Source organism: Streptomyces albipurpureus (genome assembly GCF_023701525.1).
Lineage (GTDB): Bacteria > Actinomycetota > Actinomycetes > Streptomycetales > Streptomycetaceae > Streptomyces > Streptomyces albipurpureus.
Map to the genome: position 1 here is coordinate 1 of NZ_JAMQAW010000007.1, position 46,122 is coordinate 46,122.

Here is a 46,122-nt window from a genome sequence, read left to right on the forward strand (position 1 = left end):
GAGCGGGTATCCATGCGCTGCGCGCATGGCAGTGATGGAATTCGCTTCGCGAATTCTTAAAGGCGCTGTCGCGCCTTCCATAAACCGCTGCACGGTTTATGGAAATTCCCGCTTTGCGGGAATTGGATTTCCGCTGCGCTCCAATCCTGTAGGGAAGTCAATTCCGCTTCGCGGAGTTGACGGGGCGTCCGCTGCGCTCCCGTCCTGGCGGCTTCGCCGGGCTGGCTACGGGTAGAGAGTTGAGGTGCATCACTCTGCCACCGGGTGGGATCCCGAATCGGTGGGCACTGCCTCCCGGGACTGGCCCTGCTCTCCCCCTGCCTGTCTGGGCGTCGAGCCGGAGGGGTGGAGAGTCTTGTCCTGACGGAAAGTCACACCCAGGACCAGCCCGTCCCGCGATGTGATGGTGATGCGCAATGCTTCTGCACCGTAGCACACTGACCGGCCATGCTTGGGTGGGATCAGGACAACCATCAGCCGATGTGATGTATCGGACTGCATCTGCATCGAGCATCAAGTGATGCACGGGTAGCATCCCGAGTGAACTACTACCCCTCCCTCGGGATCTGGAGACCATTCGTCATGACCGGTGAGATCACGCTTTTCCCGCATCAGTCGGAAGCGGTGGACGCCATTGTCGCCGGGCTGGAAATCCAGCCTGGGCAGCAGATTCCGAGGAATGGTCTGCGCGGTCAGGTGCACGCGGCGTGCGGCACGGGAAAGACGTTCATTGCTGCTGGGGCGGCGCAGCGTATTTCTCCGCATGGGCGGGTGCTGGTTCTTCTTCCGACGCTGGAGTTGCTTGCGCAGACGGTGCGGGAATGGCGGGCTTTCGGGCGTTCGGGGCCGATGGTGGCGGTGTGCTCGATGGATGACGATCCGCGTCTGTATGACCTGCGGGTGCCCTCGACGACGAACGCCCCGCAGCTGGCGCTGCACTACGGCAGCGGGCCGGTGACGGTGTTCGCAACGTACGCGTCGCTGCCGGTGCTGACCGAGGCTCATGAGGGCGCGTACGGGCTTCCCATGGACGTGTGGGACCTGATCTGTGTGGACGAGGCCCACAGAACCAGTGGGTCGCTGGGGAAGGCGTGGGCGGTCGTCCACGACCAGGAGCAGCTGCCGGCGATGCGCCGGCTGTATCTGACGGCGACGCCGCGGATCTGGATGGAGCGGCCCCGGCCCCGCTGGCGGACGGAGTTCCCGAAGGGGAGCGGGGAAGCGGGTCGCCGGGCGCCGGTGGACCGGCTGCCGAAGGAGATGGCCTGCTCCATGTCGGACGAGCGGATCTACGGGCCGGTTCTGTGGGCTTTGGATCTGTCGGATGCGATCGCGCGGGGGCTGCTGGCGCGGTATCAGATCGTGGTGGTGGAGCTGCGGGACGAGCGGCTGACTCTGGAGAAGTTGTACGGCGAGGAGCGGTTCGAGGAGCAAGTGCGGGGTGAGCGGCTGGCGGTGCTTCAGGCGGCGTTGTTGGAGACGATGGCGGAGCACGGGTTGGAGCGGTGCATCACCTTCCATCACCGGACGGTCGAGGCGCAGGCGTTCTCGGTGGGGTTGGGGCGGGTGGCGGGGCGGTTGCACGCAGCTGATCCGGGGCGGTATCCGGAGGAGGTGTGGTCGGGGTGGTTGTCGGGTGAGCATGAGCCGGAGATGCGGGCGCAGGAGTTGTATCAGTTCGGGGGGCGGGCAGGGCGGGCGGTGATGTCGAATTGTCGGGTTCTCGGTGAGGGGGTCGACTGTCCGAGTGTGGATTCTGTCGCTTTGATTGATCCCAAGGGGTCGGCGGTGGATATCGTCCAGGCTATTGGACGGGCGCTGCGGCAGAAGCCTGGTCAGGATAAATTGGCGACGCTGATTGTTCCTGTTTTTCTCGGCCCGGATGAAACTCCGGAAGAAATGCCGTATTCGGCTTCTTATCGTCCGCTTTTGAAGGTTCTTTCAGGGTTGCGGGCGCATGATGAGCGTGCGGTCGAAATGCTGGCTATTCCGTCGGAGGACCTGCATCGGACGAAGCCGGTGTCGTCGTGGCTCGGACCGGCGCCCGAGGGTGACGACGGCGAGGAGGAGCGGCTGCTGCTCCGGTTTGGGGTCCATCGCGACCCGGTTTTGGTGGCGCGGATGGTGGAGTACAACCTGATCGAGCCGGAGCACGCGAACTGGCGTGCGGGGCACCGGGCGGCGGTCGCGTACCGGGAACGGGAGGGTGCTCTCGCGGTGCCGTACAACTGGGTCGAGGGCGGGGACGAGCGGGGTGAGGGCGGGTTTCCGCTGGGGCGGTGGTTGTCAGATCAGCGCCGTGCGATGCGGGCCGGGACGATGCTGCCAGAGCGGGCCGAGGACCTGGAGGCGCTGGGTGTCGTGTGGGACCCGACGGACGCTGTGTGGGGGGAGAACCTCGGTGCGGCGAAGGCCTACTTCGAGGCGTACGGGACGCTCGCCGCGCCGGTCACGGCCATGATGATGGACCGGCCCATCGGGCAGTGGCTGGCCAACGCGCGGAAGAAGAACGGGCTCGGGAAGGATCAGGCGCGGGCGTCGCGTCGTGCGGCGGCGCTGGCCGCGATCGATCCGGACTGGAACCCGGACTGGCCGATCGACTGGCAGAGGCACTACGCCACTCTGAAGGGTGTTGTGGCTCCGGGGGGTGCGCTCGGGTGCGTGGAGCCGGGGGCGATGGTGAACGGGCTCCACGTCGGCGCGTGGCTGGTCGCCCAGCAGGACGGGTGGGAGCAGCTGTCCGGGGGGCAGCGTGGGCGTCTGGTTGAGCTCGGTGTCCGACCGCCGGAGAAGGTGCCGGTCACTGTCGCGGCTAAGGCGCGACCGCGGCGGGCGGGCGGGGCGCGGGCCGGGGCATTCGAGCGGGGGATCACCGCGCTCGCCCAGCACACCGCGCGGGAGGGGACGGTAGTGGTAGCGCGGTCCTGGTCCGAGGAGTTGCCCGACGGAACGTCGGTCCGGCTCGGGGTGTGGCTGTCGAACGTGAAGAACCGACGGGCCACGCTCACCGATGAGCAGCTGGAGCGGCTGGCCAACCTCGGACTGGAATGGGCGAAGACCGCATGAACGGCGACGGCATCGAGGCGGGGCAGATCCGTACGGCGGTCGCCGGGCATGAGCGCCGGCGGGCGTGGGCGGAGGCCGAGGCGGTACTCGGCGCCGTGCTGGGAGCCCCGGAGGTGCAGCGGATCGGGCCCTGAAGGAGGACCGCCGTGCCGGGGCAGAGCTTGAGGGTGAGTTGAAGATGTTGCAGCAGCGGTGCGCGTACGCGGTTCGTACGGGCGATGTGGCTCTGCTCGCCGGGATCTGTCCGGAAGACACGGACGGTGAGGGCGGATCTGCGTGCTGGACGCGGGGCACGAGGACCGGGCTCCGCCCTGAGGCACCATGCCGGAGGTGCCTATCGCCTGGATCGGCAGCGCACCGGACGATGACTGAACCGGCCTGATACCAGGGGCGGAGCCGCCAGCATCAGGCCGTGCGGCCCGGCCGTACTCCGGGAACCGAGCCTGCTCTCGCGCACGGGCATAGAGGGAGCGTAGGGCCTCGTGTGGCCAACTACCCGGGGCCTTCCGTTTTGCCGTCGTCTGCCCGGGCACCGCATGCTGTCGGCACGTTTGCGTAGTCGACGCCGGGAAATAGCCGGATGTGGCTCTCATCGACGCGGACTCTGGCTGGTCGGGGAGCGTCGTCCGAGAGGCGGCACAGCACATCCGCTTCACGGTGGCCGTCCCTGGTGGTGTGCCAGGATCGCAACTGGCCGAAGCGACGTTTCCCGTCGACGGTCTCCACAAGGACGAGCGGGTCCGGTGCACGTCCCGGCCCCTCGGTGACCTGGGCGAAGAAGCTTTCCTGGCGCAACCGGGTGCACAAGTCCACCAGTGACGATGCCTGGGTGCTTCCCAGTTCCATGCCGATCTCGAAGTGCTCTTGAAGACCGAGGGAGGACAGGTTCGCGCTGCCGAAGTAGCCGGTGGTGCGATCGGCAACCACGAACTTGGCGTGCATCATGCCGGGGTTGGCGCCGGTCCACCAGTACAGGGACGTTCTTCCGTAGTCAGCGCAGTCTTTGACGAGATCGCTGAGAGGTTGGGCTCGGCTGCTTGGGTCGTGGGCGTAGAAGTGGACGGCGACCTGGCGCTCGGCGATGGCGGGCAGCAGAACCTCGCGCAGTAGGTCGCAGCCGTGGCGGTTCCAGAAGGGGCCGCCGATGTGGAGTTCGCTGTTGGCTCCGGCGATGACGTCCTGGACTAGCAGGTCCAGGCGTCGGACGGGGGGTGCTACCAGGTGGGCGGCGGCTCGCGGGGTGGTGAACACCAGGGGGCGCTCGGATGGTGGTGCTGCGGGCGGTGGGTCAAGGCCGTCCAATACATCCAGGAGTACTTGGAGTTGGGAGAGGCGGGCAGGGACGAGCTCTGCGTGCCGGTCTGAGCCCAGTAGGCCGCACTCGGCGGCGAGCTGGCGTACGGCGGTGGCGTGATCGTCTGCGACCCCGTGCTCGCGGAGGGCGTCGAGGGTGTCTGCTCTGGCGATCTCCCGTGTCCATCGGGCGGCTGCTGCGTAGCTGCCCGCGAGGCGCTCCAGTAGCTGGGCAAGCGGGACCAGCGGTCTCAGTTCGTCGGTCATGTGTGGCTCGAGGTGGCGGTGTGGCGGAGGAACTCTGCGGCGAGGCCCCGGTCGAGGTCGTCGTTGAACAGCTGGCAGCCGAAGGTGAGGTAGACGCAGCGTTCGCAGCAGCGTGGTGAGGACTGATGGCACAGCGGGTCGTTCTCGCAGCTGAGCACCGAGTCTGCGGTACTTTCCAGCCAGCTGAGAACGCGGTTGCTGAGAAGGGTCCACAGTGATCCGAGCGTGAATTCACGTACGTTGTCGGCGTAGATGGCGACGGTGAGCGCCTTCGTGACGACCCATTCAGCGAGCGTGTTCTCGGCCAGTCCTACTTGGCCGTCGTCCAGGGATCGAAGCAGGAGGTGGCCGAGGGTGTGGATGACCGTGTGTACGGTTGCTGCCGCACGGACGGCTTCCGGGTCGTCCTGGTCCGTGAACAGTTCCAGTAGCCGCTGGCGGGCCGCCGATTCGTCGTCGGCCGCCCCGACAGAAAGTCCTTTGGCGTTCAGGAACGACAGGACGGAACGTGCGGAGAAGGTGACCAGGAGGGCTTCGGTGTCCGATGCTGCGACGTAGACCGGGTACTTTCCGTCGTGGTGGTACTTGTTGTGGAAGCCGGTCAGGACGCCCCGCTCGGGCTCGTGATCTTCTCTGGTGTAGCCGAAGGCGACTCGAGCCACAGGGAACTCCCAGGTGACCGCGATCTCTGCGATACCTAGGGTGCGTGCCTGCTCGCGGGCGCGTTCCGTGGTCTGCTGGGCCAGCCGGTCCTGGAGCTCGGCGAAGCGTGCGCACTGGTCGTCGAGGGTGATGCGCTGGATCTGGGCGGGGTCGAAGACGGCTGCGCGTTCCACGAAAGGGCGGTCAGCGCTGAGCAGTTCCCACCGCGCGTTGTCGGCGTCCGCACTGGGCAGAGCAGCCAGGCCGCTCTCCTCTGGACCCATCAGTCTGCGGAACTGCTTAATCTCCTCCTCCCCCATGCAGATCTGGCGCAGTTGCTGTTCTCTCTGCTGCCATTCCTGCGGGGAAAGGCGCGGCACCGTGACGCTCTGGGAGGCGTCGCCGAGACCCTGGGCCATGGAGTCGATCAGGTTCAGGTAGTGGGCGGCCGCGATCCGGCCGCGCTGGGGGTGGCGCTGGTACTGCCGGAACTCGGAGTTGTCGATGTTGACGAGCTGGAGGGCGTGGACCTGGTAGGCGCGGGTGTCGTTGAACGTCCTTGCCCGCATCATGGCGCGGCCGGCTGCGTCCTTCCATTCGCAGCCGCAGGGGGACTGCGAGGTGCCCTGGAGCTTCGCGCCGCCGCAGCCTGGGCCGACGCAGCGCCAGAGGGCGGTGATGAAGCTTCCTGTGTTCTCGAACATGATGTGGTCGTAGCCGTGCGCGGGGACGCGGCACTTGGGCACGTACATGGGTCGGACACGTCCGCAGTTGTGCGCGTTGAAGTACGGAAGTTGCCGCAGCTGTGCGCCGCAGGTGCGGCACCGGGGGTCGGCCGCCAGTTGCTGGGGCTTCACGTAGGTGCGCACGCGGCGGCAGGAGCGGCGGACGCATTCGAGGACGAGGGGGAATACCTCGAAGCGAACGAGGTCGGGGCTGACCAGGACGAAGTTCTGCCGGAGTCGGCCCTGCGGTAGGGGCAGGGCGGCTCTGGCGTCTTCGCTCCAGCGCTCTAGGTAGCGGGAGATCTCGTCGTAGATGACGTCTTCGTTGAGCTTCTTGACCACGTCTCCGTCGACTGCCTGGACCCTGCCGCGTAGTCGCTGTTCGTGGCGGAAGACGGCGCCGGGCAGGAAGGCGGTCATGGCCTGGCTACGGCTGCGGTTCATCCTTGCCTCCCTTATTGCTGTCGGCGGTGTTGGTGGCGAGTGCTTTGAAGGCGTCCTGGCTGCTGGTCAGCGACTGGAACGATGTGCTTTTGTCGATGTCGCGGAAGCTGGTGAGCGGTTGTTGGAGGAAGAGGTATGCGGTGCGCTTTTCCTCTGCCCCCTTGTTGAGGTTGGGCCGTTCCTCCTGTCGCCAGGTTTCGATAATGCGCTCAACGAGGTCGTTCTCCAGTCCGCGCCCGTTGACGCCCGCCACGCGCTCGCGGTAACAGGCTGGGATGCGTCGTTCCAGCCAGGGGTCGAGGAGTGGTCGTTGGGCGCTCCACCAGCGCTTGAAATCTTTGGAGTAGTCGGCTCCTTCCGGTGGTGGCTTCAGCGCGGGGTCACGGGCGGCGTCGTGGAGCAGCGCCAGCACGATGCCGGGCAGGGTGCGTCGGGCTGCGAAGTAGGCGTACTTGTTGACGGGCACGGGGGTGACCATGCGGTCGAGCAGGCGGTGGTAGCTCAGGAAGTTGGAGAACATGGAACGTTCGCGGCGCGACACGGGGTCGTAGACGGTGACGACGAGGCCTGCGTGGGTTCGCCCGGCCCGGGCAGTGACCTGGATGTAGTCGGCGGCGGTCGGCGGCATGCCGGCCAGGACTAGGAGGTTGAGGCGCTCGAGGTCCACCCCGTGGCTGAGCACGCTGGTGCCGACCAAGGCGCGCAGTCGCTCTCCTCGCGGGATGTCCAGGTGCTCGCGTTGGACCCGTGCGATGGCCGCGGCGAGCTCGGGAACAGGGACTTCGCCGGTGAGCACCGCGTGCTCGACGCGGTCGAGTCCGGCGTGCTGCAGGTCGTCGGAAAGTTGGCCGAGCTCCTCGTCGAGCTGGGTGCCGTGCTGCTTGCTGTTCACATAGGCTAGGGAGACCTCGTAGGGGAAAAGAAGCCGTGGGAGGTCCGAGTCGGGCAGGCCGCGCAGGGCTAGGCGCTCGCGCAGGGCCTTGGGCTCCTCCTGGAGCCGGGCGATCTCGGTGAGGAGCTCGCCCTGCACGATCGCGGCGACGTCAGCTTTTCGGCGCTTGTGCGGAAGCACTCCGATGTGAACGCGCCGGAAGTCGGGCCGGGTCGTGGTGTAGAAGCTCTCGCCGAGTGTCCATCCCGGCGCGGGGAAGGCACGGGGACGGCGGCCGTAGAGCTGGCGGAGCTGGTCCTGATACTGCTCGATGGTGGCGGAGGCGCCCAGTACCTTGCTGGGCAGGCCGCTGCCGGCTCCTGACTGGAGTTCGGCGATCATGCCTTCGTAGTGCGCGTTGAACGCGCCGAGCTCCTCCTTGAGGAGGTGCATCTCGTCCTGCACCGTCAGTGCCGGTACCGGGTCCTTGATCGGGCGGGCCTCCGGGTAGCCGCCTTTCGGCGCAGTGCAATGGTCCCGCCCGGCCGAGCAGACTCCGAAACGCGGGAAGGAGAAGTAGCCATGCTCGGCGCAGCGGTGCCTGGGCCCGTGTTGGAAAGCGGTGAACTCGGGGAACCAGCTGTGCCCCGTGAGCTTGTCGACGGTGGAGATGACGATCGCGGGCAGTGTGCGGTAGACCTCGACGTCGCTCACGTGCAGGGGCAGGATCCGCTGGCAGGCGGCGCACTCGTGATGCAGGCGGACCGCGCCGGTGTCCAGACGCAGCCGTACGCTGTCGCGCTCGCAGTAGGGGCAGGTGATCACGAGCCGGTCGCGCAGATGGTCTTCGGCGAAGGTCCCCGCCCGGGTGGCCGCGGCCTCGGTCTCCCAGCCGCGCCACCAGCCCCGCTCCCAGTGGAGGTCGTTGGGGCTGCCCGTCCCGCCGGCCAAGTAGCCGAGCGCGAACGGGTCGTCGTGGGGGGATCCGATCTGGCGTTCGGCGCGGAGCGTCTCGGCCGCGATCAGCATGCGCAGGGTGCGGTCGAGTTGCTGCACGCTGAGCATGCGCAGCGGGAAGCGCAGCCAGGCGGTGACCCCTGCGTGTTTGCCTCGCAGCCGGTCGTAGAACAGGGCGGTGAGGATCAGCCCCAAGTATGCCTCGGTCTTTCCTCCGCCGGCGGGGAACCACAGCACGTCGGTGTGGTCGAGTTCCTCGCGCAGGTCTGCCCGCTGCGGGTGCTCACGCACGGCGAGGGCCGGCAGGTGGGAGACGATGTAGACCAGCTGGAAGAGCCGCCAACTGTCGTATTTTCGGTGTTTGTTGACGCGGGCGAAGACCTCGTTGGCGAGCTGGAAGGCGAGTTTGAGGTCCGGGTCTAGGTCCAGGCACTCGCGGCCGAGGCCGAACCTCCTGGCCTCGTCGTCGAACTGGGCGCGGTCGGCTTCGATGGCCTTGTGGTGCGGCAGCTGCTGGGCGGCACGGCAGGCGGCGGCGAACTCACGGGAGTAGCGGGCCATCGCGACCTCGACGGAGTCCAGGATCGGGGCCGGCTCGTCGGCGAGCTCACTCCACCGCGGGTGCCGCACTCCGGCTTGGCGGGGCACGACGGTGCGTTGGACATGGACGGGCAGGGTCTCGGTCCGCAGACCGCTGCCGTGGGGTACTGCTGCGCAGCCGGTACCGCGACCGATCACCTCCGCCAGCGCCTCCAGCCGGTAGTCGCGGGGGGCGAGGTGGAAGCGCTGGGGCACGATGCTGATGCCGTCTCCAGGAAGGACCGCGAAGCGGCAGTCGTACACGGAGAGGTCCTGCCAGTCGCTCTGTGCCGTGTCGCTTTCGTTGTGCAGGGACACGCGTACGAGGTGATCGCCGCCGTCCAAGGCTTGGGCGTGCGCGGACAGCACCAGCTGGGGTGCGCAAGGGGCTGCGTCGCGGTCCATCAGTGCCGCGACATGGCTGTGGAATGCCTCCTCGTCGGCCATGGCCTCCGCAGGAAGTACGTTGCGCCTGCGCCGTCCCTGGGGGCCCTGCGGACCAGCGGTGAGCGGGCGACGGGCCTCGGGGCGGGTGAAGTGCGCATCCACCGCGCGGCGGACCGCCCGGTCCAGCACCTGCTGAGCCTCGCCGAGCACGTGCGGATCGCGTTCGCCTTCCCCGAGCGGCACTTCGATCACCAGGTCGGGCACGTGAACGTCCTGGCGGCGCCAGACGCCCAGCAGCTCTCCTGGCCGGGCCTGTGCACCGGAGGGGCCTTCGTGGCCGCGCAGGTACTCCATGTGTTCGGCGTAGCTGGCGATGTCCTCCAGGTACAGGGCGAATCGGCAGTGGACGGCGAGTTGCGCGGTCCTGCGGCCGGGGGCGGTGCTCACCCGGAAGTCGAGTGCCAGGACCGGGGGCGCCTGTGTGCCGCGTAGGGACTCAACGGGCCGACGGCTCGGGTCGGCCGTCGCCTCGTCTGGTGCCTGCACGTGCCGCGGCGGGACCGCGACAGCGGGCAGCACTCCGACGACGACGTGGTCGCGTGGTGTCCACGGGGGCGTGTGCGGGGCACCGCTGCGGTCGGCGAGCCTGTTGGCGAGGACCTGCGTCAGGTGTTCGATCAGCACCGTCTCCCGCTGGTTGTCGGCAGCGCTGTCGGGGTGCGGCGCTAGCGGGTTGTTGCGGGCATCGGTCACGGCGCCTCCTGTGGTGAGCTGCTTGTGCCGCGGGGGCCTGGTACGCGGCACAGGGCGGCCGCCGACATGCTCTTCTGGCCGGCGACGCGGCGGACGACGACCAGGTCGAATTCCTCGAGGATCTCTGAGACATCGATCCCGGAGCACAGTGTCTTCAGCTGGCGCAGCGCGGGGCCTTCCATGCCCCGTGCAGCCTCGGTCATCGCCGCCGCCGCGGTGTGGCCCAACGTCCGATGCAGACGGCGCAGTTCCTCCGCCATGCGGGCCAGGCGCTGCCACGTGCCTCCTGCGGTCAGGCGAGTGTCCCGGGCCAGCAGGGCAACCCGGTGGATGTCTTGCGGATCCTCCGGGGCGATGACGCTGCCATCGGCCCATTTACTCACCGCCTGCCATGACGAGACCTCGCTCCCGAGGTTGTTCAGGGCTGTGAGCACGTCCGGCCACGACCCTCGCTGCTCGTACACGGCAGTGATGGCCTGGCGGAAGAGGCCGATCATCGTGTCCATGGCGGTCACCTCGGCGCTGTCATGCATCACCATGACGAGCCGGTCGTGGAGTCTGGACTGACCGTCGCCACGTGCGCGCAGCATCCGACTGCCGGGGGTGAGCGCGGCCACGGGCATCCTGGCGTAGCGCTGGCCTATGAGGACATCGACCGGCTCGTCGCTGCGCAGCCAGAGCACCGCCCCTTCGGGTTCGGTGACCACGGCGGTAGCCGACATCGGGCCGTACGCTGCCGTTGTGGCGCTGCGGCTGGGGTCCGCCGGGGTGTCGAGGGCTCGGGCTGTGGCGTCGTAGTCCTCGAAGAGCGCGGAGAGATCGAGGGCGAGCCGGCTGTCGTGCTGGGGCGAATCCTGTGATGCGGAGGACGGGCCGGAGAGGTCGACAGGGCCGTACGCGACGGGCAGCGAGGGCGTCCTAGGCTCCGGTACCTCGCCCAGCCTCAGCACTGCGGCCGTCTGGCGTACCTGCTCGTGCCAGCCGCTCAACGCGCGGTCGGCCGAACGCTCCAGCCAGGTGTACTCGCTCTGCTCCACAACGGCAACGTGTTCATCGGCAGCACCGGAGAACAACACTCCGGTGCGTAAAGGCGAGGGGGCACCGAGGTGAAGCTCGAGCCTTGGCGAGGCGTCCCAGGCCAGACGTTCCGCATAGGGCATCACGTGCAGAGCACCGGCTCCCCTGCCGGCGGCAGCCCCGGGCTGGGGGGCGAGCAGCAGGGAGTCAGCATCACCGCCGAGTGCGTCGGCCAGCTCCCCGGCGACAGCGGCGGCGGCGGAGCGGGAGGGGGTACGGACAAGAATGGGGGTACCTGTCCGGTCGGCCCGTGCCCAATCGATCAGCGCAAGCAGCAGGTCCCAGCGCGGGTTGTCGTCGTACAGCAGTTCATACAGGTCCAGCACGCCACGCCGGAGGTCGGGCCATTGAGTCTCGCGGAACAGCCCCCACGGCCCGCCCCGCCCCTCCAATGTTCCTCGGGACACCGACCGGGCCAGCGCCCGTGCGCCACTGCCGCGCCCCATCAGTACCTGCCAGGTGTCGTGCCTCCCGATCGAACCCCAGCTGCACCACAGGAGGTTGTGCAGACGCACGGCGTCGGCGACCGGCTGCGGCCAGGACTCCGACGCGCGCAGACGCCGTGCTGCGACCACACCCACCACAACCTTCCGGAGGAGATCGGCGAGCTGCTTGTGGCGGTATACGGCCACGCTCGGCGCGACTGCCGGGCGGTGGGCGAGGAGGGCGTTACTGGTCAGGGGGCCGTATGCGGGGCGGTGCCCGAGGGTGTGCCGCACGTCGGCGCGCAGCGCGGGACTCCACGGCCATTGCGTCCAGGCCCGGCTACTGTCCGGCTGGGTGCCAAGGTCGCCCACGGCTACAACACGGGCGGCGTCGTGCTCGCTTGCCCAGGCCAGCGCGCGCTCCCAGGAATGGTCGTTGGCCATGCTGGTGCGGTCGATGACGACGGTGCCGACGCAAGTGCCCAGCGAGGGCCTGCCGAGTGCGGTGTTGAGGTAGAACAGTCCCGAGGGTGAGTCGATGGCCCTCGTGATCCTTCCCTGGAGGTCGACGACCCGGCCGTCACCGCGAATTCTCTGCATGCGCAGGGCTCGCGAGAGGTTCTGCCGGCCGATCGCGAGCTGTGCCAGCCGTACGGTGACGTTGGTGCGCAGTCCGACAACGACTACCGGCCCGACAGGGATCGGGCAGGGTGATCCGCCGGTCAGCTCTGCCCCGCGCCGTATGAGCTGGAGGTAGATCCCGATCAGCACGGCCAGGTCGTGCCGCCCGCGCGGGAGGGCCAGGTAGATGCTGTGTTGATCACTCGACAACGCGCGCAACAACAGGGTCAGGGTGGCACGATCCAGCGGGCCGAGATCAACGGTACGGCCGCGGTCGGTCATGCGAAGGGCCTGCACGCGCTCGAAGAAGTCAGCGGGCCCTGCGTCAGGAGGGACGAGGCAGTCCAAATATGTCACGCGCGCCATCACCCACCTGGTATCCCCCACTACCTGCCGTTACAGTAACGCACATTGACAGGCCGTCACCTGCTCCAGCCCAACCCGAGGGTGGTGGATCCGGGTTCGGACCACCGGGGGCGTACACATGAACGAAGAGTCAGGAGCGGCCCTCCCTTTGGTCTCGCTTCTTGAGGCCGGGCCGGCACCAGTGGAGTGGAGCCGGATCGCCGAGCACGAGTCATGGCGCAAGGAGTTGCACCGGCCCGCGACCTACGTTCACAAGTGGTGGGCGAGGCGCCTGGGCAGCGTCGCACGCCACTTACTGTTGGCTGCCGTGTCCGGGCCGGACGACTCCATCGCGGACGCCTCGGACAGGCTGCGGGGGCTCGTCGTCTACGACCCCTTCGCCGGATCAGGCACCACCCTTGTCGAGGCGGCCAAACTCGGGGCCGCCGCCGTCGGCCGCGACATCAACCCCGTCGCGACGCTCACCCAGCGGCAGGCGCTGCAGCCATGGGACCTCGAGGTGCTCGCGGACCTCTTCGGTCAGGTCGTCAGGAAGTGCGCCCGCCCCGTCCAGGAACTGCACCGCACCGTCTCCGATGAACCGGTCCTGCACTACTTCTGGGTGGCCCTCGCACACTGCCCAGAGTGCGGCGAGGACGTGGAGCTCTTCACCACCCGGGTCTTCGCCCGCCATGCGTACCCGCGCAGATTCCCCCGCGCACAGGCCGTATGCCCAGACTGCCGGAGCATCTGCGTCACCGACCTGAGCAAGGACGAGAGAGGGCACTGCCCCGCCTGCGGCCTGACCTTCTCGTTCCATGGGGCCGCCCGCGGAAGGTTCATGACGTGCCGTCTCGGACACCGCACCCCTGTCATTGCCGCGCTGAACGGCGCCGTCCCGGAACGACGCATGTACGCGAAGCTGGTGCTGCGCGCCGACGGCAAGCGCGAGTACCGGGCAATCGACAACTTCGACCTCTGCCTGTACGACAAAGCGGCGAAGTCCCTCGCCAACACGTCTCCCGATGAGCTCGTACGCCCGCTCGGCACGCTGGAGGAAGGCGTCAGCACGGTCCAGGCGCTGCGCTGGGGGTACGACTCCTGGGAGCGGTTCTTCAACGAGCGTCAGCGATACAGCCTCGGGCTGATCGGCGCGGCGCTGCGCGATCTCCCCGGGGCGTCTACGGAACGCGAGGCTCTCATCGCATCGTTCGGCAGAACCGTCGAACACCACAACCTCTTCTGCTCCTACAAGGGGGAGGGCACCGGCCCGGTCCGCTCGATCTTCCACAACCACGTACTGCGACCGGAGCGGTGCAACGTCGAAGGAGACCCCTGGGGCGCCCAGGGGGGATCGGCCGGGTTCTCCGGGGTGCTCACCCGGCTGTACAAAGCGGCCCAGTACAAGAACAGTCCGCTGGACTTCAGGGCCGAGGCCGACCGGGTCCTCTCCGTCGACCAGTCCTCGCTGCCCATCGCCCGCCCCCTGAGCACGACGTGGCAGCAGTTCGAACAGGAACCCGCAACGGCTTACACCACCACCGGCGATGCCTCGCAGACAGATCTGCCCGACAACAGCGTGGACCTCATCGTCACCGACCCCCCCTACGTCGACAACGTCCACTACTCGGAACTGGCTGACTTCTTCCACGCATGGCTCAGCGCCATGCGCCCCTATCAGGGCTACCCGGACGTGCCCAGCACCCGTGACGTCCAGGAAGTACAGAACGCCACCCCTGATGGATTCCAAGCCACCGCAGCCCTCGTCTGGCGTGAGTGCCGGCGCGTCCTCAAACCCGGCGGCTGCCTCCTGTTTAGCTTCCACCAGTCGCAGACCACGGGCTGGTGCGCTCTGATGCGGTCGCTGTCGGACGCGGGCTTCACCGTCACCACCACCCGCGCCGTGATCGCCGAAGTGGCGACCAGTCTCTCCAAGACCGCAGCGGCGGAGCCCAACCGCATCGACGTCATCGTGGTGTGCCGGGACGCCGCGGACACGTCTGCCGGGGCAGCCCTCGATCTTGACCAGGCCGCCACGGAGGCACTTTCGGAGATCCAGGGCCTCCGGGGCGCTGGGCTGCGGGTGGGTCCCGGCGATGTCCGCACCGCCGTACGCGCCGCAGTCCTCGCGACAGGAACACAACAGGCAACCGCTGACTGGGAGACCCTGCAAGCAGAAGCAGACCAACGAGCCACGGCGGCGGTAGCGGAATTCAACACCACCTGACCTGGTCCGGGTCGCGCTCGCCCGGACCGGCAGCCCCGCCGCGCGAGGCGTGGCGGTGGAAACCGCGAACCGACTACAAGGCCGCGAGTTCGAAGTCGTCATTCGTCGTGCATCCGCTGTCCGGCCGCCGAGACGCCACAGCCTTCCACCTCGAGGCCGGGCGGCTGTGCGTGCTCGCCTCCCGTCACCGGCAGGCGTGCATCGTCGTCGCCCGCGAGGGCATCGCCGACCTCCTCGACAGCCACCCCTCGACCGACCCGGTGCACCTGTCCGTGCGCGCCAAGTTCCCGGACAGCTGGGAAGCCAACCAGATCATGCTGGACAAGCTCGCCCAGCAACGCGTCGCCGCCTGATCCCACACGGTGGTGCCGCCCGATGCCCGACACCTCGATCAAATTCGAATAATTGTTCCATTTTCCGGCTTTTGTCAGTGCTCGTCTTTAAGGTTTCCGTATCCGCTCCACCCGGGCGGAAACGGAAACCGCAGGGGTGCGATCGGGGGGTTGCATGCAATTCGATCAGGTCACGGCTCTCACCAGCCACCCGGCATGGGTACTGCTGCGCGCGGACAACGCCGCCTTGGTGCTGTCGTTCTGCGGCACGGTGTTCGTCGACGAGAACGCGCGCGGTGTGCCGGAAACCGTACTGGAGTCCCGGCTGGACGACCGGCTCTACCTCCTCAACGAGGAAAAGCCCGGATCGTTTCCCCGGTCCGCCGGCGCCTATCTGGCGGAGTGGACGAAGAACGGCTGGCTGCGCAAGTACTACCCACCTGGGGAGGACGAGGCGCATTTCGACGCGACTGCGGCCCTCGAGAAGGCCGTGGCCTGGGTGCAGGACCTGCCCGCACGTTCGTTCATCGGAACCGAGTCCCGCCTGAACACCATCGTCGCGCTCCTGCGGCAGATGGCGTTCGGAACGGAGACCGATCCGCAGACACGCATCGATGAACTGCGCCGGGAGCGTGACGCGATCGACGCCCAGATCGCACGGCTGCGCGCCGGTGAGGTCGACATGCTGTCCCCGCTCGCACTGCTGGACCGCTACCAGCAGGTGGAGAGCACCGCGGTCGAACTCCTGCGGGACTTCCGCGAAGTGGAGGCCAATCTTCGGGAACTGGACGTACGTCTGCGCCACCAGGTCGCCACCGCCGAGGGCGGGAAGGGAGAGCAACTGGCCTCGTTCCTGCTGGACCGCGACGAGATCGCCCGGTCCGATCAGGGACAGAGCTTCCAGGCATTCTTCGACTACCTCCTCTCGCCCCGCCGCCAGCAGGAACTGCGGGAGCTGCTGCAGCAGGTCAACCAACTGCCGCAGTTGGGAGGCAGGGCCAACCAGAGCCTGCTGAAGATCCCCTTCGCCTGGCTGGAGGCGGCCGAGAACACCCAGGACACGGTCCGGCAGCTGACCGAGCAGCTGCGCCGCTTCCTGGTCGACCGCAGCCGAGCAGAGGACCGCCGCGTACTGGCGCTGGTGCGCTCCATCCAGCGTCACGTCACCGCCCTGGAAGGCCGGGCCGATCTGCCCGGCATGGCGCTGGACGCCCCTCAGGCACATCTGACGCTGCCGATGGAGCGACGGCTGTACATGCCGGTCGAACGCATCGAGCTGGACACCGCTGCGGTGGAGGAATCCGAGGACGCGGAGGTGGACATCTCCGAACTCTTCTCCGGCGTCCACGTCGACACCGAGGCGCTGAACGGTCATGTTCTGGAGGCGGTCGCCATGAGCCCGAGCGGCCAGGCGAACCTGGCCGCCATCGTCGACGACCACCCGCTGACCCTGGGGCTCGCGGAACTGCTCGCCTACTTCCAGGTGGAGCACCCCGGCCTGGACATGATCGTGGACCCGGACCGCACCGACCTCCTGGTCTACCCGCGCGTCCACGTGCCCGGGCACACGCAGGCGAGAGTGCCGCACGTGACGTTCGTACGCGACGAAGGCGGCACCGCCGCCGGAAAGGCGGAGCAGGAATGAGTGACGCCCTGACCGTCCCCGTGGTCCACCTGCTGAAAGCGGGCGTGCTCTATCAGAGCGATGCACCTGCCGTCTGGGAGCAGATCGTCAGCCAGCAGGCGGCGATCGGCGACTACCTCAGCGTGATCGGCCTCGATGTCGTCATCGACCGCGCCGAGGGCTACGCCTACGTCCGACAGCCGGATCTCGATTCCCGTGACGACGGCGTCCCGGTGCCGCGGCTGGTCACCCGCCACCGGCTCTCGTTCCCCGTCAGCCTGATGCTCGTCCTGCTTCGCGGACGGCTCGCGGACAGCGACGCCGACTCCGCCGACCCGCGCCTGGTACTCACCCGCGACGACCTGGTCGAGATGATCCGCAGCTTCCTCCCACCACGCAGCAACGAAGCCCAGCTCGTCGACCAGATCGACGCCCACATCAAGAAGCTCGTCGACCTCAAGGCACTGCGCCAGACGAAACAGACCAGCACCTACGAGGTCCGCCGCCACATCAAGGCCCTGGTCGACGCGCAGGTCCTCAACGACTTCAACGACCTCCTCGCCACCTACCGCGACGCTGCCTCCACCACGGCCAAGGACGACACATGACCCTCACCACCGACCCGGCAGCGCTCATCCCACAGCAGGCAACGACCGCAGAGCCGGCCGGCACGTTCGACGTCGGCCCCGGTTACCGGCTCGCCCGCCTGGAGGTGCTCAACTGGGGCACCTTCCACCGCACCACCTGCACCTTCACCATCGACGGGCACTGCGCCCTGCTCACCGGGGGCGTGGGATCGGGCAAGTCCACCCTCGTCGACGCACTCACCACGCTGCTTCTGCCCGCCCACAAAATCGCCTACAACAAAGCGGCGGGCGCCGACGCCAAGGAGCGCGACCTGCGGTCCTACGTCCTCGGCCATCACAAGAACGAGCGCGTCGAGGCATCGGACACCACACGCCCCGTCGGGCTGCGCGACCACACCTCCTACAGCGTGATCCTGGGCGTCTTCACCAACTATGCCCTCGGCGCCCATCTCACGCTCGCACAGGTCTTCTACTGGACATCCCCGACCAGCACCGGGCAGCCCGAGCGGTTCTACCTCACCTCCGAGGCACCGCTGTCCATCAACACCGACTTCACCGGCTTCGGCACCGACATCACCGACCTGCGCCGGCAGCTGAAACAGCGCGGGACCACCATCCACGGCAGCGCATACACCCAGTACGGCAAGGCACTGCTGAGAGGCCTGGGCATCCCCAGCCTGCAGGCCCTGGACCTGTTCCACCAGACGGTGTCGATGAAGGCCGTGGGCAGCCTGGACGAGTTCGTCCGCGAGCGGATGCTGGAGCCGTTCGACGCGAAGACAGCCGTCGACAAGATCGTCGCCCACTTCGACGCGCTCACCGCCAGCCACAACGAAGTCGTCCGGGCCCGTCGGATGATCGAGGACCTGACGCCGATCGTGGTGGCCTGCAACCGGTACGACACCGTCCAGGGGGAGATCACCGCCCTGGACAAGCGCCGCAGTGCCGTGCCGGCGTTCTTCGCCCAGCACCGCCACCGGCTTCTCACGACACGTCACACCACACTTATGTCCGATGCGGCGGAACTGGAGGAACTGCAGTCCACTCGCGAACGGCAGCTGGAGCAACTGCGTGGGACGGCCGACGGCCTGCGGCGCCGTATCGACGGCGTCGGCGGGGAGAAGCTCATCTCCCTGACCGGCCGGATCGAAGAACTCGGCCGCGAACGCGAACGGCGCCGCAAGCGCGCCACCGAGTACGGCGCCTGGCTCGCGCAGGCCGGCATGGATCCCGTCCCCGACGCCGCCTCCTTCCGTGAGCGGACCGACCAGATCTCCACCGCCCGCTCCCGGGCCGAGGAACAAGAGCAGCAGGCCCGCGGGAAACTCGACGATCTCGCCATCGCGCGCCACGACAACACCACCGCGACCGACGCGGTACGACGCGAGATCGGCAGCCTGCAGCAGCAGCGCTCGAGCATCCCCGCCCAACTGCTGGCCCTGCGCCGCGAACTCGCCACCGCCACGGGCGTCTCCGACGAGGTCCTACCGTTCGCCGGCGAGCTGATCCAGGTCCGCGACGACGAAGCCGAGTGGGCCGGCGCCGCCGAGCGCGTACTGCACGGGTTCGCCTTGTCCCTGCTGGTCCCACACGCCCACTACGACGCCGTCTCGGCCTGGGTCAACGGCCGTCACCTGGGCCTCAGACTGGTCTACTACCAGGTCCCCGCCCACACACCCATCACCATGCTGCCGGACGACTCCACTCTGTTGACCGGCAAACTCCAGCTCAAATCCGACAGCTGGGCCCGCGACTGGCTCGCCGCTCGGCTGCGCTCGCGTGCCGACTACCTGTGCGCCGACGACCTTGACGCATTCGCCCGCGCCACCCGGCCCGCCGTCACCCGGCAGGGCCTCATCAAGGGCGGCGGAGGCCGCCACGAGAAGAACGACACCCACCGCATCGACGACCGGCGCAACTGGGTGCTGGGCTGGAGCAACCAGGCCAAGCTCGACGCCCTCCTCGCCGAGGCCACCCGCCTCACCCACGAAAGCGCCGACATCACCACATCCACCCGGGAACTCGAGAAGCAGCAGCAGGCCCGCACCGGAACCGGTGCCGCCCTCACCCTGCTGGCCAGCGTCGACACCTACGCGGAACTCGACTGGCCAAGCACCGTCGCGGACATCGAGCAGTTCGAGCAGCAGAAGAGCGCCCTGGAAGCAGAAGCCGGTCTGGACAAGCTCACCGCGCAGCTCCGGCGGGCCAAGGACGAGATCGTACAGAGCAGCAAGACGTTCACCACGGGGCAAGAGGAGCTGGGCGGCCTGCGCCGCGACGTCCAGCACATCGCCGACCTGCTGGGCAGGACCACCACGTTCCTCGCGAGGTGCGACCTCGACGGCATGGCGGAGCACGAGGAAGCCCTGACGAAGTTCCTGCCCGCAGCCGACGGCGACGGCCTCCTGGAGATGCTGGACGACGCCGAGCGCCATGCCGAAGCACGTCTGCTGCGCAGCAGCGGCAGTCGCCACGACGCCCTGCGCCACGCAAGCAGCCAGGCAGCGGGGCTGATGACCGCCTTCCGCGGCAGGTACCCGGTCCACACCGCCGAGTTGGACAACACCATCGAATCCGCCGACGGCTACCGCGCGTTGCACAGCCGGCTCACCGACGAGGACCTGCCCCGATTCGAGGAGCAGTTCCTCCAATACCTGCGCACCAACGTCATCCGCGACATCGCTTCCTTCCAGGCCCATCTCAGCGCTCAGGAGCAGCAGATCCGCGAGCGCATCGACGTGATCAACAACTCGTTGGCCGGCATCGACTACAACCCGGGCCGCTTTATCCGGCTCAACGCCGCTCCCACGCCGAACAAGGAAGTCCGCGAGTTCCAGCACGATCTGCGCGCCTGCACTAGCGAAGCGCTCTCGAACGACGCCGACGACACCTATACCGAGGAAAAGTTCCTCCAGGTCAAGGTGCTCCTCGACCGTTTCAAGGGCCGCCCGGAGCAAACCCGTCTCGACAAGGAGTGGACCTCCCGGGTCACTGACGTGCGCCGCTGGTTCGTCTTCTCTGCCAGCGAACTCAACCGCGAGGACGACGCCGAGTACGAGGTCCACTCCGACTCCGGCGGCAAGTCCGGTGGCCAGAAGGAGAAACTCGCCTACACCATCCTCGCCGCTTCCCTCGCCTACCAGTTCCGCATCGACCCCACCGCCGCCAAACCCAAGACCTTCCACTTCGTCACCATCGACGAAGCCTTCGGACGCGGTGACGACCCCTCCGCCCACTTCGCCCTCGACCTGTTCCAGCGCCTGGGCCTCCAACTCCTCGTCGTCACCCCGCTCCAGAAACTCCACGTCATCGAACCCCACGTCACCCGCGTCGGCTACGTCGACCGCCCCGACAAGACCCGCTCCCGCCTGAACAACCTCACCATCGAGGAGTTCCGCGCCCACAAGCAGGCAGCAGCCCAGCAGACGAACCAGCCCCCGAAGGAGCAAGGGTGACCCCGGCAGAATGGACCCGCCCCGAGCATGTGGTGGAAACCCTGCGCCGCAAGTGGACCAGCGGCCGCTACCTCACCGCCGCCGCAGGCGGACACCCCTTCGAACCCATCGGAGTACCGCTGAAGGGCCCGACTGCGGCCGACGCCCTGCAGCATTACGAGCAGGCGCTCGCCTGGGCCCAGTGCTGGGCCCCCGACCGGAACCCCCATCTGCGCATCCAGACCAAATCCATCGGAGGCCGCAACGGCACCCCGTCGAACACCGTCCCGGCCCGAGCCTGGGTCGACACCCGCGACCGCCTCTGGACGCTGCTCCGCGTCACCACCCAGGTCGACCACTTCCACACCCTGCACGAGCAGACCGCACGCCAGGACCCCCGCATCGCACACTGGATGGCCGACCACCCCATGAAGGTCCTCGCCCACGCGGCAGAATGGCACCGGCTCGTGCGCACCACGTGCTGGATCCGCGACCACGACACCAAAGCGGTCTACCTGCGCGAGATCGACACCCCAGGCGTGGACACCAAGTTCATCGAGACCAACAAAGGAATCCTCGCCGAACTCCTCGACTGTGTGCTCCCCGAGAGCCGCGTCAACACCAGCGCACCGAAGAGCGATCTCGTCACACGGTACGGCTTCCGCACCAAGCCCATCTACATCCGCCTGCGCTACCTCGGCGCCTCTCCCCTGCCCTTCAGCGAACTCACCGTCCGCGCCGAGGAACTGGCCGACTGGTCCCTGGGGGTGCGCACCGTCTTCGTCCTCGAGAACGAGATCACCTACCTCTCCCTGCCGCCGGTCCCCGACGCCATCGCCATCCTCGGCTCCGGATACGCCGCCGCCCTGCTGCGTCACCTGCCCTGGCTCGACGACGTCGACCTCTATTACTGGGGCGACATCGACACCCATGGCTTCGCCATCCTCAACCAGGTCCGAGGACGCTTCCCGCACACCACATCACTGCTCATGGACCGCGCCACCCTCCTCGCCCACGAGTCCCACTGGGGCCAGGAGAAGAGCCAGGCACGCGGCGGCCTGACACACCTCACCCCCGAGGAGGCCCGCCTCGACCAGGACCTGCGAACCGGCGCCTACCGGCCGCACCTGCGCCTGGAGCAGGAGCGCATCGCCATCACCGCCGTGCGAGAGACTCTGACGCGGCACCGGGAGTGACACCGAGGGCTGCGGACGGCCGCATGCCAGGACCGTGGTCGAGGACGAGGCCACTCCCGCGCCCGGCGGTCGGCGGCTCCCTGCGCTCCAGTCTCCGCCCCTACCGTGCCCCGCGGCGTACGGGTCACGGCCGAGCCCGACGAACGCGCACGAATCTTCGTCACCCGCCAGCACTGACCGGCAGCCAGTCGGTCAACCCCTGCAGCCTCTGACGACAACAACCCACCTCGACAAACGGAACCGGCAGTGACCGATACCTGGAACGGTGTGGAGATTCTCGCGCCGCCGAACAGGAACTTCTCACCAAAAGGCACGCACTCTCCTCGCCAACTGTCCGAGCGCTGCACACAGGCCAGTCTCCACCCCAGGGGTTCACCGTTTCCACGGCTCGGACATCTCAGTGAGAACTGCGCCGGGCAGCGAAGCAAGAGTCAGCACGCAGCCCTCGGAAGAATCAGAAGTACCGTTCCCATGACAGCGGCACGGGGCGGGGTGTACCGGCCCATGACAGTGGCGACGGCAGCAGACACCACCTAATGTCAGTGACCCGACCCGCCGAACACGCCCCACCAGCACAAACACACCAACCTGACATGCCGTCACTGACATGACTCCACTGACACCAAACCGGCACATCGCAACCCGTTCCAGGCGGGACAAGCTCACCCAGGAGCAGCTCGACGCACTACGGGAGTTGGGCATGGCCTGGGCGGCGTAGACAGGATTCCTGCGTCGCTGATCAGGTGTTTCTCACGATGCAGTACGCAGATTTCTCAGCAAGCGCGCCACCCCTGCGCGTAGACCGTGCTCTGCCACCAGGAGACTCGTCTCCCTACCGCTCGGGCATCTCAGTGAGAATCTACCTAGGCGACGAAGCGAGAGCCAGCGTTGAGCCCGCCTCGGTCGGAGCGTGGGAACTTGTGGTTTCCCGCTCGTTCCAGAGCTCGCAGCACTGCCAGTTCCGATGCGGTTGTCATGTCCAGTGCTGTCGCCATCACAGTCCGGTCCATTCACTCAAATGCAGTGTCAGCAGCGCCCCTTGAGACACCGCTGTCCTGGTTGCTACCAGCACGATGCTAGGCAATGGGTTGGCAAGGACGGGCTGGTTGCACCGAACTCTGACTCGATCGAGTGGATGACCCCTCGCCTTTCGCCGCACTCGCCGCCCTCACGAAGCTCGGCATTGACTGGGCCTGACCAAGGCGCGCATGGCTGTCCGTAGTGGGCGGCCGGTGCTCACTGCCTGTCTCGGGATGGGAAGAATCCTTGGCGCTCCGAGCCGTCCACGCTGAATGCGTGGACGGTGGCACGCCCCCTGATGCTCTCTGGCGGTGTGGGGTTCTCGATCACGATGACCTGGCCCGGGGGATTCTCCAGGAGGTCGCGGTAGAAGTTCTCGGCGACGTCGGCGGTCATCAGCTCGGGACGGTCTTCATGCGGGTCTTCGGGCCGGCGGTAGGTGAGGACCGGCGTGTCGAGTACGACGAAGCCTGGGTGGATCAGGTCGCGGGCTGTGTTCAGACGAGCGAGTGATACTGCGAAGGCGGCGTGGAGGATGGACCGCATACCCCTGCCGCGGCTCTTTCGCGACTGTCCGTCAACGGAGAGCTCGGCAGCCGTCGGGTCGTAGCGGACGCGGTTGTGTCCCGGAACATGCCAGGCTTCCAAGGTCTCATGGATCACGCGCTCGAAGTCGGCGACGTCGGCGGCAGGGATGCCGTCGGGACGGGCAGCCGGCAAAGTAGGAGCCGCAGTGGACAGCGATGCCTTGAGGTCCTCGAGCTGCTCGATCTGAGCGTGCAGGGCAAGCTCGCTTTCAACCCGTGAACGGGCGCTCAGTAGCTCGGTGGCGTCTGTGTCGACCGGTTGCATCCGTTGATCGAGTGCGCGGAGCTCCGCAGCGTTATGCGTGAGCTCTCCGTCTCGGGCGACGCGGGCCGACTCTATGTCCGCTGCCTGCTCTTCCAGGTCTTCGATCATGAGGAGCAGGTCGCTGAGCAGGCCAGTTGTTTTGCGCGTCTCTGCAGCTACAGACGCCGCCAGCTGGGTGCTCTCGGCAACGTGGTGCTCCGGGTGCTGGTGCTGAGGCTCGGCGCCGCAGAAGACGCAGGTCCCGGTCTGGAAATAGCCCAGGAGGGTTCCGGCTTCACCGACCATCTGGAGCCGGGCCAGGTCCGACTCGTACTGCTCTTTCAGCAAAGCGAATCGCGCCAGCAGCTGCTGGACCTCGGCGGCTCGCTGCTGGGCCGCGAGGTCTATCTCTTCCAGGCCCCGGCGGTCCCGCAGAAGGCTGGTGCGGATTTCAGCAAGTTCGACGGCGGCGGCGGTCACCTCGCCGAGGGACGCCTGCAGGCGGTCGAGCCGCTCCCGCAGTTGCGACTGGTTCGCCTCCATCGTGAGCTTCTCGCGGGTCTCGTCGATGAGGTGGTCGATGACCGCGATCTTGCCCTTGCCGAACTGCTTTTCCAGATTGCTGGGCGCGGCAGGGCGCTCCGGCTCCTCCTGTCCGCTGAGGAGGAGTTTGAAGACCGACTTCTCCCTGGTCTCGTTCTGTGGCATCCGGGTGCCGAGCACGGGGGACCTCTGGTCGGCCATGCGTGTGTCGTTGACGACGGCCAGGCGGGCCAGGTCCCGGAAGTTGAGCGGCAACGCCTTGCCGCCCGAGTTCTGGAGAACCCTTCGGCCGTCGATCCCCAGCACGGTCAGCAGGTAGCGGGAGATGTTCTTCTTCGACTTGGCGTTGTGCTGGTACCCCAAGGTCTCGTCGGCCGGCTCGGACGGGACGTCCCGGAGGTCGCGGTTGAACACCTCGATGGTGTCGCCGCCGACGGCGCGGGACAGGGTCAGGCTGCGGCCGTCGCTCACCCGTAGGCCCAGGAGGATGCGGGTGTAGCCGTCGTCCTCCGGGATCGACTTGAGTTCGCTGGCGCCCAGCATGTAGTCCACGGCCTCTTCGACGTAGGACTTGCCCGTGTCGGAGGCTCCGTAAATGACCGTCAGTCCGAAGCTGAATTCCACCGCTGCTGAGGGCTTGTCCATGCCGAGGAAGGTCAGGTGTACGAGCGTCAGCCTGTTCACAGGACGTCCTCTTCTCCCAGGTCTGCGGTACTCACGTGAAGGCGGCCAGACCAGCGCTGGGTGATCTGCTTCATGCCCTCGCGGACGTCCGTTCCTTCGTGCATGTAGGTGCTGGTCAGCCAGTCGGCCCGCTCGATGAGCTGGCCGACGTAGGGGGACTCCAGGGCGCTGAGGAAGCTCGCTGCCTCGTCCGTGGCCCCGTACATGAAGCCGTCGTCGGTGGCGGTCATGTCGGCGAGGCCAGCGCGCAGCAGGACCATGAGGCCCTGCTCGATGAGGTGGCGGCGCAGGCCGAGCTCACCAGGGCCGGCGGGGAGATCAGGGTGGAGGCTGGCCGGGCCGTGGTCAAGGTCGCCGCTGTGGAGCATGGCGTGGTCCAGGTAGACGAGCTGGGCGACGTCCAGGCGGCGGGGGAAGGTCTCTGACAAGAGGACCAGAGCGCGCATCCCGGCCTCCACAGGGCTGTTGAGGGGGGTCACAGGATCTCCTCTTTGCACCAGGTCAGCCGGTCGTCGTTGGCCAGACGATGGCACATGCCCTTGAGGTCGATGACCTTCACCACGGGGGCGAGGATGTTCGCCGGGTTCGGTTTGTGGGCGACGGCCACGTCGAGTACGGCTTCCAGCCGTGCATAGCCGCTGGCGTGGTCGCGGTCCTCGGTCTCGATCACGGCGTCGTACAGGTCGGTCTCGATCGCGGTGTAGGTCGCTTCCGGGACGCTCTCCTGGGCGAAACGCCACAGCGACTCGGCGTGGAAGAAGGCGGCACGCTGGCGGAAGAGGTGGCCGCTGATCTTCGCATGGTCGCGGGCCTGCTGAAGCGTCGCCAGGGCGAGGCCGTGCTTCGCGTTGTAGGCGTCCAGGAGCTTGCGGACGTAGACAGCCTCATGGGGTGCTTGGTCGGGCGGAGCCGGGTCGGCGGCCGGGCGCGGCTTGAGCGGTTGCGGAAAGCGCCGCACGTGGTGGGGGGTCGCAGCGTGCAGTTCGAGGATCTCGTCCAGGTTCCGGGCTTCGAACATCGAGAAGTCCGTCGCCAGCGCCAGAGCCCCCACGGCCTGCCGCCGGTTGGGAGTGAGCTTGGTTCCGAGCTTGGAGTCCTTGTCATTCCACGCCGCGAAGAACTCCCTCTTCAGCTGAGGCGGGTTAAGCAGAAGACGATCAAGACCGGTACCGATCTTGGGTGCGACGAAGACATAGCGCGTGGGCAGCTCGTAGGTACCGATGACCTTCGCCTCGAAGATCTTGACCATCTCCGGGAAGGCGTGCGACTGCCCGAGCGGCTTGAGGTAGTGCTTGCACTGGTAGCAGTGCCACTCGCCTGCCGTGCCTTGCTGGGAGAGACAGGCTGCGACGTCCGCTCCGCGGTCGCCGGCTCCGCCCATCCGCTGCACCCGGACGTAGGGACGGCCTGACCATGTACCGAACTGGTGGACCCACTCGACGGTGAAGTCTTCCCAGTCGTCCGCGTCATAGATGTACTGCAGGTACACCTGAGGTGTGGGTGTGGGAGCGCTCTGGGTCGGCGGAGCCAGCACGACGACCTCTGACGATTCGGGCTCTGGAAAACCCTCAAAGACCGGCCGGGCTCCGTCTCTGCCAGGCTCAAGCACACCCACCACACTCCGCCCCCGGACTCAATCAGTCACGCATGATCACACACCGTAGTGATATCACCACGAATGGCCTACCGGGAAGCCTTCAGCACCGAACAGACACATCCGCAATGCAAAGGAAGCCCACCCGCATATCTCGGACGTCATACTCCTGCCAGCCTTCGTGCCCTGTTCATTTCCGGAAGGGCTTCAGGGATGGTTCCGCGTACCTCCCCTCACTGGGGAGACGGCGTTCTCGTTCCAGTGCCGGATCGCAGACCCCTACGGACCTGAGCCGTGTGGGTGACCCGCACGTCGTCGTTCGAGTCCAGGACCACAGTGAGGAGCGGGCGGGCGGCCATGATCACTGCATCCCTTGCCGGGCATCTGGGGTCCGGATTGGTGCCGCACACCAGGTCGTCGGTTCCGGTCTCGCCCAGCATATTGATCGGGTACACAGACCCATGTCCTCACCCTTCTCTCGTTGGATGGGTCGGCTCATGCGGGGGCACCGAGCCCAGTCGGCGGGAGGTGCTTGTCCAGGCTGCGCAGCAGTTCGCGGGCCAGAGCAGCGAGTAAGTTCGCCACCAGGGGTGGGGTGGACGGAAATACGGCCTCGCGCGGGGGTGTCGGCGATCACCCGCAGCACCTGCTCGCTCCACACCCGCCCCGAGCAGTGCACGTCGCGCCGCACCACCGTCTCCCCTGCCTCGAAGGTCTCCACCGAGTGCCTCCCTCGTGCCGGCCTGGCCGGGACGTCCGGCCACGCGGGCACCAGCTCAGCCCGCGGGAGCGGAGTGGGCAAGCCGCCCGTTCGGGGCTGCTTACCCACCCCGCCCCTCAGGCGTGCCCAGTCTCCGCCCCCCACAGCGGGCGGGCGTTCCCGGTCCCGCCGCAGTGGAAGCAGCGGCCCGAGCGGGCAGTTCCCGGCCTGCCGATGGTGTCGGCGGCGTCCACCAAGAGCCGGGTGAGGCCGGTCAGATGGTCCTGGTGCAGGGCGAGGTCGTGGCGCCTGCCCACCATGATGTCCAGGGCGACGTCGGGGCCGAGGGTCCGGGCGTCCCAGCTGATGCCGCGCGTGGCGGTGGAGATCATGTCGTGCAGGTCGCTGGTGGTCTGCGTCCCGGTCAGCTGTATCCGCGACGCGAGGACGACGTCCGATGCCTGAACGAAGGACAGCACGCCCGCCGGCAGGACGAACGGCTTCAGGCCGACGACAGGATCGCTGTGCGTACCGCGCAGCCGGGCCAGCGCGTTCCACATGTAGACGCCTGGGCCGTACGGCCAGGCCGCCGCAGCCACGGCCTCGATGTCCTGCTTGTCCCGCCTGTCGCGCCTGATGCCCACGGGTCTCCTCCACTGGTACTTGCTTCGACGCCTCCTTGATACGCCGACTCCGAGGCACCGTGCGTGCCCGGACCCCGGTCGTCCCATCCGCTGGCGCGGAGACTTCAAACCCCGTCCCACAGGGCGGTCCGACGACTCCCCGCCTGCCCCGAACCGAACCGGACGCCGGACAATCCCTTTGCGGCGAGGGCGTGCCCGGCGTCACGCACAACGTCAGCGGCCGACCGGCTCCGGGTAGCGCTCCCGGCGCAGGTCCGGGTCGACGACGCCGATCTCGAACCAGGGCTCACCCAACTGAAGTCGGGGCAGGGTGTTCACCCACACCGCGACGGCGATGCCCTCCACGTCGGCGGCCAGCGCCTGGAGGCGGTTGTCGAGCAGGTGTTCCGGCAGTCCTGCGAGGACGACGTGGAGCCGTGGGAAGGTCTTCGAGCGGGTGTAGCTGTGGCGCTGCCAGAACGGATACATGGTGCCGATCGTGCCGCGGGTGCCTTCCCAGACGCGGTGCCCTGCGTAGCGCTCGTAGTCCCACACATCCTTCGCGAGGCGGGCGCGGGTCATGGTGCTGTATCTGAGCGCTACCACCACGGGTTGCGCCACGTCCAGGACCAGCTCACCACCTAGCCCCACCGCCCGGTGTGCCAGCACCTCCACCTGGACAGTGGTCGCAGCCGGCCCGGCTCCCGCCTCGGATACCGTGTCCCTCTACGGGGCGCCATAACGGATGTGACGCCCCCCACCGGAGGTAGTCAGCCTATGAGTTCAAAGCGCAGCAAGAATCCAGCCCTGCCCGTACTTGACGACGCATTCCGACTCACGTCGGTCAAGGACACCGAAGAGTCCACCCGTGACTTGGCCGCACGGCTGGCCACCACCGAGCTGCGCCGCGCTTCCCACCCGGGCCGCGTCACCTGGGAGCCCACCGATCAGGCCGAGCCCGTACCGGTCCCACCGACTGTGGTCGACGGTGACGGAGACCTGTGGCTACGGGACCGGGACACTGGCACCTGGACCATGCCCGAGTTCAACCCGAAGGAGTTCCCGGCCCGCTGTGGCGAGGTTCTGACATGGAACCAACTTGCCCGCGAGTTCGGCCCGCTCACCGCACTGGCCGACGACCGCCGCATCGGCGGCGGCCGGCGCTGACCACGCAGCCTTCTGGATGACCACGCCCCTGAAGCGCCCGCAACGGGTAGCTGGGAGCTCCAGCTCACCGCCAAGCTCGACAATGGCGACGAGCAGGTGAGCGTGGTGGTCGCAGGTTCAAGGTGTGTCACCGGAGTGGTAGAAGCGGCACATGACTCCCGGGCCCGCTATGCGGAGTTCACCAAAACGCGGGTCATACAGCTCACTACCGCCCGGCCACCGCGACAACTCGGTGAACAGGGCGACACCGTCGTCGATCTCCTCCGGCCGCCAACCCGTAACGTCCAACAGGAGACCGTCCAGCGGCCCGCCCACGAGCGCGGCATACGTCTGGTGCGGCAACGGACTGCGGTTGGGGTGGTCGGGGTCGGCTGAGCGGCATGGATAGTGAGGATGAGCGGTTGCTGCGGGGCCGGGTCTACCGCCGCGTTCCATCCGCCACTGACACTCGAAATGCCGGCGCCAAGCCCGGTGCCAGGCGATGTCATTGCACTACACAGCCCGCAGCAGGTACGCCCGCCCGCCAACCGCGTGCCCAAGCAGTCCGGTGCCGCCAACGACCGGTACCGCAGTAGCCCCCATCGGCCCGAATAGCGGTCCCGGCTTAGATCAGGGCCGCAAGCAACAACAGCGCGGCCCTGATCTAAGTGGGCCTCAGATGCTGTCCCCGTCGTCTGAAGGCCGACGCTCCCTGCTTCGGGAGAACCCAGCCAGATAACAGGCTCCGCCGGGGGCGGCCGTGCGCTCCCAGCACGGGCCGATCGGGGAGAGAGAGAGGGGTCAGGCCAAGTTGATGTTCTCCGCCTGGGGGCCCTTCTGGCCCTGGGTGATGTCGAACGTCACGGCCTGGCCTTCCTGGAGCTCACGGAAGCCCGAGGAGTTGATCGCCGAATAGTGAGCGAACACGTCCGGGCCGCCGCCGTCCTGAGCGAGGAAGCCGAAGCCCTTCTCCGCGTTGAACCACTTAACCGTTCCCGTAGCCATATCCCATGCCCTCCAGTCGATGAACGCCTCCCACAACACGCGGAAGGCGGAGGTGATCGCCCTGGTCCCTGCGACACAGCACAGCAAAACACCCACACCGAAAGCCTGAGCAAAAAAAGTGGGGGTCCGAACCACGACAGCTGACCGGGACGCTACACGCACACACACCCCGTCACCACAAAAAACCACCCACACACCACACCCCAGCATCCGTGCACAGGGGCACTGTAAAACCGTCCTTGACAGACCCACACAAGGCGCGCGCCGCCACCCGACGGACACGCGCCACCTCACGCCGCAGCCTGCGAGTTCGCTGATCCGGCGGTACGGCGATACTCCGCGTTGATGCGCTGGGCTTCCTCGAGTTGGTCTTCGAGGATGATGATGCGGCAGGCGGCCTCAACGGGCGTGCCGTGGTCGACGAGTTCGCGGGCGCGGGCGGCGATGCGCAACTGGTAGCGGGAATAGCGGCGATGACCACCCGCGGAGCGCAGTGGCGTGATGAGGCGGGCATCCCCGATGGCGCGCAGGAAACCCTGGGTCGTGCCGAGCATCTCAGCGGCGCGGCCCATGGTGTAGGCGGGGTAATCGTCATCATCAAGCCGGCCGTACGAGTCGTCTGCTGTCATCTGCACCTCTCATATCGTGAACGCGGGGAGGGGCCCTGGCGCTATTGCACCAGGGCCCCGAAGGAACTGCTCCACCATCTACCGGCCCTGATACCGCGCCGGTCTACTTGTTCCGCGCGGCCACCCGGGAGAGGGGGGCATTGCGGGGATCGCGGTTGCTTGACCGGAGACCACCTCACTATCGATGTCCTGCGGTACCCGAACTCCAACTGCCGCCCGGGCGATCCTGATGGCGCCGAATTCCTCCGTTCATCCCTCTGGGATCCATCACTTACCTACTACTACTGCTGGTTCTGCTCTCCTGCGTACTGCTCTGTGGCCTGACCAAGCGCCACTCTTCGGCAGCCAGCCCCGTCGCCCATCCCGCAACCGCTCTGGCTTAGAACCCCACTGCCGAACCTCCTGATGCGCGCGCCCGCAGCCGACGCCTTCACCAAGGTGCTACTCAATGACTTCACTGCTGGTCCTACGAACTGCACCTACTGGTACCGCCACTGCGGTACCACTCACGGCGGCCCCTGATCACCGCGGGCCACCCGGTCCGGTCGCCAGTCCCGTCGCCGCCCTACAACAACCCTGGCTTCGAAACTCCACCACCGCACCGCCCTGCGTACTGCAACTACCTGTACTGCTGCTCGGCAGTTCGTCTCTGCCGGGCCCTGCTGTCCTTCTGGCTACGAGAGAAACCATAACCACACCACCACCCAATGTCTACTCCGGCCGAGATAGATTTCCGCGTGCGTGTCTCTGAAGTATTCGGGTGTTGTCGGGTTGAACGGTTGAGGGCGGGGGCACAACGACCGGGCAGGCAGGGCTGGACACCGACAACAGACCCGGAGCGCGCGATGACCACGATGAGCGCCGAGCGCACAGCCATTCGTTCTCAGTCCGCCGCCGAGGCGCGCCAGGCCGCCCGGGCATTCCTCGAAGCCCTCGGGCAGCCGGCCATCGGCCGGGAGCAGGCCGACACGGTCGTCCTGGTCGTCTCCGAGCTCGTGACGAACGCCCTGCGCCACGGCGGCGGCGCCTACACCCTCCGCCTAGCCGCCCACCCCGGCGCCATCGAGGTCGCCGTCGAGGATCCCAGCCCGCGAATGCCGCGGATGCGGACTCCCGACCTCGTCGACGGGACGGGCGGATTCGGCTGGCACATGGTCAACGACCTCGCCCACCGCGTCGTCGTCACGCCCGGGCCCGAAGGCGGCAAGACCGTCCGCGCCCTCCTCCCCAGCTAGCACACTGGGCCGCGCCGCGGCCGTCGTGAGCCCGGGCAAGCCCTGTCGCAATCGGACTGTTTACGAGGGCTTCCAGCGGTCATACGAGGTTCCGTAAGGCGTTTCCACCGAAAGAGGGAGTGATCAGCTGTGTCTGGTGAGCAGAAGACCGAGGCGAAGGTTGAGCAGGCCAAGGGCAAGCTCAAGGAGACCGCTGGTCGCCTGACGGGCAACGAGCGGTTGACCGCCGAGGGCCGTGCGGAGCAGGCCACGGGCGACGCCCGCGAAGCCAAGGAGAAGGTCAAGGACGTCTTCAAGCACTGATCCTCGTATGTCAGGGCCGGAACCGCAGGAGCGGTTCCGGCCCTGACGCGTGTCCTCGCGCTGTCGGCCGGGGTCAGGCGAGGGCGGGCTCGGGCCGACGCAGTTCGGCCTGGCCGAAGAGGAGGGCGTAGCCGCCGGGGAGTTGGCGCAGGATGCGGGCGAGGAGGTCGGGTCCGGCGAGGCGGGTGACTACGGCGAGGACGGCGCCGGTGTCCCAGCGGGCGGTGGCGGGGGTGGCGCCGGTGCGTGCGGCGAGGTCTTTGACGAAGCCCCAGCCGGTGAGGTGTTCGGTGTCGGGGATCTGGGCGGTCAGGGTGAGGGCGGCCTCGGCGGGCAGGCACTGGGCGAGGATGGTGCTTTCGTCGCCGGTGAGCTGGCGGCCGAGGGCAGCCAGGACGTGGTGGACGACTTCCGCGGCGCGTTCGCGGGTGGGGTAGGCGCCTTCGTAGCGCACGCGTTCCAGCATCTGGTCGAACGTCATGACGTGATGGGCCGGGTTCGGTCGAGGCTGGTCGTACATGGCTGCGGTTGCCTTTCTCTGCGAAGGATCCGGCCTCCGGCCGGTGACGGTCAGGTGGGCTGGGGGCCGAGGAGGAGGTCGTAGCCGTGCGGGAGCTGCAGGAGGACCTCACGGGTCAGGACATCGCCTGCGGCGGCGGCCGCGGTGGATCGGCCTCTTCCCGGGGTTTCGTACTCGCCGCGTTCCTGGACATGGGCCAGGAACGACTCCCTCCCTGCGTATCGACATCACGTCACCTCCGGGAATGGGGTGAAGGGGTCACGGAGGGGCGGAGGGCGGGATGCCGGAGGGGGAATCGGCTTTCCCCGCCCTCCGCGGCCGGCTGGTGGGCGGGTTTCAGCCGGAGATCTGCCTGCGGTCGGCCGTGCCGCCGATGCTGATCTTGCGGGGCTTGGCGCGCTCGGCGATCGGGATGCGCAGGGTCAGGACACCCGCGTCGTAATCGGCGTGGATCCGCTCGGTGTCCAGGGTGTCGGAGAGCATGATCTGGCGGGAGAAGACACCGAGGAGCCGCTCGGAGAGCTCCACCTTCACGGATTCGGCCTTCGCGACCGGGCGGCGCTCCGCCTTCACGGTCAGCATGTTCCGCTCGACGTCGATGTCGATCGCCTCCGGGTTCACGCCGGGGAGGTCGAAGGCGATCACGTACTCGTCGCCCTCGCGGTAGGCGTCCATCGGCATCACGGACGGCTTCGACCACGTCCCCGACGTACCCGACAGCTGCTGGACGATCCGGTCCATCTCGCGGAACGGGTCAGTGCGCATCAACATCGCGAAACACCTCCAGTTGGTTCAGGCAGAAACTGCCAATGCGCTTCAACGTGCATCCGTTGTAACATGTCATCGAAACGATGACAAGAACGGAGTCATCTGGAGGATGACAAGACGCCGGAGAATCCCATGAACGAACCCACCCCGCCTACCGCACCCGTTCCCTTCCTCGCCGCCGCGGCAGCGCTGGAGGCCATCAACCAGTCCGTAAAGGACGCACAGCAGCCCCCCGGGGGAACACCGAAGACGACAGCGCCGCCCGCAGCCGGCTCCGGCCCGCACCCGGCCCTGGCCGCACTGCTGACGCTGCGCGAGATCCGCGAACAACTCGCCGGCTGGGAGAGCGGCCTGATCGAAACCGCCCGCGGCAAGGGCGCGAGCTGGGCCGACCTCGCCGGACCCCTCGGAGTCGCCAGCCGCCAGGCCGCCGAACGCCGCTACCTCCGCCTGCGCCCCGGCACCCCCGGCTCCACCGGCGAAGAACGAGTCCAGGCCACCCGCGACACCCGCGCCGCCGACCGCACCGTCACCGCCTGGGCCCGCGACAACGCAGCCGACCTCCGCCGCCTGGCCGCACAGATCACCGCCCTCACCGACCTGCCCGCCGACACGGTCGGCGCCCTGAACCTGGCCCTCGGCCACGACGACGCCGCCCGCCTCATACGCCCCCTGACCGACACCCGGGCCCACCTGCGGCCCCAAGACGCGGACCTCGCCGAACGCATCGACACCCTGACCCGGCACACCGAACAACTCCGCCAGACAACTCACGGCCAGCGCAGCACCTGAGCAACACCCGCCCCCATCACGCTCACCCGAAAGCCCCTCCCCTATCCGGCACCCACCGGCCGGCGAGGCGTCGTGGAGGACAACGACTACCCTCCTCCGGATGCCTGAGGTGGGGGCAACAACTCCTTGAGATGCCGGCTCCCGTCATCGCGGACGCTCTCGGCTACCACGACAAGACCACCACCCGCCTGCTGCCAGGACGACCGTCACCAAGAGCAGGAGGAAAGTTGGTTTGAAGGCGATCACTATTTCCCTTTCGGGGCAGGCTGCTGCTGCTGGCAGGGGTGAAGATCTCCGCCAGTTCACCTTTCCCGGGAGTTGTCGTGGACCACAGCCGTACCGGTACGAAGCGGCCCGTGGCTGCGGCGCGCGCCGCCGGGCGCACGCTGTGAGCCTTGTGTTGCTGGAGAGCGAGGACGTGGCGTGGTTCCGCGACGACCTCAACGCCGCCCGGGGGGTCGCCTCCCGGCTCGCCAGGCGGATCGGACTGGGCGAGCACCGGGTCGGGGAGGCCGTCCTGGCGGTGTCCGAGGCCGCCTCCAACCTGGCCAAGCACGCCGTCTCCGGAGCGATCGTCCTGCGGATCGTGCGCACTGAACAGCACATCGGGCTCGAATTCCTGGCCCTGGACGACGGACCGGGCATGGCGGATGTGGCCGCCTCCATGCGGGACGGCCGCTCGACCGCTGGCACACTCGGTATCGGCCTGGGCATGATCACCCGACTCGCTGACACCTTCGACCTCCACTCCATCCCCGGACAGGGGACAGTCATGCTGGCCCGATTCTGGCCACGGGATTCACGGCTGCGCCGTCCAAGCGCCCGGCACGCATCGCCGGAATCCGTGGTGGCAGGAGTGACCCGGTGCATCAGCGGAGCACAGACAGTCGAGGACGGCCGGCCGGCGTGCGGAGACGGCTGGGCAGCACGCTGGGACACCGCCGAAACACCGGCACCGGCCCCCTGGCCTGCCCCGCATGACGCGGTGCCAGACGCCCGCACCTCCGCCCAGGGCCGGACCGTGCCCAGGCCCGACAGACTCGCGGCAGCCCCTGTTTCCACTGCCCTCGGCGTGGGGCGGGCGGTCCTGGTCATGCTCTGCGACGGACTCGGTCACGGCCCCCTGGCGGAGATAGCCACCCAGGCCGCGATCCGTGCCATCCGCACCGGCAGGAGTCGATCGCCCGAAGAAGTCATGACGGACATCCACCAGGCCCTGGCCGGCACCCGGGGCGCTGCGGTGGCCGTGGCCCGTATCGAACCGGACTGTCGGCGGGTGCTCTTCTGCGGAGTGGGCAACATAGCCGCCGCGATCGTGACACCCACATCCAAGACCAGCCTGGCCTCGCAGCCAGGGATCGTCGGACACCGCATACCCATCCTCCGCACCACCACCCATCCCCTGCCCGCCGGCAGCACGTGGGTCATGCACTCCGACGGCCTGACCCAACGCTGGAACCCCCAAGACCTTCCCGGACTCCTTGAGCACACCCCGCCCGTGATCGCCGGACACCTCCTACGCACCGCAGGCAAACACCACGACGACGCCTCCATCCTCGTCGCCAAAGGAATGTGGTGAGCGCTCGAAAACGAGCCAGGCTGGTGTTACGTCTGTGGGTCCGCAGGCGGGCAGCAGCGAGAAGGAAATCCGAGAACTGCTCACCGAAGTCGACCACCACGTGTTCACAGTGAAGATCCCGGTCCCGGACGACATCAAGCAGGCCACAGGCTTTCCCGTAGAGAAGGCATCCCGAGGCCCCTTCGGCGAACTGGTCACCAAGATGCAGACCCGGGGGCTGGTCAAGAGTGCCCAGGCGTCGCAACTTCCGAGAGACGGCCGACAAGGGTGCTCAGCACTCTCCGGTCCACAAGGAGACCTCCACGCCCACATCCAAGCCCACGTCGACCGCGGCCCGTCAGTACTTCGTCATGGGAAGCAGTTCGGCATGCCTGACCGTGTAGCCGCCCTTGGTCACCGGGGCGTACGCGGCGGGGGCCATACAGGTGCCGACCAGGGCCTCCGCGGGAGCGGCGTCGCGGCTCGGCAGCAGGTTCACGCCGTTCCACGAGAAGCCCACGCGGTCCCGGGAGCGCCCCTTGTCCTCGCCGCTGTCGTAGACACTGAACCCGACCCGCTTGCCGACGTCATCTACCGGGCCGCCATCGCTCACCCTGGTGATGACCGCCGTCAGCGTCGCGGTGCGGGGGCCGGTGACCAGGCAGTCCACGAGGCCTTCGGACGTGTAGGTCCTGTTCCGCTCGGCGGAGTAGTGGGAGACCGTGAGCGTGCCCCGAGCATCGGTCGGAAGCCCCGTGGGGGTCCCCGGCAACGGCCGACTGTACGGGGCCGCCCGCGCGTCGAAGCTGAACGAGCGGACGTCGTCATCCGGGTAGTAGGGAAGGACGAACTCCGCGCTCCCCGTGACGCTCGCGTACGCGGTCTTGTCCGCACGCTGCTCGGCGGAGGCGACGGGGGCAGCACTCAGGGGTAAGCCGACGACGAAGGCCGCGAGTAGGGCCGGAAGGACCATCGTCCTGGGGCGGGGCATTGCAGTCATCGGGCTCTCCAGGTGGTTGAGGGCCCCATTGATGGGGTCGCCCCATCAATGCGTCCGTCCCCGTCCGAGCCATCCACCTTGATCCGTAACCCCTCACGGGTTCGCCTCAGACCCGAGACCTACCGGGGCGTCAGCCTCGGGTCGCACGCACAGCCCACTGCCTTCCCCCTCTGGCTGAAGGTGAAAGCCAGCGTGGCGGCGCCCTGTCCGACACTCAGTGCCTGGCACTCAGAGCCGTCACCACCTACTGACACGGACTCTGCGATCCCACTGCCATAACCCTGCGCATCCCACTGGCATCCACCCTGCGCACGACAACACGTCCGGGCCGCCGCCGTCCTGAGCGAGGAAGTTGTCCGGAACGGGGCGTGGGCACCACCGGTCCCCCCGGCCGCAGTGAGGTCAGGATCGATGAGGAGGCCAAGGTCGTGGCGCGCGTCGGTGGTCGCCCCAGGAACGATGATTTCCAGGGAACGTTCACGGCCGCCTCAACAGCCCATGTCAGACGAAACCCGCAGGCCCGCGGAGCGCGACACACAGCGTTCCCGCCTGTTCATCCCCGACCTGGACTGAGTCCGTCCGTCCCGCTACGCGGCGGACGGTGACCGGGCGTCGTCGGCGAGCCTGATGAGCGCCAGCGCGGAGCGGTACTTCTCGGCGGAGTAGCCCAAGGGCCGGTCACCCGTCCTCTCAGTCTCCTCGTACAGCTTCCGCTGCGTCTCTGCGTAGGACCGGAGGACGGACCGGGCCCGGCCCGTCGTCACGTCCAGCGCGGCCGCCACCTCGTTCCAGGTGGCACCCCACCTCATAGCGTCGTGCACGAACCAGGAGCGGTCCCGGAAGAGCATGCGGTGAATGCTCTCACCCAGGGCGAGGACCGCGAGCGCGTCGTCCGCGGTGGCGGTCTCTCCGGGGTGGCAGCCGGAGGGCAGGTGCCGGTCCACCAGGCGGTGGTAGTGCGCGAAGTACTTCTCGGCCAGCCACGGCAGCAGGACCCCGTATCCCACATCGTCCGGCCTGCGGATCACCCGAGCCCGCCACTCCTCGTGCGAGCGGGGCGAGTCGACGGGGACGGCGGAGGGCCGCGACCGCGCCGGTTCCGAGGGCGCACGTGTCCCACCGGTCCGCGCGCCGGGCGCGGCCGTGTCCGGCGCCGGGACGCCATCACGGTAGGCCCTCCGCGTGGCGGACCAGGCCAGAAGGGCCACCACGGCCAACGCCCCCAGGTGCGCCCCGGCTCCCGCGAGCAGGAACCACCAGGGTGACCCGCCCCGGTCCGCCGCGTCGAGGCCGAGCCCCACGGACGCCACCAACGCCACGACCAGGCCAATCCACGGCAGCAGGACCATCGCCACCGCCCACGTCCTGACCGGCTGTTCGACGTTGACGCACACCCAGAGCGCGATCAGGTTGACCAGGAACCCGCACCCCGCGAGGACGGCTACCACGCCCAGGTAGAGCATCGGCCACTCCTCCGACGCGCAGGAACCACCGCTCGCGTGCTGCATGAGTGCGTTCATGGGCTCCCCGCCGTCCGGTCCGCTCGACTACCACCCCCGACGGTACGAGGAGTTCGGCGCCCCGCCCTGAGCACTCGCACTCAGCCGGACCCGGCCCGCTACTCAACCGGCCCGCCCGCGCGCCCCAGGACGGTCAGCGGTGGTGCCAAGCAGAGTGGTCCTCGTTCCACCGCTCCAGGGCCCGGGCCCGCTCCACCTCGGCGTCCAGACGCTCGATCCCCGACAGCGTCAGCTACTCAGGCCGTTCCCGGGGGCGACCTGCTTGTCAGTCGAGTTGCAAATCTCGACAACCTACGAGCATCCTGCTGTGACTGAGGGACCTGAGACCTCTCGGATTCATGTCAGTACGCGAACTGCGCGTCTATCGCCCGAAGACAGTAGACACACACCCGATCTCTCACCCCGCGACAGTGACACCCCGACACAAAAAAGCCCGCTGACCAGTACCCCCACCATCCGAACAGACTCTCTCACCACCACTGTCCCGAAACCGAGAGATCGCACGCAGAGAGAGGTTGATCTCTCACTCGGTCTGCTCTCCCACTTCGTGCGGGGCAGCGCCTCGCCTTCCCCGCTGACACAGGGGTGGCAGGAGAACCAGTCAGCCGATCTCCTGCTCACTCACGCGAGCGGGAAGCCGCCCTCGAAGAGTGGCTGTCGCCCCTGATGTGAGGCCCACGGACACCCCCACGCTTCCCCACCCGGCTCAGTTCCCATCCTGGCGGACACCCGAAATGCCCGGCGGTGTCCGGCTCTGTGCGATCGCCACAGCGGCCCGGATCTCCGCGGAGAGCCGGGCCGCGTCCTCGGTATAGCCGGTCAGCAGCAGCCGTCCACCGTGCTGAAGCCGGATGACCAGGTGGACGTCCCAGCCCATGAGCCGGCCCAAGGCGTGATCCTGCCCACGCTCGACCACACGGTGGATCGCCGTCCAGGGCACCACCCGGGTGCCCCCCAACCACCGGTGGACCAGTCCTCCCTCGCGCAGTACGAAGACCTCACCGTGCCGCTTCAGGGTCCGCATGACGCCGGTGCCACCGCCGAAGAGTCCGATGAGCGCACCGCCCCAGAGCAGCCCGGCAACCTGCGCGCTGCCACCGTCCCCGGAGAAGACGTCCACGGTCACTGGGACGGAGACGCCCGAGAGGACAAGACCGACCAGCACCGCGCCGACCGCGGCGCGCCAGCGGCGGTCGTTGTCCGTCGGGTGGTTGCGGATGAAACTGCCCAACGCGCGCTCAGGTTCCGTGGCCATAGATGCCTCCACCGAGGTCTCTTCCGCAGTACCGCCAGTCTCCGAGAGACCGGGCGGGAGGACAAGGGGGTTGCCCAAATGGGAGAGCGGCGGCACTCGGACGGAACCTGAAACGGAATCTTGGCCCGTCCACGATCCGCGCAGGTCGGGACCCGCGCCGCCGGAGATCTGGTGAACTCACCTTCTACCAAGGGCACTTGGAAACTTCTTTCCCCTCTGCGGGCCCCTGGCCAGGGTGCATGGGGTGACCGCCATCCGCTTCACGAAGGAGATCCTCACCGACGACCACGAAGACGTCGCCGATGTCCTGCGCCAAAGCCACCGTCCCCCGACCCCACACCGAACACATCACCATCAACGGAACCGAACACACCGTCAACTCGGCGTGTGGGTCTCGAACACCAAACAACGACTCGAACGCCTCACCCACCACCAACGCACTACCCTCCGAGAAGCCGGCGTCGAATGGGCCTGACACCACCCGCAACCGGCCGTTGACCTGGCCGAACACCCCGAGGGGCCTCCGTGTCCTCGTGTTTCCTGGGTGCGTACCCGCCGGTCAGGCGCGCTCTGCGTTCCCATGGCGCGCATCACCGCTAGACACTGTCCGGCGGATCATGCTTCGGGGTCGAGGGGCCGGAGGTCGTAGAGGTAGGAGCGGTCGTTCTTGAAGCTGCGCCAGACGGTGGCCGGGGGTTCTGGTTCATCAGCGTGGCTGTTGACAGGATGGGCGGTCACGAGGCCGTCGGCGATCTCACAATGCCAGCCGTCGGCCGGCGACCAGACACACCACACGTACCCGTCCGTTCTGCGATAGGCGGGGCGGCCGTGGTGCTCGCCGTCGCGTTCGAAGTGGTAGCGGAGCCCATCGACGTGGCGCACGAAGGTGAAAGATGCAAGTGCCGTCATACCTTCCGCACCGTATGGGGATTCCCGCGTCGCTGAACAGGTCTTTCTCACGAGCCAGTACGCAGATTCCTCAACAAGTGCGCTACCGCTGCACGTAGACCGTGCCCTGCCACCAAGAGATTTCCTCTCCCTACCACTCGGGCATCTCAGCGAGAATCTCCTTGGGCTACGAAGCGAGAGTCAGCACGTACAGACCCCAGTCGGCGTCACCAGCCGTGAGGAAGTTGGCAGTGGCTATCGACCGCGCCCTTGACGCGAAGCAGGGGCGGAGGTGGTCGGCGGGCGGTGGGCGGGGACCACCGGCTCTGGGCGCGGGGTTCGGTTGTCTCCGGGTGTCGGTTGGTGGGGTGGTTGTTCGTCGGTGTGGTCACAAGTGGGGGAAGGGGGCTGTGTGTTGGTGGGTGGGTGGTGAAGGGTTGGGGGATGACGGGACTCGGGGGGGGCGCCGTCAGCGGCGTGTGTGGCTGCTGGCCGGTGTGGTGTGTGTGCTGGTGGCGGTGGCAGCCGCCGTGTACGTGGTGCGGCAGCTGAGCCATGGGGGGCTGAAGGCGTCGGACACCGCAGGGTTGTTCGCGGTGGCGCTGGCGGTGGCCGCCGGGCTGGTCGCGGTGGTCGCCTTACGGAAGCAGTCCCAGGCGAACACCGCCGCGTTCGCCGACGCCACGCTCGCCCGCGGCTGGGCCGCAACGCTGGCAGGTCAGGTTCAGGCCGGGGAAGGCGCCGTGTGGCGGAAACTGCTGGGCGACGACACCGAGCGCATCAACCTCGCCTACACCCTGGTGTCCGGCGGGGTAAGGCCCGCCGCGGCGCCGAATGCGGGGCGGTTGTTCGCGGACGGGCCGGGTGGGTCGGCGGTGCCGGACATCGTGGCCTACTACCAGACGACGAAACCGTTGCGGCTAGTGATCACCGGGGCCGGAGGGGCCGGGAAGACCGTATCCGCCCTGGAACTCCTGCTGGGACTGATCGAGGGCCGTGGGGAGGACGAACCCGTGCCGGTGCGGATACCGCTGTCACGGTGGGAGACCGACCGCCAGACCCTGCCCGAACTGCTGGAGCAGCGGCTGACGGAGGACTACGACTGGCCGCGGCATATGGCCGCCGGTTTGGTCGGGCACGGCCTGGTGCTGCCGGTTCTGGACGGCCTCGACGAGATGGACCCGGCAGGCCCTGACGGTTTACCGGACCCTGCGGCGCCCCGGGCCACCGCCGTCGTGGAGGCGCTGAACGCGTATCAGCAGGGCGGGGAGGCGGGTGCGCTGGTGCTGACCTGCCGCACCGGGCACTACGACGCCTTGGTGCCACGGGCGGTGGTCGATGCGGCCAGGGTCGCGGTTCAGCCCGTCGGCGCCGACGACGCCCGGGACTACCTCACCGGCCGTGCGTGGGATGCGGGCCGCTGGCAGTCCCTCACCGACCACCTCGCCGGCCACCCGCACGGGCTCCTCGCCGGTGTGTTGTCGACGCCGTGGCGGCTGTGTCTGGCCGCCACCGTCTACCACCGGGACGGCGACCCCGCCGAACTCCTTACCCTGCCGGATACCGACGCGGTGGACGCCCATCTCCTCGCCCGCTACATTCCCGCCGCGGTCAGTACGGCCCCCAACCCGGACGGGTACACCGCGGAGGAGGTACACCGCTGGCTCCACCGCCTCACCCGCCACCTCGACCCAGCGGGCACAGCAGGCGGCACAGGTGCCCCCGGGGGCGCGGGGGCGCACGGCCCGGAGGGCACGGATCTACTCCTGCACGAACTGTGGCCCCTCGCCGGACGCCGGCGTGTTCGGGCGACCGAGGCCGCCCTCATCGCCCCGGCCGCCCTGGTTGTCCTCGTGCTGGGACTCGCCGCCCGTGCTTTCCCGGGGTGGCTGGTCGTGGTCCTGTCCGCCCTGCCGGCAGCAGCACTGACCGTCCCAGCAGTGAGGCCCCAGCGCTGGACATACCCGCGCCGCGCCGCCTGGACCGACAGGCCCCGTGCGGCCACGAGCTGGCTCGTGGCCGGGGTCGCGGCCGGGCTCACCGCCGGGCTCCTGACCGGGGTCGCGGTCATGATCGCGGCCGGGCTCATGGCCGGAATAACCCAGGAGCCGGGTACGGGCCGCAGGACACGGGCCGCCATCAGAACCGACGCCCGCCTCGCGCTCATCGCCGGTATCACGGCCGGGCTGATGGCCGTGCTCTTGGCCGGGATCGCGTTCGGCCTCACGGTCGGCCTCTTGGTCGGGCTCATGGTCGGCGCGGCTTCCCGCAGGTATCTGGTGTTCCTGCTCTGCTTGCGCGGGCAGCTGCCGTTCCGGCTCGGGCGGTTCCTCGACTGGGCAACCGACGCGGGGCTGCTGCGGTACAGCGGAGCGGCGTACCAGTACCGGCACCGGGAGTTCCAACACTGGCTCCGACAACACCCGAACCCGCCACAGATGCCCTAACCCCACACACCCCGCTGGCACAGACAACGGCAGACGGACCCACAGCACGGACAAAGCGCAGCAGGCGCCGGGGGCGCAACAGGCCGAGCAGGGCGGCCAGGCGCAGCGGGGTAGATGGTGGCCGAAGCCAGAGCGGGGTGGCGGGTAGGCCGGGCGGGATCCGGCCGCCCCCAGGGGGTGTTCGGTGGTGTTCGTCTTCGTCCGGCCGGACCCCGGCGAACATCCCACCTGCGACGTTCGGATCACACCCGAACCGAACACTCTCTAGGGGATCCGTCGTGAACCATTCCGCTGTCGTCCTGCTCGGCATTGGCCTGGTGGTGGTTGTCGCCGCCCTGACCGCCGCCGGGGCGGGGAAGCTCGCCCGGCTCGCCGGCGCTGACTACCCTGCCGCTCTCACCCGCGCCGGGGCCGTGTTCGCCGGCACTCTCACCCTCGCCGCCGTCATCACCGCCACCCTCACGGCCGTCCTGTAGTGAACAAGCTGCTGAGGGTGGGGAGATGCGCCCTGCCCGGGGCGTCTGCATGGGGTGGACCGGCGGGCGGTTCTGGACTTTGGGATGAAGGAAGATGAGGGCCTGCGAAAGAGGCGCCGGGGGGCGGAATAGGTGAACGACCACCAGACAGAGCGCGAGCGGGCACTCGCCGGGCTACGCAGCCGGCTGGCTGACGCGCTGGCCGGCGCGCGGCTGACCAAGGCGCAGCTTGCTGTGCGGGCGGGGCTGGGCCGGACGACCGTGCACGGAGCATTCCAGCACGGCGCGCCCGTGCCCTCGGCAGCAACGGTGGCAGCCCTGACGAAAGCGCTGGGCCTGCCGGCGGACGAACTTCTACAACTCCGCCGCACCGCAGTGGCAGGCAATGTCGGCGAAGACCGTCCCGCCGCGGGACCAGGGTTGGTGGGTCTGGGGTGGCCAGGAGTCGAAGGCCTTCACGATTCGACCACTCATCAACCGTCGGATAGCGGATGGCCGGTGGAGATCGGGCCGGTCCCCACCCTGGCAACCGCGTTCCAGCCCCGGACCGGATTACGCGAACGCATCGACGCGGCACGCGCCGACAGCGGAGCAGTCGTCCTCACCCAGACCGCACCCAGAGAAGAAACCCGGGCCCCGGACGGTCGGCATGGGCGGACGCGCGTACTGTCCGGAGGGGGCGGGGTTGGTAAGTCCCAACTCGCCGCCTCCTACGCCACCGACGCCCTCGAAGACGGAACTGATCTCGTCCTGTGGACCTCCGCGGCTGAAACCGGGCAGGTCATCACCACCTACGCCCAAACAGCCCTGCGGGTCCGCGCACCCGGCGCGGACGAGCAGGACCCGGAAGCGGACGCCCGCGCGTTCCTGGCCTGGCTGAAGACCACACGGCGGCGGTGGCTCATCGTGCTCGACGACGTCACCGACCCCGCGGCGATGCAGCCGTGGTGGCCGATCAGCCGCACCGGCACCGGCTGGGTCCTCGCCACCACCCGCCTCCACGACGCACGCATGACTGGTGGTGGGCGGACCCGCGTACGGGTCGACGTCTATACCCCGGAAGAAGCCGACGGGTATCTCCGCGCGCGGCTGGGTGGGGACGGGATGGGGCATCTCCTCGACCAGTCGGTGGGTGGGTTGGCCGACGCCCTGGGGTGTCTGCCACTGGCCCTCGGGCACGCCGCGGCCTACATGATCAACGAAGAAATCTCCTGCACCGCCTACCTCCAGCGGTTCAATGACCGGCAGACACGCCTGGAAGAGGCGCTGCCCTCCTGGGCGGACACCGAAGGCTACGGACGTCAGATCACCACCACACTCCTGATGTCGCTGGAAGCCGCCCGCGCGGTTGATCCGACCGGGATCGCCGAACCCGTCCTGCGCCTGACCGCGCTCCTCGACCCCGCAGGACACCCCCACGCACTGTGGGCGACCAGTCCCGTCCTCGACCGCCTCGAGCAGCACCGCCAACCCAGCCGGAACGGTGAGCGGGAACGCCCCACGGCCGCCGAGGCCAGCCGGGCGCTGCGGGTCCTGCACCGCTACGCACTGATCACCCACACCGGCACCGGACCCCGCTCCGTGCGGATCCACGCGCTGACCGCCCGCGCCGTCCGCGAAACCCTCCCCCACCAACTCACGGACGGTCACACACAAGCCGCGGCCGGCGGACTCCTCGCCTGCTGGCCCGAGCAGGACACCCTCCCCGTCCACCGGGATCTCGCCGCCGCGCTGCGAGCCTGCACCGAGAGCCTTTACCACCACACCGGCGACCGCCTCCGGCACCCCGACGCCCCTCTAGTCCTCCATCGTGCAGGCCTGAGCCTCCTCTCCGCAGGCCTGCATACCGCGGCCACCGCACACTGGCAACACCTCGCCACCGTCACCGAACACACCCTGGGGCCCGACCACCCCGACACCCTCGCCACCCGCAACAACCTCGCCAACGCCTGCCAGCAGGCGGGGCGCACCGGCGACGCCATCCGGATCCTGGAGCAGGTCCTGGCCGACTCCGAACGCGTCCTGGGGCCTGGCCATCCCGACACCCTCGCTCCCCGCGGCAGCCTCGCCACCTCCTACGGACAGGCGGGCCGCATCCGGGAGGCCGTCCGGATCCACGAGCAGGTCCTGGCCGACAGCGAGCGCACCCTCGGACCCGAACACCCCCAAACCCTCACCACCCGCAACAACCTCGCCGTCGCCTACGGACAGGCGGGCCGCATCCGTGAGGCCGTCCGGATCCACGAGCAGGTCCTAGCCGACCGCGAGCGCACCCTGGGACCTGAACACCCCACCACCCTCACCACCCGCAACAACCTCGCCAACTCCTACTGGCTGGCGGGCCGCATCCCTGAGGCCGCCCGGATCCACGAGCAGGTCCTCGCCGACCGCGAGCGCATCCTCGGACCTGACCACCCCCACACCCTCAATACCCGCAGCAACCTCGCCACCGCTTACAGGCGGGGCCGCAGCAGCGACACCACCGACGCCGTCCGGATCGAAGAGCAGCTCCTCGCCGACACCGACCGCATCCTGGGACCTGAACACCCCACCACCCTCACCACCCGCAGCAACCTCGCCACCTCCTACCGGCGGGCCTGGCGCACCGGCGACGCCATACGGCTCGAAGAGCAACTCCTCGCCGACACCGACCGCATCCTAGGACCCGAACACCCCCAAACCCTCACCACCCGCAGCAACCTCGCCAACTCCTACCGGCAGGCCGGGCGCACC

Annotated in this window: 32 protein-coding genes and 2 pseudogenes; 16 read left to right on the forward strand and 18 right to left on the reverse strand. The window is 68.2% G+C overall.

What is annotated here, in order from left to right; translation table 11 throughout:
* Window positions 1-582: 582 nt before the first annotated feature.
* Window positions 583-3,066 (forward strand): DEAD/DEAH box helicase, encoded by a 2,484-nt coding sequence (locus NBG84_RS07090; protein ID WP_250918442.1) that lies wholly within the window; start codon window positions 583-585, stop codon window positions 3,064-3,066.
* The gene (locus NBG84_RS07095; RefSeq protein ID WP_250918443.1) at window positions 3,048-3,200 is read left to right on the forward strand and encodes a hypothetical protein; all 153 of its coding nucleotides are present in this window, start codon (window positions 3,048-3,050) and stop codon (window positions 3,198-3,200) included. The genes NBG84_RS07090 and NBG84_RS07095 overlap by 19 nt, the downstream gene beginning before the upstream one ends.
* Before the next feature lie 358 nt (window positions 3,201-3,558).
* Here NBG84_RS07095 and NBG84_RS07100 read toward each other — a convergent pair whose 3' ends face one another.
* From NBG84_RS07100 to NBG84_RS07115, 4 genes are read right to left on the reverse strand one after another with little or no spacing between them, the layout of a single operon-like run.
* Complete coding sequence (locus tag NBG84_RS07100) at window positions 3,559-4,626, reverse strand: phospholipase D-like domain-containing protein (protein WP_250918444.1); 1,068 nt, start codon at window positions 4,624-4,626, stop codon at window positions 3,559-3,561.
* The gene (locus NBG84_RS07105) at window positions 4,623-6,437 is read right to left on the reverse strand and encodes a hypothetical protein (RefSeq protein WP_250918445.1); all 1,815 of its coding nucleotides are present in this window, start codon (window positions 6,435-6,437) and stop codon (window positions 4,623-4,625) included. Before NBG84_RS07105 ends, NBG84_RS07100 begins: the two co-directional genes overlap by 4 nt.
* A complete protein-coding gene (locus NBG84_RS41020; protein ID WP_250918446.1) occupies window positions 6,421-9,984 on the reverse strand; it encodes a helicase-related protein in 3,564 nt (1,187 codons plus the stop codon). Before NBG84_RS41020 ends, NBG84_RS07105 begins: the two co-directional genes overlap by 17 nt.
* Window positions 9,981-12,473, reverse strand: a complete 2,493-nt coding sequence (locus NBG84_RS07115; protein WP_250918447.1) for a DISARM anti-phage system protein DrmE domain-containing protein — start codon at window positions 12,471-12,473, stop codon at window positions 9,981-9,983. The genes NBG84_RS41020 and NBG84_RS07115 overlap by 4 nt, the downstream gene beginning before the upstream one ends.
* Window positions 12,474-12,591: 118 nt before the next feature.
* Between NBG84_RS07115 and NBG84_RS07120 the strand changes: the two genes are divergently transcribed.
* The 6 genes and pseudogenes from NBG84_RS07120 to NBG84_RS07145 all read left to right on the forward strand — a co-directional run bounded on the left by NBG84_RS07120 (window position 12,592) and on the right by NBG84_RS07145 (window position 21,852).
* Window positions 12,592-14,679 carry a DNA methyltransferase gene (locus tag NBG84_RS07120; RefSeq protein WP_250918448.1) on the forward strand — a complete coding sequence of 696 codons (2,088 nt, stop codon included), beginning with the start codon at window positions 12,592-12,594 and terminating at the stop codon, window positions 14,677-14,679.
* A gap of 4 nt (window positions 14,680-14,683) precedes the next feature.
* Window positions 14,684-15,032: pseudogene (locus NBG84_RS07125) on the forward strand (AAA domain-containing protein); the annotation flags it as partial.
* A gap of 154 nt (window positions 15,033-15,186) precedes the next feature.
* A complete protein-coding gene (locus tag NBG84_RS07130) occupies window positions 15,187-16,656 on the forward strand; it encodes a DUF3375 domain-containing protein (protein WP_250918449.1) in 1,470 nt (489 codons plus the stop codon).
* On the forward strand, window positions 16,653-17,243 hold the full coding sequence (locus tag NBG84_RS07135) for a DUF4194 domain-containing protein (protein WP_250918450.1): 591 nt from the start codon (window positions 16,653-16,655) through the stop codon (window positions 17,241-17,243). The genes NBG84_RS07130 and NBG84_RS07135 overlap by 4 nt, the downstream gene beginning before the upstream one ends.
* The gene (locus tag NBG84_RS07140; protein WP_250918451.1) at window positions 17,240-20,677 is read left to right on the forward strand and encodes an ATP-binding protein; all 3,438 of its coding nucleotides are present in this window, start codon (window positions 17,240-17,242) and stop codon (window positions 20,675-20,677) included. Before NBG84_RS07135 ends, NBG84_RS07140 begins: the two co-directional genes overlap by 4 nt.
* Window positions 20,674-21,852 carry a Wadjet anti-phage system protein JetD domain-containing protein gene (locus NBG84_RS07145; RefSeq protein ID WP_250918452.1) on the forward strand — a complete coding sequence of 393 codons (1,179 nt, stop codon included), beginning with the start codon at window positions 20,674-20,676 and terminating at the stop codon, window positions 21,850-21,852. The genes NBG84_RS07140 and NBG84_RS07145 overlap by 4 nt, the downstream gene beginning before the upstream one ends.
* A 1,236-nt stretch (window positions 21,853-23,088) precedes the next feature.
* On the opposite strand, the gene NBG84_RS07150 is transcribed toward NBG84_RS07145, so the two are convergent.
* From NBG84_RS07150 to NBG84_RS07170, 5 genes are all read right to left on the reverse strand, one after another.
* Window positions 23,089-24,930, reverse strand: a complete 1,842-nt coding sequence (locus NBG84_RS07150; RefSeq protein ID WP_250918453.1) for a coiled-coil domain-containing protein — start codon at window positions 24,928-24,930, stop codon at window positions 23,089-23,091.
* Window positions 24,927-25,409, reverse strand: coding sequence for an ABC-three component system middle component 2 (locus NBG84_RS07155; RefSeq protein ID WP_250918454.1), 483 nt, complete (start codon window positions 25,407-25,409; stop codon window positions 24,927-24,929). The genes NBG84_RS07150 and NBG84_RS07155 overlap by 4 nt, the downstream gene beginning before the upstream one ends.
* Window positions 25,406-26,419 carry an ABC-three component system protein gene (locus NBG84_RS07160; protein ID WP_250918455.1) on the reverse strand — a complete coding sequence of 338 codons (1,014 nt, stop codon included), beginning with the start codon at window positions 26,417-26,419 and terminating at the stop codon, window positions 25,406-25,408. The genes NBG84_RS07155 and NBG84_RS07160 overlap by 4 nt, the downstream gene beginning before the upstream one ends.
* A 942-nt stretch (window positions 26,420-27,361) precedes the next feature.
* Window positions 27,362-27,868: a hypothetical protein gene (locus NBG84_RS07165; protein WP_250918456.1), complete on the reverse strand. Its 507-nt coding sequence runs from the start codon at window positions 27,866-27,868 to the stop codon at window positions 27,362-27,364.
* 213 nt (window positions 27,869-28,081) lie between these two features.
* On the reverse strand, window positions 28,082-28,429 hold the full coding sequence (locus tag NBG84_RS07170; protein WP_250918457.1) for a hypothetical protein: 348 nt from the start codon (window positions 28,427-28,429) through the stop codon (window positions 28,082-28,084).
* A gap of 195 nt (window positions 28,430-28,624) precedes the next feature.
* On the opposite strand from NBG84_RS07170, the gene NBG84_RS07175 reads away from it, so the two are divergent.
* Window positions 28,625-29,014 carry a hypothetical protein gene (locus tag NBG84_RS07175; protein WP_250918458.1) on the forward strand — a complete coding sequence of 130 codons (390 nt, stop codon included), beginning with the start codon at window positions 28,625-28,627 and terminating at the stop codon, window positions 29,012-29,014.
* Window positions 29,015-29,131: 117 nt separating this feature from the next.
* Here the strand turns inward: NBG84_RS07175 and NBG84_RS07180 are convergent.
* From NBG84_RS07180 to NBG84_RS07190, 3 genes and pseudogenes are all read right to left on the reverse strand, one after another.
* Window positions 29,132-29,383: pseudogene (locus tag NBG84_RS07180) on the reverse strand (hypothetical protein); the annotation flags it as partial.
* 411 nt (window positions 29,384-29,794) lie between these two features.
* A complete protein-coding gene (locus tag NBG84_RS07185) occupies window positions 29,795-29,998 on the reverse strand; it encodes a cold-shock protein (protein WP_250918785.1) in 204 nt (67 codons plus the stop codon).
* Between the two features lie 290 nt (window positions 29,999-30,288).
* Complete coding sequence (locus NBG84_RS07190; RefSeq protein ID WP_250918459.1) at window positions 30,289-30,627, reverse strand: MerR family transcriptional regulator; 339 nt, start codon at window positions 30,625-30,627, stop codon at window positions 30,289-30,291.
* Window positions 30,628-31,472: 845 nt separating this feature from the next.
* Here NBG84_RS07190 and NBG84_RS07195 point away from each other — a divergent pair.
* Window positions 31,473-31,862, forward strand: a complete 390-nt coding sequence (locus NBG84_RS07195) for an ATP-binding protein (protein WP_250918460.1) — start codon at window positions 31,473-31,475, stop codon at window positions 31,860-31,862.
* Window positions 31,863-31,991: 129 nt separating this feature from the next.
* Complete coding sequence (locus NBG84_RS07200) at window positions 31,992-32,165, forward strand: CsbD family protein (RefSeq protein ID WP_250918461.1); 174 nt, start codon at window positions 31,992-31,994, stop codon at window positions 32,163-32,165.
* A 73-nt stretch (window positions 32,166-32,238) separates the two neighbouring features.
* Here NBG84_RS07200 and NBG84_RS07205 read toward each other — a convergent pair whose 3' ends face one another.
* Complete coding sequence (locus NBG84_RS07205) at window positions 32,239-32,685, reverse strand: DUF2267 domain-containing protein (RefSeq protein ID WP_250918462.1); 447 nt, start codon at window positions 32,683-32,685, stop codon at window positions 32,239-32,241.
* A gap of 336 nt (window positions 32,686-33,021) precedes the next feature.
* Window positions 33,022-33,456, reverse strand: a complete 435-nt coding sequence (locus NBG84_RS07215; RefSeq protein WP_250918463.1) for an Hsp20/alpha crystallin family protein — start codon at window positions 33,454-33,456, stop codon at window positions 33,022-33,024.
* A 129-nt stretch (window positions 33,457-33,585) separates the two neighbouring features.
* Here NBG84_RS07215 and NBG84_RS07220 point away from each other — a divergent pair, with 129 nt between their 5' ends.
* Together NBG84_RS07220 and NBG84_RS07225 are read left to right on the forward strand one after the other, a co-directional pair.
* On the forward strand, window positions 33,586-34,245 hold the full coding sequence (locus NBG84_RS07220; RefSeq protein WP_250918464.1) for an HSP18 transcriptional regulator: 660 nt from the start codon (window positions 33,586-33,588) through the stop codon (window positions 34,243-34,245).
* Window positions 34,246-34,633: 388 nt separating this feature from the next.
* Entirely contained in the window at window positions 34,634-35,824 is a 1,191-nt protein-coding gene (locus tag NBG84_RS07225) for an ATP-binding protein (RefSeq protein WP_250918465.1), read from the forward strand.
* Between the two features lie 337 nt (window positions 35,825-36,161).
* Here the strand turns inward: NBG84_RS07225 and NBG84_RS07230 are convergent, their stop codons facing one another.
* The 4 genes from NBG84_RS07230 to NBG84_RS07245 form a co-directional block, all read right to left on the reverse strand.
* Window positions 36,162-36,803, reverse strand: coding sequence for a hypothetical protein (locus NBG84_RS07230; protein WP_250918466.1), 642 nt, complete (start codon window positions 36,801-36,803; stop codon window positions 36,162-36,164).
* A gap of 587 nt (window positions 36,804-37,390) precedes the next feature.
* Window positions 37,391-38,323 (reverse strand): hypothetical protein, encoded by a 933-nt coding sequence (locus NBG84_RS07235; protein ID WP_250918467.1) that lies wholly within the window; start codon window positions 38,321-38,323, stop codon window positions 37,391-37,393.
* A gap of 706 nt (window positions 38,324-39,029) precedes the next feature.
* A complete protein-coding gene (locus tag NBG84_RS07240; RefSeq protein ID WP_250918468.1) occupies window positions 39,030-39,578 on the reverse strand; it encodes a hypothetical protein in 549 nt (182 codons plus the stop codon).
* Window positions 39,579-40,193: 615 nt separating this feature from the next.
* Entirely contained in the window at window positions 40,194-40,487 is a 294-nt protein-coding gene (locus tag NBG84_RS07245; protein WP_250918469.1) for a hypothetical protein, read from the reverse strand.
* A 497-nt stretch (window positions 40,488-40,984) separates the two neighbouring features.
* Here NBG84_RS07245 and NBG84_RS07250 point away from each other — a divergent pair, with 497 nt between their 5' ends.
* The 3 genes from NBG84_RS07250 to fxsT form a co-directional block, all read left to right on the forward strand.
* A complete protein-coding gene (locus NBG84_RS07250) occupies window positions 40,985-42,913 on the forward strand; it encodes a hypothetical protein (protein WP_250918470.1) in 1,929 nt (642 codons plus the stop codon).
* A 278-nt stretch (window positions 42,914-43,191) separates the two neighbouring features.
* Entirely contained in the window at window positions 43,192-43,389 is a 198-nt protein-coding gene (locus NBG84_RS07255; RefSeq protein ID WP_250918471.1) for a hypothetical protein, read from the forward strand.
* Between the two features lie 132 nt (window positions 43,390-43,521).
* Window positions 43,522-46,122 (forward strand): FxSxx-COOH system tetratricopeptide repeat protein (gene fxsT, locus NBG84_RS07260; RefSeq protein WP_250918472.1); only part of this gene is annotated, 2,601 nt, incomplete at its 3' end.

Bases quoted from the DNA above. Each gene is read 5' to 3' on its own strand.
- NBG84_RS07220 (WP_250918464.1), top strand. From the start codon at position 33,586: ATGAACGAACCCACCCCGCCTACCGCACCCGTTCCCTTCCTCGCCGCC.
- NBG84_RS07135 (WP_250918450.1), top strand. From the start codon at position 16,653: ATGAGTGACGCCCTGACCGTCCCCGTGGTCCACCTGCTGAAAGCGGGC.
- NBG84_RS07205 (WP_250918462.1), bottom strand. From the start codon at position 32,685: ATGTACGACCAGCCTCGACCGAACCCGGCCCATCACGTCATGACGTTC.
- NBG84_RS07175 (WP_250918458.1), top strand. From the start codon at position 28,625: ATGAGTTCAAAGCGCAGCAAGAATCCAGCCCTGCCCGTACTTGACGAC.
- NBG84_RS07235 (WP_250918467.1), bottom strand. From the start codon at position 38,323: ATGAACGCACTCATGCAGCACGCGAGCGGTGGTTCCTGCGCGTCGGAG.
- NBG84_RS07185 (WP_250918785.1), bottom strand. From the start codon at position 29,998: ATGGCTACGGGAACGGTTAAGTGGTTCAACGCGGAGAAGGGCTTCGGC.
- NBG84_RS07120 (WP_250918448.1), top strand. From the start codon at position 12,592: ATGAACGAAGAGTCAGGAGCGGCCCTCCCTTTGGTCTCGCTTCTTGAG.
- NBG84_RS07090 (WP_250918442.1), top strand. From the start codon at position 583: ATGACCGGTGAGATCACGCTTTTCCCGCATCAGTCGGAAGCGGTGGAC.
- NBG84_RS07100 (WP_250918444.1), bottom strand. From the start codon at position 4,626: ATGACCGACGAACTGAGACCGCTGGTCCCGCTTGCCCAGCTACTGGAG.
- NBG84_RS07130 (WP_250918449.1), top strand. From the start codon at position 15,187: ATGCAATTCGATCAGGTCACGGCTCTCACCAGCCACCCGGCATGGGTA.
- NBG84_RS07195 (WP_250918460.1), top strand. From the start codon at position 31,473: ATGACCACGATGAGCGCCGAGCGCACAGCCATTCGTTCTCAGTCCGCC.
- NBG84_RS07105 (WP_250918445.1), bottom strand. From the start codon at position 6,437: ATGAACCGCAGCCGTAGCCAGGCCATGACCGCCTTCCTGCCCGGCGCC.
- NBG84_RS07190 (WP_250918459.1), bottom strand. From the start codon at position 30,627: ATGACAGCAGACGACTCGTACGGCCGGCTTGATGATGACGATTACCCC.
- NBG84_RS07240 (WP_250918468.1), bottom strand. From the start codon at position 39,578: ATGGCCACGGAACCTGAGCGCGCGTTGGGCAGTTTCATCCGCAACCAC.
- NBG84_RS07170 (WP_250918457.1), bottom strand. From the start codon at position 28,429: ATGACCCGCGCCCGCCTCGCGAAGGATGTGTGGGACTACGAGCGCTAC.
- NBG84_RS07230 (WP_250918466.1), bottom strand. From the start codon at position 36,803: ATGACTGCAATGCCCCGCCCCAGGACGATGGTCCTTCCGGCCCTACTC.
- NBG84_RS07140 (WP_250918451.1), top strand. From the start codon at position 17,240: ATGACCCTCACCACCGACCCGGCAGCGCTCATCCCACAGCAGGCAACG.
- NBG84_RS07115 (WP_250918447.1), bottom strand. From the start codon at position 12,473: ATGGCGCGCGTGACATATTTGGACTGCCTCGTCCCTCCTGACGCAGGG.
- NBG84_RS07245 (WP_250918469.1), bottom strand. From the start codon at position 40,487: ATGACGGCACTTGCATCTTTCACCTTCGTGCGCCACGTCGATGGGCTC.
- NBG84_RS07095 (WP_250918443.1), top strand. From the start codon at position 3,048: ATGGGCGAAGACCGCATGAACGGCGACGGCATCGAGGCGGGGCAGATC.
- NBG84_RS07215 (WP_250918463.1), bottom strand. From the start codon at position 33,456: ATGTTGATGCGCACTGACCCGTTCCGCGAGATGGACCGGATCGTCCAG.